This is a genomic window from Acidihalobacter sp. (genome assembly GCF_037381185.1).
Taxonomy (GTDB): Bacteria; Pseudomonadota; Gammaproteobacteria; order DSM-5130; family Acidihalobacteraceae; genus Acidihalobacter_A.
Genome location: NZ_JARRQY010000036.1, coordinates 1 through 55513 on the forward strand (window position 1 = coordinate 1; position 55513 = coordinate 55513).

A 55513-nucleotide genomic window follows, 5' to 3' on the forward strand; every position below is an offset into this window, starting at 1 on the left:
CTGGTGCTGGCCTACATCGTCGTGCCGTGGACTGCGTACCGCTGGCTCAAGGGCAAGGCGCTCAAGTCGCTGGCTGCCGTACCGACGCTGGACGACGAGCCGCAGGCCAAGGACTGGTTGCACCGCAGCTACGTGGCCGTGGTGCGTCCCTTGCTGGAGGGGCCGCGCAAGCGCGGCGTATTCTTCCTGACGGTGATCGTTCTGCTGATGTTGTCCATGCTGATGCCGGCATGGCAGTTCATCCGGCCATCCGGCATGAACGGCCCGATCAGTCCGCTCGGTGTGAATCTGCAGATGCTGCCGGACGGCAACGTCAATACCTTCATGCTCGAGATCGACACGCCGGCCGGCACCGCGCTGGACGAAACCAACCGCGTGGCGTTGGCGGTCGGCAGGACGCTGGCGCGCGACCGCTACGTGACGAACTACGAAACCTATCTGGGACGGACCGGTCCCTTGAGTTTTGCCGGCATGGTGCGCGGCGATGCGATGCGCCGGGGTTCGAATCTCGCGCAGATCGTGGTGAATATCGTCAGCCGCCACCAGCGTCCACATACCAGCGTGGTCGCGACCGGCGTGTGGAATGCACTGAAGCCGGTGCGTGAGTCCTTCCCGCACGCGCGGATCAAGCTCTACCTGACCCCGCCGGGGCCACCGGTGCGCTCGCAGGTGCTGGCCGAGCTGTATGGGCCCGACTACCAGAAACTGCGCCAGAGTGCCGGCTTGATCAAGGCCGATTTCCACAAGATCTACGGCATGATCAACATCGACGACTCGGTTACGGCGACCGCGCCCGAGTATCTGATCCGGGTCGACCAGCGCAAGGCGATGCTGGCCGGCGTGGCGCCCGCGCAGGTGGCCAAGCTGGTACACGACTACGTGGCCGGTGCCGATATCGGCACCTTGCGCGAGCAGTATGCGCCGGAGCCGGTCAATATCGTGCTCAGGCTAAAGCGCGCGGACCGTGCCTGGATCCAGCAGATCCAGGACCTGACGATCACCAACAAGCAGGGCAAGCAGGTGTCCCTGGCGGGCATCGTGCGGATCGAACCTTCCAGCGTGGCCAAACCGATCATGACGCGCGACCAGCATCCGGTGGTCTATGTCACGGGCGACATGCTCAACGCCAGTCCGGTCTACGCGACGCTGACGCTGAACAAGATGCTCGACAACGCCACCCTGCCCAACGGCGTGCACCTGACCACAGCGAACCTGGGTTTCGTCAATGCACAGCCCAACGACGTGACCAACAATCAGGTGCTCTGGGGCGGCGACATGCGCCTGACGCTGGACGTGTTCCGTGATCTTGGGGCGGCGTTCATCGTGGCGTTGGTGTTCATCTACCTGTTGCTGGTGGCGTACTACCAGTCGTTCATGCTGCCGCTGATCGTTATGGGGGCGATTCCGTTGACGCTGGTGGGCATTTTCCCCGGCCACTGGCTGTTCCACATGCCGTTCAACGCTACCTCGATGATCGGCTTCATCGCGCTGGCTGGCATCGTGGTGCGTAACTCGCTGCTGCTGATCGACTTCATCCTCGATTACCGGCGCCGGGGTTATCCGCTGGAAGAGTCGGTGCTCGAAGCGGGGGCCCTGCTGACCCTGGTGGTGATTCCGTTGATGTACTACCTGTGGCAGCGTCGCGAGGCGCGGCGGCATCCGGCCGTCAGTTGAAACCGGCCACGGCGCGGCGGGTGCTCCCCTCCGCGCCGTGGCCGCTGTTTGTTGAGCAGCTTATTCAGCCGATCCAGAGTCCTTGCCGCATGGTTTGCGCCCTTTGTCGCTGCGAGTAAGCTCGCGCAACAGGGCTTCCTGCTCGTTGAACGATGGCGCGCGGGCACGCGATGTTTCGGTGTTTTGTTTCTCGTCGGCCGCAGGCTGGTGCCCGGCGCGTTCGCGTTCCTTGAGCCGCATGTATTCGTCCAGTCCGTCATCCGGGTAGCGCCCGCGATAGTTCTCCGGAGGCGTGGTGCCGGGGCGTAGGAACTGGCGCATGCGCAGGCTCTTGTTCAGCATCAGCACGCGGCGTTCGATCCAGAACAGATCGAAGGCGGCGAACAGCAGTTCGGCGATGGTGGGTACGGCAAACCCAGCCAGGCCCAGCGTGAATGCGCCGGCGATCGCGGCAAGCGTCAACGCGAGGTAGCCCAGCGCCCCATAGGGCTCGCGCAGGTACCAGCGATGCGCGCCGAGGGGAAACAGCAGCATGGCCGCATAGGCCGGCGGCACGCGCCGCATGTGCCGGGTATATTCTGCGTTGAGCGTTTGCAGTCCCTCGCCGCCGAGGTCGAGTTGTTTCCAGGCCTTTTTCATCGGGTTCTCTTTGACGGCCCGTGGTACGGGCATATTGTGTGGTTTTCTGGCAATGGGTGGGCTGTTAGTATGCCCGTTTGCCCCGAACGTCGCCGGTTCTCCGGTGGCGCCCCGAGGCCTTATACTTACTATCCGCCTACGGGCGTACTCGGAGCCTTACTCCGTGGCAGATCGAAGACTGCAAGTTTTCTACACCGTGGCCAAGCTGCTCAGTTTCACCAAGGCAGCCGATGCCCTGCATATGACCCAGCCGGCCGTGACCTTCCAGATCCGGCAACTGGAGGATCACTTCAATACACGGCTGTTCGACCGCACGCACAATCGCGTGAGCCTGACCGAGGCCGGACAGGTGGCGTACCAGTTCAGCGAGCGCATCTTCGAGCTGTACGCCGAGATGGAGAACGCCGTCAAGGAACTGACCGGCGACGTCAGCGGCGCGCTGACCGTCGGCGCAAGCACCACCATCGCCGAGTACATGCTGCCCTCCCTGCTGGGCACGTTCAAGGCCAAGCATCCCGACGTGAATCTGCGTCTGAAGGTGTCGAACACCGAAGGCATCGTGTCCATGGTCGAGAACAACGTGATCGACCTGGGCGTGGTCGAGGCGCCGGTGGCGAACAAAAACCTGCTGGTCGAAGTCTGTCAGGAAGACGAGCTGGTGCTGGTGGTGCCGGCGGATCATCCGCTGGCGCAGCGTGAGGCGGTGTCTGCCACGGAGCTGGTGGGTTACCCCTTCATCTGCCGCGAAGAAGGTTCGGGAACGCGTGAAGTCGTAACCGAATACCTGAATGCCCAGGGAATCGATCGCACGGACCTGAACGAGTGTCTCGAACTGGGTAGTTCAGAGTCCATCAAGGGTGCGGTTGAAGCCGGAATGGGGGTGAGTATCCTATCCTTGGCCACGCTGGGTAAGGAGCTGGAACTGGGTATGTTGGCGGCGGTGCCGTTGAGTCCGCCGCTCACACGGCCGTTTTCCTTCGTGCGCCAGCGCCAGAAGTTCCGCCTCCGTGCGATGGAGGAGCTGCTGGAGTTTGCCCGCGGATACTGCAGTCTGCGTGCCGAAGAGGCTGCATCTGACGCTCCATGAGCCGTGGGCGTATGCACCGCGGTGCGTTGCTTCCTGACGACGATCCCCCGCATCTGCCGGACTGCCATCCAAGGAGACACGAGATGCAAAACTATATGGTCGTCCAGAACACCTATTCGGAGTTTCTGGGACTGATCGAAAAGCAGCTTGAACGTCGTGACATCGGCTTCGACTATTACCGCCCGTTCCTGGAGCAGGGGCTTCCCGCCAGCGTCGGTCAGTTCGATGGCTTGTTTGTGCTCGGCGGCGCTTGCGCGCCAGGCGACGAGGAGTGCTTGCCTTATCACGACGACGTGTTGCGTGTGATCCAGCTGTTCCAGAAGGCGCAGCGCCCGGTGACAGGCATCGGCCTGGGCGGTCTGCTGGTTGCCGAGGCCGTCGGCGGACAGGCCAGAGCGGAGCCGGAATACACCGCGGGCTTCGTGAACGCGCGCAAGACGCCGGCGGGCGAAGGTGATGCGCTGGCCGAGGCGCTAGACGGACGTCAGTTGTTCGTGCTGTACCACGGTTCGGTGAGTCTGCCCGAAGGCGTCGAGCCGATTCTGGTCGACGATGAGGGACGCTGGCTGGCTATCCGCTCCGATCGGAATACCTATGGAATGCTGTTCCGGCCAGAGATGAAACCGGGCATGCTCGAGGACATTATCATGGAAGACGGCCACAATCCTCCGCCCGACATTGGTGATCTGCTGGGCGAGGCGCGCATGAACTGGGGCGAGATGCAGGAGGTCACGGACAAGGTCGTGGTCGCGCTGGTCAGCGAGTTGGGGCTGATGCGCGAACGGCGCAAGACGCCGGTTTTCTCGCTCAAGGTGGAATGATGCTTCCGGTTCAGCCCAAACGGGCCAAGGATCCGCAAAAGCGGCTGGTCCGCCTGTATCAGCAGCTTCCCGAGGAGCAGCAGGTAATGCTGCTGGAGTTCGCCGAGTTTCTCGCCTCGCGCGGTCCCCAGGCTCCGCGCGAGCTGCCCAAGCCCGTGCCGCAGCCGCGTCCTGAGGAGGAATCCGTGGTCAAGGCCATTCGGCGTCTTTCCGCCACCTATCCGATGTTGGACAAGGCGAAGATGCTGAACCAGACCTCTTCCCTGGTCGCGCAACACGTCATGCAGGGGCGTGAGGCAAGAGAGGTGATCGACGAGTTGGAGGTCGTGTTCGAGGGCCACTATCGCAAGCTCGTGGTCGAATTCGAAGAAGGCGAGTCGGAAGCGAAAGACGAAGGGTGACGGACGCTCAGCGTTTCCTTTCGACCGCAGAGCGGGGTGTGCTGCTAACATGTTTCTGATTCCGCCAGCGTGCGCGGCTTTTGTTCCGGCGGTTACCGTCGGATTGGGAGCGAACCCTTTCCCATGATCGAACTGCTTCGCGCCTGGTTCCAGCGCTACTTTTCCAATCCGCAGATCGTCAGCCTGGTGTTGGTGCTGTTGGTCGGCGCCGGCATCGTGCTGCTGCTCGGGCACTTGTTGGCGCCGTTGATCGCGGCGCTGGTGGTGGCCTTCGTGCTCGAGGGGGCGGTCGGCTGGTTGTGTCGTCTGGGTATGCCGCGTTTGCTGGCCGTATGGATCGTGTTCCTGGCGTTCGTCGCTGGCGTGGCCTTGTTCCTGGGTGGCATGGTGCCGTTGCTGATGAGCCAGGTGACCGAGTTCATGCGCGAGCTGCCGAAAATGCTGGCACAGGGGCAGGATACGCTGCGCGCCTTACCCGCCCGCTATCCGCACTTCATTTCTCAGGCGCAGATCGACGGTCTGATGGGCGAATTGCGGCACGCCCTCGCCACGTTCGGGCAACGTGTGCTGAGCCTTTCTCTGGCGTCCGTAATCGGCCTGATTTCGTTGATCATCTATCTGATCCTGGTTCCTCTGCTGGTGTTTTTCTTCCTCAAGGACAAGCGGGTCCTGCTGGGCTGGGCGTCAGGTCTGCTGCCGCGGCAGCGCGCGTTGGCGACCGAGGTCTGGACGGAGGTGAACATCAAGTTCGTCGGATATGTGCGCGGCAAGATTCTGGAGATTCTCGTGGTATGGGCGGCGGGTTACGTGAGTTTTACCGCTTTCGGTTTGCACTACGCTCTGTTGCTGGCAGTGCTGGTGGGGTTGTCGGTGGTGATCCCCTATGTTGGTGCCGCGGTGGTGACGGTCCCGGTGGTGTTCGTGGCTTATATCCAATGGGGATTCACCAGTGATTTCGTCTACGTGGTCAGCGCATACACCATCATCCAGTTTCTCGACGGCAATCTGCTGGTGCCGTTGCTGTTTTCGGAAATGGTGAGTTTGCATCCGGTCGCCATCATGGCGGCCGTACTGCTGTTCGGCGGCTTGTGGGGCGTGTGGGGCGTGTTTTTCGCGATTCCTCTGGCTACGCTGGTGCAGGCCGTTGCACATGCTCTGAAACGTGCGACTACGCCTCTTGAGCTGACACCATAAGCGGCTGCTGCCGCGGAAGTGGCGCGTCGCTGTCAAGCGCGAGGGGATTCCGGGGGAGGGGCGGTCTGCAGGCCGTACCAGTCCGGGCGCAGCAGGCCGTAGACGGCGCCGTCCGATGTTTCGCCGTTGACGAGCCAGCGTTCACGCAACAGGCCTTCGTGCTGGAAGCCGAGGCGTTCCAGTGCCTTTTTGGAAGCGGTGTTGCGGGGATCGATTTCGGCCTCGATGCGGTGAAGGTCGAGGTGCGTGAAGCCGTAGCCGACAAGTTTACGCAGAGCTTCGCCCATATAGCCCTTGCCCCATGCCGATGCGACGAGAGCGTAGCCGAGTTCGGCACGGCGGTGGGTTGTGGAAATCTTGAACAGCATGCAACGTCCGATCAGCTGCGCATCGTCGAGCGTTTCGAGCCCCAGGCTCAGGGATTCGCCGCGGCGAAAGGCATCGGCGTCGTGCTTGATCGTCTCGTTAGCCTGCTCGATGGAGGTCCAGGCCGGCGAATTCCAGTAGCGCATGATCTCCGGGGCAGAGTGTATGGCGAACAGCGCTTGCGCGTCCGCTGCGCCGCATAGGCGCAGGCGCAAACGCTCGGTTTGTAGTGGCAGGCTCTCGATGGCGGATGTCATGAGCGATCGAGTTCTGTATCGAACGGTTGTTACAGCGTGTCCGAGGCGAAGTCGGCCAGGCGCGAGCGTTCGCCGCGGCGCAGGATGATGTGTCCGCTGTGCGCCCAATCCTTGAACCGGTCGACCACGTAGGTCAGGCCCGAGGTGGTCTCGGTGAGGTAGGGCGTGTCGATCTGCGCGACGTTGCCGAGGCAGACGATCTTGGTGCCGGGGCCGGCGCGGGTGATCAGCGTCTTCATCTGCTTGGAGGTCAGGTTCTGGGCTTCGTCGAGGATGAGGAAGCGGTTCAGGAAAGTGCGCCCGCGCATGAAGTTCAGCGAGCGGATCTTGATGCGGTTGCGCAGCAGGTCGTTGGTCGCCTCGCGGCCCCATTCGCCGCCGATGTCGGTGCGCGTGAGTACCTCCAGGTTGTCCATCAGCGCGCCCATCCAGGGGGTCATCTTCTCCTCTTCGGTGCCGGGCAGGAAGCCGATGTCCTCGCCCACCGGCACGGTGACGCGGGTCATGATGATTTCCTTGTAGCGGTTCTCGTCGAGGGTCTGCATCAGTGCGGCGGCCAGCGTCAGCAGGGTCTTGCCGGTGCCGGCGGGGCCGACCAGGGTGACGAAGTCGACCTCCGGGTCGAGCAGCAGGTTGAGGGCGAAATTCTGCTCGGGATTGCGGGCATGGATGCCCCACACGCTGTGTCGCGCGCTGGTGTGGTCCATCGCCGTTTCGATCAACGCGTGGTCGTCACAGACTTCGCGTGCCAGTGCTGAGAACCCTCTTTCGCCGGGCAGCGTGAGGCATTGGTTCGGGTGCCACTTGACAGCCATCGGGCCGTGTATGCGGTAGAAGGTGCGGCCGTTTTCCTGCCAGGACTCCATATCCTTGCTGTGCATCTCCCAGAAGTCCGCGGGCAGTTCTTCCTGGCCGCTGTAGAGCAGGTTGACGTCGTCCAGCACCTGGTCGTTATGGTAGTCCTCGGCGTGCACGCCGACGATGCTTGCCTTGAGCCGTAGGTTGATGTCCTTGGAGACCAGTGTGACGGGGGTCGACCGGTCGTCGTTCTGCAGCGCGAGGGCGGTTGCGAGGATGGTGTTGTCGGCCGATGAACCCGGCAGGGACTCTGGCAATGCCTGCGGCAATGCCTTGGTTTGGAAGAACAGGCGCCCGCTGCAGCCGAACGGTGCTGAGGTATCGGTTTGCGGTGGGGCGATCGGCAGGCCGGCGAGAATGTCGCCGCCGCTCCCGCTCTCCCTGGCCATGATCTCGTCGAGAAAACGACTGACTTGGCGCACGTTGCGCGCCACTTCGGAAACGCCTTTCTTGGAACGATCGAGTTCCTCGAGCACGACCATGGGGAGGTAGATGTCATGCTCCTGAAAGCGGAATAGCGCGGTGGGGTCGTGCATGAGCACGTTAGTGTCGAGGACGAAGAGGCGTTTCACTGAATCGGCTTTGCTCATGCACAAGTCCTGTCGCCTGGGGCGGGTGATGTGTGCCGCAATATCTGTCTTCGCTGCCCGTCTAAGCCTCGGGGCGGGCCGGTAGCGCGCGTTGCGCGCTGCTGAGCCGAGGCCGGATCAGAGCGCGCGTACCGCTTCGAGCACGGCCGCGCAATGCCCGGCGACCTTGACTTTGCGCCATTCGTTGCGCAGCACGCCGTCCTTGTCGATGAGAAAAGTGCTGCGTTCGATGCCCATGACCTGGCGTCCGTACATGTTCTTCATCTTGATTACATCGTAAAGCTTGCAGAGCGCTTCGTCTTCGTCCGAGATCAGTTCGAAGGGAAAACCGAGTTTTTGCTTGAAACGCTCGTGGGAAGCGAGGCTGTCGCGCGAGACGCCGAGCACGACCGCGCCGGCCGCCTGAAAGTCGGCGTAGGCGTCGCGGAAGTCGGAACCTTCCGTCGTGCAGCCGGGCGTGCTGTCCTTGGGGTAGAAGTAGAGCACGACATGCTGTCCGCGCAGTTCGGATAGGGTCGTGTCACCGCCGGTGGACGGACGGGTGAAGTCCGGGGCGGCCTGGCCGATCGTGGGCATGGAGATCTCCTTAATCGATGGTGTATGCCGTTGCGCTGGCGGGCGTGCGGGATGTCGGGAAGCCGCGGCCGCTCAATGTTTGACTGGCTCCATGATGCCGTCGAGGTTGAGGTCGTCGCATAGGTCGAGGAACTCGTCGCGCAGTGTGGCCAGATGCGCATGTCCGGGAATCTCCACGGTCATGTGCAGTGAGAACATGGGCGAGCCGGTATGGGGTGCGGCATAGGTGGCGGTGGTCATGTTTTGGATGTTGACCCCGCGCGAGGCGAAGAAGTTGGACAGCTCGTGGACGATGCCTGGTTGGTCGAGGGCAACCACGTCGACCCCGTAAGGCACGAAGTCGCCATGTGGCTCGCGGCGCTGGGTGCGTTGGGTGGTGATGACCAGCTCCAGGGTCTGGGCCAGTCGGTCGAGCGCTTTTTCCAGCTTGGTCGTGGTGTTCCAGTTGCCGCGGGCGAGCAAAATCATGGCAAAAGCACCGCCGAGCACGCTCATGCGGCTGTCTTCCAGATTGCAGCCTGCCTCGCGTACGACGTCGGCGATCGATTCGACGATACCGGGGCGGTCTTCGCCGAGAATCGATACCACCAGATGAGTATTCATATTGCTCCGGTTGGGGTGGGTTGTCCTGCTGAAAGAGTAACAGTTCGCGCCCGGGTGCGAAACGCGCCGCGATCGGGTTCGCGGCTTGTCAGTGAGAGGGCCCGACAAGTACTATGGCGGCTTCTTTTCCGTTAGGGATTTGGCATGTTTCACGGCAGCATGGTGGCAGTGGCCACGCCGATGAGGCCAGACGGCGGGGTCGATGATGCCGCCTTGGAGCGGCTGATCGAGTTTCATATCGAGAACGGCACCGATGCCATCGTCGCCGTGGGCACGACGGGCGAGTCGGCGACCATCGACTTCGACGAGCATTGTCGACTGATCAAACGCTTTGTGGAGTTGGTGCGCGGCCGTGTGCCGCTGATCGCCGGCACCGGTGCCAACGCGACTGCCGAAGCGATCCGGCTGACGCGCTGCGCCATGAATGCAGGCGCGGATGCCTGTTTGCTGGTTACGCCGTACTACAACAAACCGACGCAGGAAGGCCTTTACCGGCATTTCAAGACGGTGGCCGAAGCGGTGCCGATTCCACAGATTCTATACAACGTGCCTGGACGCACCGCGGTCGACATGCAGCCGGAGACGGTGGAGCGGCTTGCGGTGATCTCCAACATCGTCGGCATCAAGGAAGCGCTGGGTAGGGTCGAGCGCATTGATGAGCTGGTGCGGCGCTGTGGCGACCGCCTCGGCGTGTTCAGCGGAGACGATGCCACTGGTATGGAGTCGATGCTGGCTGGGGGCAAAGGCGTGATCTCGGTGACCGCCAACGTCGCTCCGCGGTTGATGCATGAAATGTGTGTGGCGGCCTGTCGCGGCGATCGCGAAGAGGCGGCTGAGCTGGATGCCAAGCTCGCGGGGCTGCATCGAGCGTTGTTCGTCGAGGCCAACCCGATTCCGGTCAAATGGGCGCTGCATGAGATGGGCTTGATCAACGTGGGCATCCGTTTGCCGCTGACGCCTTTGTCCGAGACCTATTACGATACTGTGCGCGCGGCCATGCGCCAGGCTGAGATCGTTCTGCCGGGAGATTCAGATGCTTGATGCATTTCGCCGTGCGGCTCTGGTGGGAGCGGTGCTGGGACTGGGCGGCTGTTCCCTGTGGGGCGGCTCCGGGGGCTATCGGATGGATGCTACCGCGCAGGAATTGCAGGTTCCGCCGCAGCTGACTCCGCCGAAGGCGGAGAGCACCTACGCGATTCCGCCGGCCGGGAGTCTTGGGCCGGAGGCGGCGACCGCGCAAAGTGCGGCCGAGGCGAGTGCCGGAGGCGTTGCTTCCGCCGCCACGCAAGCGGGTGTCGTGCCGGTCGTACCGAACATGCAGTTACAGCAGGCCGGCGCATTCCGCTGGCTGTTGGTGGATGCCAAACCCGGTCAGGTCTGGCCCGAGGTTTTGGCTTTCTTTAAATCGCGCGGCTTCAAACTGGCGCGGTCCGATGCTGCCACCGGCGTTATCCGCACCGATTGGAAGATCAATGACAATGGCCTGCCCAAGGGTTTTCTGGCCAGCATTATCAACAACATCTATGCCTCGGGGGCGCGTGATCGCTACGTGGTGCGTTTGGTGCGCGGCCCGAACGGCACGACCGATGTGTATCTCAGCCACCAGGGCGCGATCAAGGCCAAGGATTCGCAGGGCGATATGGTCTGGCAGTGGGTGCCGCCCAATCCGGCCAAGGAAGCCAGTATGCTGCAGGACCTGATGGTCTACATGGGGGCGCCGGAAGGCAAGGCGAAGAAACTGGCCAATGCCGTCACCACGCCCAGCCGTTCCGTCTATGCGCTGAGCCAGCAGGACGGTACCACGGTGCTCAAGGTTGCGCTGCCCTTTGATCAGGCTTGGCCGCAGATCGGTCTGGGGCTAGACCGCGTCGATCTGGTGGTGGATGAGCAGGACCGGGCCAAGGGCGTGTATGACGTGAGCTATGTCGGCGAGAGCCGCAGCAACGCCCTGCAGCGCCTGTTCGGTGGCGGTTCCGTGCTCAATCACGGCACCAAGTTCCGGGTCGAGGTCGTGCGTGAGAGCGGTGCGGTGACGGTGCGCGTACTGGACGCCAAGGGGCATCCTCTGTCGCCCAAGGGTACGCGTGAGGTTCTGAATCTGCTGCTGAGCGGTTTGCAGTAGAGGTCGTGAGCCTGCGTTTTGCGTCGCTAGGCAGCGGCAGCCGAGGCAACGCCTGCGTCGTCGAGTCAGGTACGACGCGGGTGCTGCTGGACTGTGGATTTTCCGTCAGCGAAATCGATCGCCGCCTGGCCCCGTTGGGCCTGGCTGGCGCGGACCTCGACGCCATCCTCGTTACCCATGAGCACGGCGATCACCTTGCCGGCGCGGCGCGCTTGTCGCGGCGCTACGGCCTGCCGGTATGGCTGACCGCGGGCACGCTCGCCGCCAGCCGCGATACCGGTTATCACCGGGTCGAGATCTTTCACGCCCACGACGTGTTCGAGATCGGCGATCTGCAACTGCATCCATTTCCCGTCCCTCACGATGCCCGCGAACCCGCGCAGTTCGTATTCAGCGACGGTGACCGCCGTTTCGGCCAGCTTACCGATACCGGCAGCATCACTCCGCATATCGAACGCATGCTGGCGGGGCTCGATGCACTGGTTCTGGAGTGCAATTACGAGCCGGAACTGCTGCGCCGCGGACCGTATCCGCCGGCCTTGAAGGTGCGCGTCGGCGGCGACTACGGCCACCTGGGTAACGATCAGGCCGCGGTGCTGTTGGAGCGGCTGGATAAGACTCGCCTGAACTGGCTGGTCGGCGCTCATGTGAGCGAGAAGAACAATACGCCAGAGCACGCTCGTATGGCTCTGGTCGCAGGAATGGGCTGCGACGACGATCGCATCGAAGTGGCGGCTCAGGACGAGGGAATCGGCTGGCGTTCCGTTTGATACGGTAGTGACTCGCGTCGCACGGGCGGCGGGCGTGCGTAAACGCGTCCGGCACGGGAGTGTTGGAGTTCGCTGTACTCACCCCAACCTACGGAAACGGGAGGTTCTCCCGGGGGAGGGTTTTCGGGCGAGGGTGACGGGCGGCTCCAGGCCGGCTCATGGCGTGTCCATGAGCCGGCCCGCAAGGGGCGTTAGAGCGTCTTGTCGCGCTCGATGAGGGCGTAGGCCGAGTGATTGTGGATCGATTCGAAGTTCTCGCATTCGACCACGTAGGCGTCGACGCGCGAATCGGCCTCCAGGCGCACGGCCAGGTCGCGTGCGGCGTCCTCGACGAACTTGGGATTGTCGTAGGCGCGCTCGGTGACGTACTTCTCGTCGGGGCGCTTGAGCAGCCCGAACAGTTCGCACGAGGCCTCGGCCTCGGCGATGTCGATCAACTCCTCGATCCACATCGGCTGATTGATGCGTGTGGTCAGGGTGATGTGCGAACGCTGGTTGTGCGCGCCGTACTCGGAAATGTCGCGCGAGCAGGGGCACAGGCTGGTGACGGGGACGATGACGCGCAGGCTGAGCCGGATCTGGCCGTCGCGCAGTTCACCGATCAGGCTGGCGTCGTAGTCCATGAGGCTTTCGACGCCGGAGACTGGGGCTGTCTTGCGCACGAAAAACGGGAAGCGCAGGTGGACGTGTCCACGCTCGGCTTCCAGCCGTGTGATCATGTCCGCCAGCAGATTCTCGAAGCGGGGAATGTCGAGTGCGCCATCCACCTCGTTGAGCAGCGCCACGAAGCGCGACATGTGAGTGCCCTTGCGCTCGGCGGGCAGGTTCACGTCCATGTCGACAGAGGCGACGGTGGCGCGGGCCTGACCGTCGCGGCCGAGGATCTGCAGCGGATGGCGCAGGCCCTTGATGCCGACGCGGTTGATGGCCACGCGGCGTTCGTCCGGGCTGCTCTGCACGTCGGGAATGTCCGCGCCGAATTCCGTGTCGGGTCGGGTGGTGTGGTTCATGTGTCCTCGCTGTAGCGCACGCAGGCGCGGTCGGTTTCCCACAGCGTGATGGCGCTGATCCGGGCGGTGTCCGTGTTCAGGCGTTCGGACATCCGGCGGTAGATGTGCGCGGCGATGTTCTCGGCCGTGGGGTTGACCGTGGTGAACGGGGGAAGGTCGTTGAGATAGCGGTGATCGAGTTCGCCGGCGACTTCGCGGGCGACGCGCTTCATGTCCTTGAAGTCGACGGCCATGCCGACCCCGTCGAGCGCGGTGGCGTGGATCTCCGCCTCCAGCTTCCAGTTGTGGCCGTGCATGCGGCTGCAGTCGCCGGGGTAGTCGCGCAGGGTGTGCGCGGCGGCGAAATCGGTGAGCACGGTGAGAGTGTAGGTTGCAGGCATGGTCTTACTTGATTGAATTAGTCGGATATTACCGGACCCGGCGGTGCGGGACAATCTTGTCTTCGCCCGCCGGCGGTGTATGGCGGTTCTCGATGGCGGTACTGATGCCGGCAGCGTCCAGGCCCGCTTCGGCGAGCAGCTCTTCGCGGCTGCCGTGTTCCAGGAAGCGGTCGGGCAGGCCCAGGTTGAGTGTTTCGACGCTGCAGCCGTGTGCAGCCAGGCATTCGTTGACCGCGCTGCCGGCGCCGCCGGCGATGGCGTTGTCCTCGACGGTGACGAGCAGGCGATGCTCGGCCGCCATCTTCAACACCAGTTCTTCGTCCAGCGGCTTGACGAAGCGCATGTTGACCACGGTCGCGTCCAGTGCTTCGGCCACTTCGCGGACGGCCGCAAGCGGGGCGCCGAAGCACAGCAGGGCCACTTCGCATCCTTGGCGCAGGCACTCGCCACGGCCGATCGGCAGCGCCTGCATTTCCTCCTGAACCTCGGTCCCGGGGCCTTTGCCGCGCGGGTAGCGCACGGCGGCGGGACCATCGTGCAGGAAGCCGGTGTAGAGCATCTGGCGGCACTCGTTCTCGTCCGCCGGAGCCATCACCAGCATGTTGGGTACGCAGCGCAGGTAGCTCAGGTCGAAGCTGCCAGCGTGGGTGGGGCCGTCGGGTCCGACCACTCCGGCGCGGTCGATGGCGAACAGCACGGGCAGATTCTGCAGCGCGACGTCGTGGATGAGTTGGTCGTAGCCGCGCTGAAGGAAGGTCGAATAGATTGCCACCACCGGTTTGAGTCCGTCGCAGGCCATGCCGGCGGCTAGCGTGACGGCATGTTGTTCGGCGATGGCGACGTCGTAGTAACGCTGCGGGAAGCGGTCGGAGAACTCCACGAGGCCGGAGCCTTCGCGCATGGCCGGCGTGATGCCGACCAGGCGTTCGTCGCGCGCGGCCATGTCGCACAGCCACTTGCCGAAGACTTGGGTGTAACTCGGTGAGCCGTCCTTCTTGGATCCGGCTGGCAGGCCCTGCGTGGGGTCGAAGCGGCTGACGCCGTGGTAGCTGACCGGGTCCTGTTCGGCCTGCGGGTAGCCCTTGCCCTTGCGCGTGACGATGTGCAGCAGGCGCGGGCCCTTGAGTTCGCGCAGGTTGGTCAGGGTCTTGACCAGCAGGTCGAGGTCATGGCCGTCGACGGGGCCGAAATAATGGAAGCCCATTTCCTCGAACAGCGTGCCGGGGATGATCATGCCCCGCAGGTGCTCGCGCGTGCGCTGCGCCACTTCCCATACCGGGGGCAGGCGCTTGAGGATTTCCTTGCCGCCTTCGCGCAGGTTCGAATAGATGCGCGAGGACAGGAGCTTGGTCAGGTAGTTCGACATCGCGCCGACGTTGGGCGAGATCGACATGTCGTTGTCGTTGAGCACGACCAGCAGATCGGCGTCCACGCTGCCTGCGTGGCATAGGGCTTCGTAGGCCATACCGGCGGTCAGGGCGCCGTCGCCGATCACCGCGGCGACCTTGCGCCCGGCCTGCTGGTGGTGCGAAGCCAGGGCCATGCCCAGGGCGGCGCTGATCGAGGTGCTGGAATGGCCGACGCCGAAGGTGTCGTGGGGGCTCTCGTCGCGCTTGGGAAAGCCCGCCAGCCCGCCTTTGAGGCGCAGCGTGCCCATGGCTTCGCGGCGGCCGGTCAGTATCTTATGGGCGTAGGCTTGGTGTCCGACGTCCCATACCAGCCGGTCGTGCGGTGTCTGGAATACGCGATGCAGTGCGACGGTCAGCTCGACCGTGCCGAGGTTGGCGGCAAAGTGTCCGCCGGTGCTCGATACCGAGTCGATGATGAAGCTGCGCAGGTCATCGACCAGTTGACGCAGTTGTCCCTCGCTGAGGGCGCGTACGTCTTCCGGACTGTCGATCGAATTCAGCAGTGAAGAGGTCATGCGACGCTCCGGTGTCCGGCCTCAGCCCGCAGGGAGCCGTTGTTGCGGCTGCCTGGAGCGAAGCGGTACACGAATCTGACAAAGTGGTTCATAACCAAGTAATTGTTGGCCTCGGGGCCGGCGGCTGCAAGCGCGGAGCGACGACTGGTCGGTCAAGGCGCGAAGGACAGCCTGCTAGTGAATGCGGTTGACGATGAAGTCGGCGATCCAGCGCAGGGCGGCGCAGCTCTCATCGTCGAACGTCTCAAGCGCGGCCAGGGCTTCCTCGTGTAGGGCGCGCGCGTGGGTTTTTGCGGCGTCCATGCCGAGCAGACCGGGGAAGGTCGGTTTGTTGCGTGCGATGTCGGCGCCCTGGGTTTTGCCGAGCGTTTCCGTGTCGCCCTCTACGTCCAGGATATCGTCGCGAATCTGAAAGGCCAAGCCGATACAGGCGGCGTAACGGTCGAGCCGTTCCCGCGTTTGCTCGTCGGCGTGCTCCGCGCATAGCGCGGCCATGCGGACGCTTGCCCTGATCAGTTCCCCGGTCTTGTGGATGTGCATGTTTTCCAGTTCGGCCAGGTTGAGTTCGCGTCCCACCGAGGCGAGATCGATGGCCTGCCCTCCGGCCATGCCCCGCGAGCCCGACGCCACGGCGAGCGCGTCGATCATCGCGAGCCGGGTGGCGGGGGAGCAAGGCAGCGCGGGGTCGCTGGCCAGAATATGAAAGGCCAGGGCCTGCATCGCATCGCCGGCGAGGATCGCCGTGGCCTCGTCGAACGCCTTGTGGCAGGTCGGACGGCCCCGGCGCAGATCGTCGTCATCCATGGCGGGGAGATCGTCGTGGATCAGGGAATAGGCGTGGATGATTTCGACCGCGGCGGCTGCTCCGTCGAGGGCCCGTTCCTCTATGCCGATGGCGCGGCCGGAGGCGTAGACCAGCAAGGGACGGATGCGCTTGCCGCCGCTCAGCGCGGCGTAGCGCATTGCGGCATGAAGTTCGCCGGGTTGGGTCTCTGCATTGGGCAGCCAGCGCTCGAGTGCGGTTTCGGCGCGCTCGCGCCAGCCGGCGGCGAGGGCGTTGACGTCAGTCGTCGTTGGCATCTTCTTCGCCGACGTTCGGGTGCAGCGGGCCTTCGCCGTCTTCGGTCAGGACGCGGATTTTCTGCTCGGCAGAGCTGAGTGCATGCTGGCAGTCGCGTACCAGCCGTATGCCTCGCTCGAATTCCTTGAGCGAGGTTTCCAGCGGCTGGTCGCCATGTTCCATGCGCTCGACCAGGGCCTCAAGCTCGGCCAGGGCCTTTTCGAAGTCGAGTTTCTTGGGGCTCATGTCGAGAGGAAAACCGCGTAGATAGTAAACAGCGTACAGTACCTAACTCCGCGTGATTGGGCAATCTTGCGAGGCAGCCGTCATGCTGGCGACGGCAAGCTGGTGCGGACCCTGCTCTGCAAGCAGAACTTTGGCTGTTGCGACATCCGGGGAAGGGTGGAACTTTCTGGATCGTGCTTGACGATTTTTTAGACTAGGTCTAAATTATTGCCGTGGCCGCCAGTGATGCGGCTGCTCGCCAATGACAGTATCCCACTTAGGAGGAATACCACTGTGGAACTCAAGGGTAGCAAGACCGAGCAGAGCCTGAAGGACGCCTTCGCCGGCGAGTCGATGGCAAACCGCCGTTATCTCTACTTCGCCGCCAAGGCCGACGTCGAGGGTCAGAACGACGTTTCCGCGGTGTTCCGTTCCACCGCTGAAGGCGAAACGGGTCATGCGCATGGCCATCTCGAGTATCTCGAGGATTGCGGCGATCCGGCCACCGGTCTGCCTTTCGGCGGCACCGAGGCCAATCTGAAGACCGCTGTTGCCGGTGAGACGCACGAGTACACCGACATGTATCCGGGCATGGCCAAGACCGCCCGCGACGAGGGCTTCGACGAAATCGCGGATTGGTTCGAAACTCTGGCCAAAGCCGAGCGTTCGCATGCCAATCGCTTCCAGAAGGCGCTGGACAGCCTGGCGTCGTGACCCTCGCGGAGCCGCCCTTCTGGGCGGCTCCGTTTTCCCTGGGCCGGGCTGCACCAAGTACGGCGCGCGGGGGCCACGACAACAGCGGTTCCAGGCAACGCCGAAAATCAACAACAAATTCGCGCATTCAGGCGGATGTCGCCTGTCGATGAGGAGGGAATGACATGTCGTCTTCCATGGACGCTCGTAAAGAAGGCAATCTCGAAGCCCCTACCCGGCATCCGCTGGAGTGGCAGTCCGAGGCGTTCTACGACCACGAGGCACTCTTCGCTGAACTCGAGCGCGTTTACGACATCTGCCACGGTTGCCGCCGCTGCGTCAGTCTGTGCAACTCATTCCCCACGCTGTTCGATCTGGTCGACGAATCGTCGACCATGGAAGTGGATGGGGTGGAAAAGGACGACTACTGGAAGGTCGTCGACCAGTGCTATCTGTGCGACCTGTGCTACATGACCAAGTGTCCGTACACCCCGCCGCATGAGTGGAACGTCGATTTTCCGCATCTAATGTTGCGCGCCAAGGCAGTTAAATACCGTGAAGGCAAGGTCAGTACGCGCGATCGCCTGATCACTTCCACCGATACCGTCGGCCGCTTGGCCGGTATTCCGGTGGTGTCGAAGATGGTCAACGGTTCAAACAGCAACCGTGCGTTCCGTGAGCAGCTCGACAAAGTCATGGGCATACATCCGGATGCGTTGCTGCCGGAATATCACAGCGAGACTGGGCGCAAGCGTGTCGCCGATTACCGCAGCGCGGTGACCAAGCCGTTGCCCGCCGGGCGCACGCAGGGCCGGGCCGCGCTGTTCGCCACCTGCTATGGCAATTACAACGAACCGCATCTGGCCGAAGATCTGTTCAAAGTGTTCGAGCACAACGGCATCGAGATGACCCTGGCCGAGAAGGAGCAGTGCTGCGGCATGCCCAAGCTTGAACTGGGCGATCTGGCCGCGGTGGCACGCGCCAAGGAGGCGAATATTCCGGTGCTCGCCCGCATGATCGACGAGGGCTGGGACATCGTCGCGCCGGTGCCGTCCTGCGTGCTGATGTTCAAGCAGGAACTGCCGCTGATGTTTCCGGACGATCCCGAGGTGGCCAAGGTCAAGGAGCATATCTTCGATCCCTTCGAATACCTGATGCTCAGACACAAGGAGGGGCTGTTGAAGACCGACTTCAAGAGTTCGCTGGGCAAGATCGCTTATCACGCCTCCTGCCATTTGCGCGTGCAGAACATGGGGCTCAAGACCCGCGAGCTGCTGGAGTTGGTGCCGGATACCGAGATCGACACGATCGAGCGCTGCTCCGGCCATGACGGCACCTATGCCGTGAAGAGCGAGTTCCACGAGATTTCCATGAAGATCTGCCGACCGGTGGTCAGCCGAGTGCAGAAGGCCGAGAGCGATCACTATTCCAGCGATTGCCCGATGGCCGGACATCAGATCGAGAACGGCCTCAAGGGCAAGGGCGACGAGCGTGAGCCGGAGCATCCGCTGACGCTGCTGCGCATCGCCTACGGCATCGAATAGCATTTGCCGCATGGACGGCGGACATTGATTTACTTGGAGTGTTGATGATGGAAAAGCTGTCGCGCGAAGACTTGATGTCGCTCGAAGAATATGCGCAGAAGCGCGCCGAATTCCGCCCGCAGGTGATGGCGCACAAGCGCAATCGCCGCCTGGCGCTGGGCGCGCATGCGGCGCTGTATTTCGAGGACCGGCTGACCATGCAGTATCAGGTTCAGGAAATGCTGCGGGCCGAGCGCATCTTCGAGGCTGCCGGGATTGAGGAGGAGCTTGACACCTACAACCCGCTGATTCCGGACGGCAGCAACTGGAAGGCGACCTTCATGCTCGAATACGACGACGTCGAGCAGCGCCAGGAAGCGGTACAGCGCTTGATCGGTATCGAGGACAAGGTGTGGGTGCGCGTGGCGGGTTTCGACAAGATCTACGCCATCGCCGATGAGGATCTGGAGCGCGAGACCGAGGAAAAAACCTCCACGGTGCATTTCATGCGCTTTGAACTCAGTGCGGAGATGGTCGCAGCCTTGAAGCAGGACGCCACGCTGTCCGCCGGCATCGAACATGAGAACATGCCGCTGGCGGTGGAGCCGGTGCCGGCGGAGGTGGTGCAGTCGCTGGTTGGCGATCTCGATTGACGGTGAGGTCGCGTCGCTTCATTCAATGCGATGTGTTCAGTGCCGTTCCGACCCGGGGCAACGCGCTGGCCGTGGTCGTCGACGGCGATGGATTGTCGGAAGAGCAGATGAGGCGTTTCGCGGCCTGGACGAACCTGGCCGAAACGACCTTTCTTCTGCCGCCCGAGGATCCAAGCGCCGACTACAAGGTGCGTATCTTCACTCCGACCCGCGAAATGCCGTTCGCCGGGCATCCGACGCTGGGCAGTTGTACGGCATGGCTTGATTCCGGAGGCGTGCCGCGCGACGTCCACGTCGTGCGCCAGGAGTGCGGGGTCGGCATCGTGGAGATCGACATCAGCCGTGAGAATGAACTGGCGTTCAAGGCGCCTCCCACGAAGGTCCAGCCGCTGCCGGCCGATATGCAGCAGGCGATCCTCGGAGCGCTGGATATTCCGCCAGAAGCGGTGCTGCGCGCCGCCAGGCTCGACAACGGGCCGGTCTGGCAGGTTCTCGAGCTGAACACTGCCGAAGCCGTTCTCGCGGTCGATTCGTCCCGCGTGCGTTGGCCGGAGTTCAAGGCCATCGGTCTGCTCGGCGCGCATCCTGCGGGGGGCGAATGCGATTACGAGGTTCGCATGCTGGCGCCTTCGAGCGGCATGCGCGAGGATCCGATCACCGGTTCTCTCAACTCCGCATTGGCCTGCTGGATGCGGGCCGAAGGGCGGCTCGACAGGGAGTTGCGAATCGCGCAGGGCACGTCCATCGGCCGGTGCGGCCGCGTGTCGATCCGGCCGCTTGGCGAGGACGTCTGGATCGGCGGACAGACGCACGTTCTGATTCAGGGAAGCGTGAGTCTGTAGCGCACGCAAGTATCAGAGTAGGCGTTCCAGCGCCTCGCCAAGCCGCTCCACGGCGTGCACCTGCATTCCGCCGGGGGCCTTGCGCGGGGCGTTGCCCTTGGGGATGATCGCCTGTGTGTAACCATGTTTGGCCGCTTCGCGCAGGCGTTCCTCGCCGTTGGGCACCGGGCGTATCTCGCCGGCCAGGCCGACTTCCCCAAACACCACCAGCTCTGTCGCCAGCGGCTTGTCGCGCAGGCTGGACAATGCGGCCGCCAGCACCGCCAGATCGGCTGCGGTTTCGCTCACGCGCACCCCTCCGACCACGTTGATGAATACGTCCTGGTCGTATAGCGCCAGTCCCCCGTGGCGGTGCATTACCGCCAGCAGCATGGCCAGGCGATTCTGCTCCAGCCCCACCGTGACTCGGCGCGGATTGGACTGGCGGCTTTCGTCGACCAGGGCCTGCACTTCGACCAGCAGCGGGCGCGTGCCCTCGCGCGTGACCATGACCACGCTGCCCGAGACCGGCGTCGCGTGGCGCGAGAGGAAGATCGCGGAAGGGTTGGTGACGGCCTTGAGGCCGTGTTCGGTCATGGCGAAGACGCCGAGTTCGTTGACCGCGCCGAACCGGTTCTTGACGGCGCGCATGACGCGGTAACGGCTGCCGGAATCCCCTTCGAAGTAGAGCACCGTGTCGACCATGTGCTCGAGTACGCGGGGACCGGCCAGCGTGCCTTCCTTGGTCACGTGCCCGACCAGAAAGACCGAGGTGTCGGTCTGCTTGGCGTAGCGCACGAGCTGCGCCGCGGTCTCGCGGACCTGGCCGACCGAGCCGGGCGCGGATTGAAGGTGTTCTGAGTAGAGCGTCTGGATCGAGTCGATCACCAGCACCCGTGGGCGTTCGTCGGCCGCGGTGGCGAGGATGCGTTCGACGCCCGTTTCGGCGAGCAGGCGCAGCCCCTCTCTCGGCAGGCCGAGGCGATGCGCACGCAGGGTGACCTGCTGCAGGGATTCCTCGCCGGTGACGTAGAGCGAGGGCAGGTTCGCGTCCAGCGTGGCCAGCGTCTGCAGCAGGAGGGTGGATTTGCCTATACCCGGGTCGCCGCCGATCAGCACGACGGAGCCGTGGACCAGGCCGCCCCCCAGTACGCGGTCGAATTCGGCCAGTTGGGTGGGTGTGCGTGGTTCGGCTTCCAGTGCGACCTCGTTCATGCTGCGCACGCCGGAGCTGCCGGCATAGCCACTGAACCGCGGGTTGGGTGCGGGCGGTGGTGCGGCGGGGCGCGGTGCGGCTTCCGTCAGAGTGTTCCACTCGCCGCACTCGGCGCACTGGCCGCTCCACTTGGGCGACAGGGCGCCGCAGGCGCTGCATTGATATTCGAGGCGCGGTTTGGCCATCTCAGGGATTGGGCTTGCGCTGCGGCAGCCGTTGCCGGGCGCGTACGGTGCGCACGGCGTTGTTCTTGGTCTGCACGATTTCCATCGGATAACCGTTGATCAGCACGCTGGTGCCTGGCTCGGGGATCATCTCGAGATATTCGAGTAGCAGGCCGTTCAGTGTGCGTGGGCCACGTGTCGGCAGTCGCCAACCTAGGGTTCGGTTGATTTCCCGGATATGCGTGGAGCCGTCGATCATGAAGCTGCCGTCGGCCTGCGGATGGATGTCGCGACTGTGGGCGGTGGGGTCGGTGGTGAACTCGCCGACGACTTCCTCAAGCAGGTCCTCAAGGGTGACGAGGCCCTGGATGTCGCCGTACTCGTCGACGACTAGGCCGATGCGGCGGCGTTCCGACTGGAAGTTGAGCAATTGCTGGTTCAGCGAGGTGCCTTCGGGGATGAAGTACGGCGGGCGCAGCTCGGTCTCCAGCGTCTCGCGGTCCAATCGCCCGCTCTGCGCCAGGGCGAAGACATGCCGTATATGGATGATACCGATGATTCGGTCGATGTCGCCATGGTAGACGGGTAGGCGCGTATAGGAGGTGTGTGACAGCTGTTCGATGATTTCGTCCCAGGGCTCGTCGAGATCGATGCCGACGATCTCGTTGCGCGGCACCATGATGTCTTCCACGGTGGCCTTGTCCAGGTCCAGCAGGCCGAGCAGCATTTTCTGGTGGCGTCTGGGGATGAGGCCGCCGGCCTGGTTGACCACGCTGCGTAATTCCTCTCGGCTCATCGGCTGGGCTTCGGTATCGTCCGCCGAAACGCCGATGAGGCGCAGGATCGAGTTCGCCATCAGATTGACCAGCCAGACCAGCGGATACACCGCGATGAGCAGGGGAACGTAGACGAAGGCGGCGGGGAAAGCGACACGTTCGGCATGCAGGGCGGCGAGAGTCTTGGGCGCGACTTCGGCGAAGATCAGCAGTCCGAATGTGAGCACACCGGTAGCGATGGCGATACCGGCCTCGCCGAACAGGGTGTAGCCGATGTAGGTGGCCAACTGCGTGATCAGGATGTTGGTCAGGTTGTTGCCGAGCAGGATCAGGCCGATCAGGCGATCTGGCTTGCTCAACAGACGTTGTGCGCGGATGGCTCCCGGATGCCCGCTTTCGGCCAGATGGCGCAGGCGGTAACGGTTGAGCGACATGAGCGCGGTTTCCGTTCCCGAGAAAAAGGAGGAAACCAGCACGAGCAGTATTAGCAGCAGGCCGAACAGGCCTAAATGGGTGTCGTCCAAGAGGTGTTTCGTTGCGTAACCGGAGTGTGGATCATTACACGGGCGGGTCGCTGCGGTGTCAAGCGGCCGACCTCCGGTGGCGGTGGTGTTCGGCTCAGCTTCCGGCTGCGAGCACAGCGAACAGCCGGGCGCTGAGATAGGCGACGAGCAGGATGGCGAAGCCGGTGAGCGTCCAGCGAATGGCGATCCGTCCACGCCAGCCGAAGCGCCAGCGCCCGATGAGCAGCGTACCGAATACCACCCAGGAGCTGATGAACAGCAGGGTGCGCTGCGGCGCGGCCATGGTGAAGAACTGATTGATGAAGGTGAGTCCGGTGACCAGCGCCGCGGTTAGCAGCACGAAGCCCAGAGCAATGGTCTGGAACAGCAGGCTTTCGGTGTGCTGCAGGGGCGGCAGTGCCCGCAACAGTCCGCCTGGGCGGTGGGTGCGCAGGCGGCGATCCTGGTACCAGAGCAAACCTGCCTGCAAGGCGGCGATTACGAACAGGCTGGAAGCCAGCAGCGAAATGAACACGTGTATGGCGAGCACCTTGCCGCCGGACTGAGGCAGGATGCGTTCGCCGGGAAAGATCAACTCGACGGCGATGGTCAGCGCGGCGAAAGGCAGCAGAATCAGCCCCAGTCCCTCCACGGGACGCGAGTGCAGGGCGATCAATACCATCAGCGCCACTACCCAGCCGACCAGCGACAGCGCATGCGTAATGCCCAGGCTCAAGCCTCCTGGCGTGACGATATTGGTGTACAGCGCGATACCGTGCAGTATCAGTGCGACAATCCAGAGCACGGCGATGTTGCGTCCACAGCCGACCGCGTCGCCGACGACGCGGGTACGGAGGCGGCGCCAGATCTGCAGGGTGCAGACCAGGTAGAGCATGATGGCGAGGAGGCTGGATGCGAGCTGCATGATTCGGAGTGGCTGGACATCGGTTGGACTGCTCATGATTGCATATAGCTGGAGGTCTGACCACCGGGGTTTGCCGGACCTGCGAACGGTTAGCCGCCACGTTCGCGTGTGGCGTCAATCAGTGGCTAGGGCGGAGTGGGGTCCGTGCGTTGTGCTCGGGACTCGGTTGGCGCTGCCGCGTATAATGGTGGTCCAATTCAAGTACTCGTGGACGGAACATGTTCGAAGGTCTCAGCGGTCGCCTTGCATCGACGGTCAAGCGCCTGCGCGGTCAGGCACGGTTGACCGAAGAGAACATTCAGGATGCTCTGCGCGAAGTGCGCATGGCGTTGCTGGAGGCTGATGTCGCGTTGCCGGTGGTCAGGGATTTCGTCGCACGGGTGCGTGAGCGTGCCGTCGGCCAGGAAGTCGTCCGCAGCCTGACGCCCGGGCAGGCGTTCATCAAGGTGGTCAACGACGAACTCGTGGCCATCATGGGCGAGGTCAATGAGGAACTGGCGCTCAACGTGCAGCCGCCTGCAGTTGTGCTGATGGCCGGTCTGCAGGGCGCGGGCAAGACCACGACTGTGGGCAAGCTGGCGCGCTGGCTCAAGAACGAGCGCAAGAAGTCGGTCATGGTGGTGAGTTGCGACGTCTACCGCCCTGCCGCCATCCAGCAGTTGGAAACTCTGGCGCGCGAAGTCGAAGTCGATTTCTTCCCCAGCAGCGGCGAGCAGGATCCAGTGGACATCGCCAAGGCGGCGATCGAGCATGCGCGGCGCCAGCACAAAGACGTGTTACTGGTCGACACGGCCGGTCGCCTACACATCGACGTCGAAATGATGGCCGAGATTCAGCGCATCCACGGTGCGGTGAATCCGGCCGAGACCTTGTTTGTGGTCGACAGCATGACCGGTCAGGACGCCGCCAATACCGCGCGCGCCTTTGATGAAGCGCTGCCGCTGACCGGCGTCGTTCTGACCAAGGCGGATGGCGACGCCCGCGGCGGTGCGGCGTTGTCCGTGCGCAGCATCACCGGCAAGCCGATCAAGTTCATTGGCGTCGGAGAGAAGACCCGAGCACTGGAACCGTTCTACCCCGACCGTATCGCCTCGCGCATTCTCGGTATGGGTGACGTGGTGTCGCTGGTCGAGGAGGCGCAGCGCAGCGTCGACCAGGAAAAGGCCGAGAAGCTGGCGCGCAAGGTCAAGAAGGGGAAGGGCTTCGATCTGGCGGATCTGCGTGACCAGTTGGAGCAGATGAACAAGATGGGCGGTGTCGCGGGACTGCTGGACAAGATTCCCGGAGCTGGTCAGATTCCCGACGCGGTGAAGAACCAGGCGCACGATGGGCAGGTGCGACGGATGTTGGCGATCATCGATTCGATGACGCCGCACGAGCGCCGTTTCCCCGATATCATCAAGGGCTCGCGCAAGCGCCGTATCGCGGCCGGTTCCGGCACCGAGGTGCAGGATGTCAATCGTCTGCTCAAGCAGCATCTGCAGATGAGCAAGATGATGAAGAAGTTCTCCAAGGGTGGGATGAGCAAGATGATGCGGGCGTTGAAGAGTGGAGGGATGCCTCCGGGCGGCATGCCCTTCTGAGGAGGCGTTTCGGACTCGCCCGGTTTTGACGTTCGGCCCCCTGATCGCTTGCCTCGCGGGCGAGCGCCTGAGCGGGGATGGCCGGCAGGACGCCGGTCAAGCAGCCCGTCGCCGAGATTGGTGGATGCCTCTTTATTCGCTGGATGCGATGCGCACTAGTTCATGCGGCGAGGTGTGTACAATGAACATGCCGACACGCTCCGCGTGTAGAATGTGTGCCGTCGGCGAGGGCTTGATCGACACGCCAACATAATAGTTCCGCTGGCACTCCAATCCCTCTACCGCTAAACTCTTCCCTTTTGCCGCAATTCGCGTACAATTGCCGGCCCGAAAGCAGGGACGGGGCGCTATTGCCGTACCCGTCGAACCAGACAGCTTCAAGGCTTCAGGACAAGCAAAACATGGTGACTATTCGACTGGCCCGAGGCGGGGCCAAGAAGCGACCGTTCTATCACATCGTGGTGACCGATTCGCGTCAGCGCCGAGATTCCGGCTATATCGAGCGTTTGGGTTACTTCAACCCCGTCGCACGTGGCCAGGAAACGCGCCTGCACGTTGATTCCGCGCGCATCGAGCATTGGCTCGGCAATGGCGCGGCAACCAGCGAGCGCGTCGCGAAGCTGCTCAAGGAGGCCGGCAAGGCCGCTGCCGCCTGAACCGCGGGAGATTCGCGGTGCAGGATCGGGTAGGCATGGGGCGAGTCACCGGCGCATTTGGCGTGCAGGGCTGGCTCAAGGTGTTTTCCGATACGGCGCCGCCCGAGGCTTTGTTTGACTATTCGCCCTGGCTTTTGAAGCTGGGAGGCGAATGGAAGGCCCACAAGCTGCTCGAAGGCAAGGTGCATGGCAAGGGGCTGATCGTACACCTCCAGGGTGTCGACGATCGTGATCAGGCCGAGTTGTTGCACGGCGCCGAGATCGCCATCGAGCGCGAGCAGTTGGAACCGTTGGAAGAAGGCGAGTACTACTGGGCGGATCTGATCGGCCTGCGCGTGGTGACTACGCAGGGCGTTGAGTTCGGATGCATCGAACGCCTGCTGGAAACGGGCGCGAACGATGTGCTGGTGGTGCGGGGTGATCGGGAGCGGTTGATTCCCTACCTGCAGCCCGAGGTGGTCACGTCGATCGATCTGGAGGCAGGAGTGCTGCAGGTCGATTGGGATCCGGAGTTCTGACGTACGTGCGGATCGACGTCGTCAGCCTGTTTCCCGAACTGGTATCGGCGGTTGCCGCCTGTGGAGTGACCGGCCGTGCAGTGGAACGCGGCCTGTTGGAGTTGGGGATGTGGAATCCCCGTGACTACACGGCGGATCGGCATCGCACGGTAGACGACCGGCCCTATGGCGGTGGTCCCGGCATGCTGATGAAGGTCGATCCGGTGCGCCAGGCGCTGCATGCGGCGCGGGCGGCCGGGGGCGGCAAGGTGATCTACCTCAGCCCGCAAGGCCGCAGGCTGGACCAGGCCGCGGTGCGGAGTTTCGCGGCTGGCGGCAACCTGGTGTTGCTGGCGGGGCGCTACGAGGGGATCGACGAGCGTCTGGTGATGCTCGAGGTGGACGAGGAGTGGTCGATCGGTGACTACGTCCTGAGCGGCGGTGAACTCGCCGCGATGGTCGTCATCGACGCTGTCGCCCGTCTGCTGCCGGGAGCGTTGGGTGATGCGGATTCGGCCGAGCAGGACTCCTTCATGGAAGGCCTGCTGGATTGTCCGCACTACACGCGCCCGGAACAGGTTGACGGCCTGCAGGTGCCGGCGGTGCTGCGCGAAGGCAATCACGCCGAAATTGCGCGGTGGCGGCGCAAGCAGGCTTTGGGACGAACGCTCGAGCGGCGTCCGGATTTGCTTCAGGGCCTGGACCTGAGCGATGAGGACAGGCGCTTGTTGGACGAATATCAGGCCGAGCGGCAGGCCAAAGCGCCGTAGGTTCAACCGAGGATTGGAGTTATGAACGAAATCATCAAGGCGCTCGAAGCCGAGCAGATGCAGAAGGAAGTGCCCGCTTTCGCCCCGGGCGACACCGTCATCGTGCAGGTGAAGGTCAAGGAAGGCAGCCGCGAACGCTTGCAGGCCTTCGAGGGCGTGGTTATCGGCAAACGCAACCGCGGCCTGAACTCCGCATTCACCGTGCGCAAGCTGTCGCACGGCGAAGGCGTGGAGCGCGTATTCCAGACCTACAGCCCGAACGTCGCGGAGATTACCGTCAAGCGCCGTGGCGATGTGCGTCGCGCCAAGCTGTACTATCTGCGTGGTCGTACCGGCAAGGCTGCCCGCATCAAGGAAAAGCTCAAGGGTTGAGCTTTTCCCGCCTACGCCGCGCGGTGCAAGCGCGGCGCAGGCTTGTGTATTTCGCATCCCCGTTTTTCGCCCGCGTTCAGCCACACCGGCAACCGGCCGAATGTGCAGGCATCAATCCACTGCGGAGTTCATGCCGCCGATGCGCCGAATGGTCCGGAGAGCTTTCTGGTCTTATGCCGTAACGGCTCTGTTGGCCGCTATCCTCTGGGCGATTTCGGGTACCTGTGCCCCCGCGCTCGCCGCTTCGTCTCAGCAGCAATCATCTCCTGTGGCTGCGGTCCCGGCCGCTTCGCGCAAAGACGCCACTATGGCGAGCCGCTTCATACAGGCTGGTGCGTACACTCTGGCACTGCGTCTCGCCGACACCCAGCAGCCCCCCTATGCGAAGGATCCCGCTGGTTGGGTACGCTGGGAACGCGTGCGGTTGCAGGCTCTGCAAGGTCGGCATGCCTGGAAAGCGATCGCTAAACGGATCGCCGCTTTGCCCAAAGCGCTCAAACCGGCATGGAGAGCTGAGTTCACTACGCTGGGTGTCCGGGCTGAACTGGCCCAGTCGCATGGCGTCCGCGCCCGCCGCTTGTTGCGTTCGCTGTTGTGGCGGGGCAATACGATTCCGGATGCCGGACAGCTTCGTCTGTGGCGCCGAATGTTGATCGAGTCGTATCTGGATGCCGGGCAGCTTGAGGATGCTCGTCTGGCCCTGCTCAATTATCAACTCGACTACACGCCGCGGAGTGGTAAGGAGCGCGCCGTGCTGGCGCGCGTGTGGCTGCGCGTGAACGAACCCAAGCGCGCGCTGGAGCTGCTGAGTGCGAAGTTGCAGCCAGATACGGATTGGCTTTATTGGCTGGCCTCGCTGAGGGCTGGCACCATGACCGCCAGAACTGTGATCAAGCAGGCTGTCAGGGCGGCGGGAGGTAAGGGCTTAAGCCAGGAACGTGCGGCGCTGCTGTGGGGCGTGGTGGCGAGTGCGGCTCTGAAGCAGCACGATTGGACGACCGCAATCGACGCGCTGGAACACTATCTTGCGCTTGCGCCGCAATTACCGCTGACGCCGTTGCTGCCCTTCGATGGTGACACGCTATGGCATGCCTACCACGCCTACGGTATGCAGGCGGGGAATCGGGCCAAGCTGCTGGTGGGGGACGACATGGCCTGGGAGGACGCCGCCAAACAGGCGCGCAAGAACGGCCACGAGGTGTTGTCGCGCGCCTACAACGCGACCCTGGCGCAGATCGGACAGTCACCGAAGTCGCGCAGCATCGGTTATCGCTGGCTGGGCGCTTCAGCGCTGGGTCTGCCGCACGGCAAACGGCTGCTGGACCGTTTGTTCCTGAGTGCACCCAAGCAGTTTGCGACAAGCGCCGATATCCCGGTGGTCATCCGCCTGGTGCTGGCCAACGATGCCGTCGATCGTGGCGATCTGAGCTTGGCGGCACGTCTGATGGAGGGTTTGAACAAGGTCCCGAGTGGCGAGGATCCTTACCTGTGGTCGCTGCGGCTGGCGCGCGTGCTGGTGTTGGGCGGGCGTGCCGAGGCGGGCGTCAAGCGTCTGCACAAGCTGATCGGACAGCAGAAGTCCTTTGACCGCAAGCAGGCCGACCAGCTCATGCAGGTACTTTTCGACCTGCAATCAACCAAACAGAATGCAGCGGCGCTCGGCCTGTTCGAGGAACTTTATCCGAAGCTTGCGCAGGCCCAGTTGCAGCGTGAGGTGTTGTTCTGGGAAGCTCAGTCCTGCGAGGCTCTGGGGCAGGAGGCGCGTGCCGCCGGCCTGTACATGCAGTCTGCGCTGTTGCTCGATGGCAAGGCATACGGTCCATGGGGCATGACTGCCCGCTACAACGCGGCACTGGCCATGAACAAGGCCGGTATGACGGCCGGTGCGATGCGCGTGCTGCAGGATCTGCTCGCGCATACCAAGGACGCCGCGAGGGCTTCAGTGCTCAAGCGGAAACTGGCGGAGCTGAGACGCCTGCCTGTGCAAGCGCCGCAGGCAAACTGAAAGTCCCGTCAAGGCGCAGTCTGCTGCGCTGTCTGATCTCCCACCTGCGGCGCTTCTTCACGGGCGTTTCGGGATGAGGCCGGTTCGAACCGGCCGTTTCTGATCCTGTCTAAACCCTGCACACTGAAAAGGAGGTCGTTGTGTCCGACACAAAGAGTCTGTTGTTTCGGAGTTTTGAACTCGGGGCGATGCATCTGCCCAATCGCGTGGTGATGGCGCCGTTGACGCGTAATCGCGCCGGAGCAGGGCTGGTCCCCAACGAACTGACGCTCGAGTACTACCGGCAACGTGCAACTGCCGGTCTGATCATCGCCGAAGCGACTCAAATCCGGCCGGATGGCCAAGGCTATCTCGACACCCCCGGCATCCACAGCGAGGAGCAGGTCGAGGCCTGGAGGAAAGTGACCGATGCGGTGCATACCGCCGGCGGTCACATTGTGTTGCAGCTCTGGCACGTGGGACGTATTTCGCACGTGTCGTTGCAGCCGGGTGGGCAGGCTCCGGTAGCGCCTTCGGCCTTGCGCGCCGAAGCACAGACCTTCGTCGCCGAAGGTATGGTGGACGTTTCCGAGCCCCGGGCGCTCGATTTGGATGAAATCCCTCAGCTCGTGGAGGACTATCGCAAAGCTGCGGCGAACGCCGTCAGGGCCGGTTTCGATGCGGTCGAAGTGCATGCCGCGAACGGTTATCTACTCGACCAGTTCCTGCGCGACGGCGCCAATCGTCGCACCGACGCCTACGGCGGTTCCATCGAGAATCGGGCGCGCCTGTTGAACGAGGTCATGGCAGCCTGTTGCGAGGAAATTGGTTCGAGTCGCGTCGGCGTTCGCTTGTCACCGGTGTCGCCGTTCAACGATCTGGTCGACAGCGATCCGCAGCCTCTGTTCGACGACGTAGTCGAATCGTTGAACTCTCTGTCCCCGCTGTACATACACGTCATCAAGGCGCTACCGGCGGCGACCGCGAGATAGAGCCCGGTTTCGATTTCAATGCGCTGCGACGCGCTTTCAAGGGCGCCTACATCGCCAATAACGGTTACGACAAGGCGCTCGCAGAGGCTGCGCTGGAAACCGGAGATGCGGATCTGATCGCCTTCGGGCGTCCGTTCGTGGCCAATCCCGATCTGGTCCGGCGCTATGCGCTGGATGCACCACTCAACGCGTCGAATCCTGAAACCTTGTACGGAGGCGGTGCCGAGGGTTACACCGACTATCCAGCGTTGCCGGAGGGCTGAAAGCCTGTTCCGGCGTAGCCCATGAAAAAGCCCGCCGGCGGGATGCGCCGGCGGGCTCGCAGGAGCCACGCTTAGAGCGCGGAATCCGGTACCTGCGGGAAGGCGAAGCTCGCGAAACCCTGTTCGGCCACGTTGAACCACGCGTATTCCATGTCGCGGTATTTCTTCCAGTGGGGGTAGATTTTCTTCCACACCGGGTCCTTGCTGGCCAGATCGTCATAGATCTCGAAGGCGTTCTTCTGCGCGGCCTGCATGATGTCATTCGGGAACTTATGCAGTTTCACGCCGGCGGCGAGCAGTTCCTTCAGCGCCTTCGGATTCACCGAGTCATAGTGCGCCATCATGCGTACGTTGGTTTCCGCAGCAGCAGTCTGGACGGCTGCCTTGTATTCCTTGGGCAGCTTGTCCCAGCGCGACTTGTTGATCATCAGCGAGAACTGGGTGGACGGTTCCCACCAGGATGGGAAGTAGTAGTTCTTCGCCACGCGGTAGAAACCGAGCTTCTTGTCGTCGTATGGCCCGATCCACTCGGTGGCGTCGATCACGCCACGTTCCAGCGCGGGGTAGATCTCGGCGCCGGCCAGGGTCTGCACGTTGACGCCCAGCTTGGCCATGACCTTGCCGCCGAAGCCCGGGATGCGCATTTTAAGGCCGTTGAGCGAATGTAGTCCTTCCAGCGGCTTGCGGAACCAGCCGCCCATTTGCGTGCCGGTGTTGCCAGCGGGTATGGACACGATGTTGAACTGGGAAAAGACTTCCTTGTTCAGCAGCTCGTTGCCGCCGCCGTAGGTCTGCCAGGAGTTCTGCTGACGGTAGGTCATGCCGAAGGGCAGGGTGGTGTCGAAGGCCAGCGACGGCATCTTGCCGATGTAATAGTACGAGCAGGTGTGGCCCATTTCGACGGTGTTCTGCTGCACGGCGTCCAGCACCTGTAGACCGCCGACGATTTCGCCGCCCGCGTAGACGTGGATCTGGAAGCGGCCACCGGTCAGTTCGCCGACGCGCTCGGCGAAGGCTTTGACGCCGCCGTATACGGTGTCGAGACTGATCGGCCAGCTGGCCGCCAGGCGCCAGCGCAGGCGCGGTGAATTGGTTTCGGCAAAGGCTCCGGGCGCTGCCATCGTGGCGGCTCCGGCTGCCAGGCCGGCGGAGGTCCCCTTCAAGAATTCACGACGTTTCATCTTGCTCTCTCCATGTGGAAGTTACATCGCCGGAGCGATGTCGTAGCCGGGCTTGCATGGCGCAGTGCGTTCTGCCTGCCCGTCGAGGTGCGTGCCTCGAATGAGGTTGGCGGAACGCTCCGCCCAGGGCGGTCCGCCGATGCCTTTAATTCTAGTGGTTGTGAAGCCCTATGAGCTGCCTGCCAGCACGTGCACGATATGCGGATAGAAGATGAGCACGGCGAGTCCGATCGTCTGGATGACGATGAACGGGATGACGCCCTTGTACATCTCTGCCGTGCTCACGCTGGATGGCGTCACGCCGCGCAGGTAGAACAGCGAGAACCCGAACGGCGGAGTCAGGAACGAGGTCTGCAGGTTCATGCCCAGCATGACGCCGAACCACACCATGTCCACGCCGAGGCTTGCGGCCGTCGGTGCCAGCAACGGCAGTACGATGAAGGCGATTTCGAAGAAATCGATGAAGAAGCCGAGGATGAAGACCACCAAGTTGGCGACGAGCAGAAAGCCGAGCTGGCCGCCGGGAATACTGGTCAGGAAGCTGTCGACCCAGACGTCGCCGTCGAAGCCGCGGAACACCAGGCTGAAGAAGCGTGAGCCGACCAGGATGAACAGTACCATCGAGCTGAGTTTGACGGTGACGTTCAGGCTGCCGGTGATCTGATTGAACTTGAAGCGCCCGCTGAACAGCGACAGGAGGATGGCGCCGACCGCACCGAAGGCGCCGGCTTCGGTCGGCGTGGCTACGCCGGCGAAGATCGAGCCAAGCACCACGATGATCAGGGCCAGCGGCGGAATCATGACCAGTACGATACGGCGCATGAGGAGCGCCAGATCCTGCGGACGTTCTTCGGGCGGCAGCGCCGGCGCGGCGCTGGGCTTGAGAATCGCCACGCCGATGGCGTACAGCGCGTACATGCTGGCGAGCATCAGGCCGGGCAACAGCGAGCCGACGAACAGCGAGCCGACGGACACGCCGAGCTGGTCGCCCAGGACGATGAGCACCACGCTGGGCGGGATGATCTGGCCCAGGGTACCTGAGGCCGCGATGATGCCGGTGGAGAGCTTGCCGTCGTAACCGTAGCGCAGCATGACCGGCAGCGCGATCATGCCCATCGCCACCACGGTCGCACCGACCACGCCGGTGGCCGCCGCCAGCAGGGTGCCGACCACCACCACGGACAGAGCAAGGCCGCCGCGCAGTGGACCGAAGAGCTGCCCCATGGTCTTGAGCAGGTCCTCGGCCAAGCCTGACTTTTCTAACATTGTCCCCATAAATATGAAGAACGGCACGGCGAGCAGCGTGTAGTTCTCCATGACTCCGAAGACGCGCTGCGGCAGCGCTTGCATCAGATTCAGGTCGAAGAAGCCCATGCCGATGCCAAGAGGGATGAACAGCAGGGCCGTGCCGCCCAGCGCGAAGGCGACCGGGTAGCCCGAGAAAATCAGAAATAGGAGGACCAGGAGCATGACAGTGCGAAAGCGATGGGAATGACCGTCTTGATCGGATAGCGAGCCAGGCCGCCGGGATTCGGGGACACCTCATGAAGCTTCCAGGAGAATTCCACCCAGGGCAGTGACAGGTACAGCACCATGATCGAAAACGGCAGCAGGAACAGAACGGTGCCGAGCAGTTCGATCCAGGCCTGTCCCTTGGCCGAGAGCCGCCCGTACATGATGTCCACGCGGACATGGGCATTGTGCTTGAGGGTATAGGCGGCGCCAAGCATGAACATCGCCCCGAACAGGTACCACTGGGCTTCCAGATAGGCGTTGGACGACAGATTGCGGCCGATGAAGCTGCCCAGATAGCGGACCGTGGCGTTGTACACGCCGATGAGGATCATGATCATGGCGAACACATACATCAACCGGCCGACTTGCTCATTCAGCCAGTCGATGGCGTCCGCGAGTTTCAGCAAAGCGCGCATCGCAAGTCCCCTCTCATGGTCGCGTCTCCCCGAAAAAGTGCAGCATCATAGCCAAGCGTGTCAGTGGGGGCAAAGTTAATCTTAGCGCTCAGGCAACATAGCCGCAGAGTGCGGCGGCCTTGTGATTTCAGGCGATTTCCGTCGAGGGAGTTTCGAGAATGGGGTGCGCGGCAGTCTGAGGAGTCTCCTGTTCGACGCGATTGCGGCCGCCGTCCTTGGCGGCGTAAAGCGCTTCGTCGGCACGCTGCACGAGGCTATGCGGCGTGTCGTCAGTACGATGGAAAGCGACTCCGAAACTGGCTGTCGGATGTGTCCCCTGGCCACCGGGGATGCGCAAGCGGGCGATGTGGCTGCGCATGCGCTCGGCGACCTGCACGGCACGCATGTCGCCCAGTTCGGGGGCGATGACCAGGAATTCCTCGCCGCCCCAGCGGGCCAGGTGGTCGGTAACGCGCAGTTGCTCCCCGACGATGCGCGTCACGGTGCGCAGCAGAGCGTCGCCTACCGCATGTCCGTTGACGTCGTTGACGCGCTTGAAATAATCCAGATCGAACAGGATTACCGACAGTGGGTGGTCATGGCGGCTGGCGCGGGCGATTTCCTGGGATAGGAGTTCCTCGCCGCGGCGGCGGTTGGCGATGCCGGTCAGCGGATCGGTCAGGGCCAGGCGCTGCATGGCGCTGAGCTGAGGTCGCAGCTGAGCCAGGGCGTAGTGCACGGCGATGTAGATCAGGCAGGCGAAGTAGAACTGGGCCACGTAGTTGATGGTAAGCCAGAACCGGTGTCCCTCCAGCTTCAGCAGTAGATGCAGGTTCACGGCCAGTAGCAGCAGCATGATGGTGTAGAGGCCGGCGCAGAGGTACAGTGCGTAGCGTGGTTTCCAGCCGACGAAGGCGATCAGGAAGGCAACGAAGAACCAGTAGGTGAACTCGTTGAAGTGGCCGTACACGGGCAGGAAGCTGTGCAACTGGGCCTGCAGTGTGCTCAGCAGGTACCCACTGAGCACCAAGAAGCCGATGCGTTCGATCCAGGACAGCACGGCGGGCTTCACCCATACGAGCAGGGCCGACAGACCTAGGGCTAGCGCGAACAGTGGCAGGAAGTAGAAATCGAACGTGACGACGTGTTGTGCCGACAGTTCCATGCCCCAGGCCAGCAGGCAGGCCATGGCGCCCGTCGGAAGCATGATTAGGCTGAAAATGCGCCGGACGCGCTCGAAAGCATCCAGCTGGGCCAGATTTTGGCCCTTTTTGGGGGGACTGTTGCCCTTTGGACTCATCGTCAACTGAATGCCGAATGCGGGGCCGGGATTTTTGTTGCGGCCACTATATTTGTATCTCCGGTCGGCAGCATGCCATGTCGGCGTCCTTGTTTGTAGTCCAAAAGGAGTCATCGGCCGGGACTAATCGGATGATGGCTTGAATTTTCGCGTGTGCCCCCCCAGTTTTCGCTTGCTTCCGCATTAAGGAACCTGCGCGTTCCGCGAACATGATCTATCAGGAGAGGGCATGACTACGCACAAGGAAACCCTGGAATTCCAGGCCGAGGTGAATCAGCTGCTCAAGCTGATGATTCATTCGCTGTATTCGAACAAGGAGATTTTTCTACGCGAGTTGATCTCCAACGCGTCGGATGCCTGCGACAAGCTGCGTTTCGAGGCATTGGGCGACGACACGCTGTTCGATGGCGACAGCGAGCTTTCGGTGGACGTCGATTTCGACGCTGAGGCCGGCACGCTGACGGTGCGGGACAACGGCATCGGTATGAGCCGCGACGAAATCGTCGCCAATATCGGCACCATCGCCAAGTCGGGCACGCGCGAGTTCTTTGAAAACCTCAGCGGCGACCAGGCCAAGGACGCCAAGCTGATCGGTCAGTTCGGCGTGGGTTTCTATTCGGCGTTCATCGTTGCCGAGCGCGTCACCCTGACCACCCGCCGCGCCGGCATGGGCGCCGAACATGGTGTGTGCTGGGAGTCCGACGGCACCGGCGCGTATACGCTGGAGACGCTAGAGGTGCCGGCACGCGGCACCGAGATCGTGCTGCACCTACGTGAGGAAGAGCGCCAGGATCTGCTCAACGCCTGGCGCCTGCGCAACATCATCACCAAGTATTCCGACCACGTGCCGCTGCCGATCCGCATGCGCAAGCAGGACGAGGAAGGCAAGCCGGGCGACGAGTGGGAGACGGTCAACAAGGCCTCCGCGCTGTGGCAGCGCTCCAAGTCCGAGATCACGGACGAGGAATACACAGCGTTCTACAAACACGTCGGCCACGATTTCGGCGATCCGCTGGCCTGGACGCACAATCGCGTCGAAGGTCGTCTGGAATACACCTCGCTGTTGTACGTGCCGGCCAAGGCGCCTTTCGACCTGTGGGACCGCGACCATCCGCACGGTGTTAAGCTCTACGTGCAGCGCGTGTTCATTATGGACGACGCCGAGCAGCTCATGCCGCGCTATCTGCGTTTCGTGCGTGGCGTGATCGATTCCAACGACCTGCCGCTCAATGTCTCGCGCGAGATCCTGCAGGGCAACCGCATCATCGACCAGATGCGCTCGGGTTCGGTCAAGAAGGTGCTGGGTCTGCTGGAGGATCTGGCGGAGAAGCAGCCGGAGAAATACCAGGAATTCTGGGACCAGTTCGGGAACGTGCTGAAGGAAGGCCCCGGCGAGGATTTCGCCAACCGCGAGCAGATCGCCAAGCTGCTGCGCTTCGCCAGCACGCACAGCGACGAGCAGACCCAGAACGTGTCGCTGGCCGACTACATCGCGCGCATGCCCGAAGGTCAGGACAAGATCTACTACATCACCGCCGATTCCTTCATCGCGGCGAAGAACAGTCCGCACCTGGAACTGCTGCGCAAGAAGGGTATCGAGGTCCTGCTGCTCAGCGACCGGGTGGACGAATGGCTGACCGCCCATCTGCAGGAGTTCGACGGCAAGTCGCTGGTGTCCGTCGCCAAGGGCGATCTCGACCTGGGCGACATCGAATCCGAGGACGAGCGCAAATCCCAGGAAGAGACTGAAAAGGCCGCCGAAGGGCTGGTCGGGCGCATCAAGACGGCGTTGGGGGAGCGGGTGAACGATGTGCGCGTATCGCACCGCCTGACCAGCTCTCCGGCCTGTATCGTGCTCGGCGAGCACGACATGGCGCTGTACATGCAGCAGTTGCTCAAGCAGGCAGGTCACGAAGTGCCTAGCACCAAGCCGGTGCTGGAGATCAATCCGGTCCATCCGATGCTGGCCCGTCTGGAGAACGAAGGCGATGAGACGCGTTTCGGCGAGTGGTCGGCGCTGTTGCTGGATCAGGCGATCCTGGCCGAGGGTGGCCAGCTAGAGGATCCGGCCGGTTTCGTGGTGCGCCTCAACCAGCTGATGCTGGCCTTGGCAGGCTGAACCTGCCGCCCCGGGGCGCATCCGTCCGGGTGATCGTTCGGTGAATAATGAAGGGCGCCCGCATGGGCGCCCTTCGTGCGTTAGGCAGCCGAATCGAGCCGGCGCGCAAGCGCGTCGAGTTCGGCGCCGATTTCGACCGGGTAGGGCGATGTCTGCGGCGCGAGTTCGCGCAGTGCGGGAGGCAGACGTCCGAGCTGCTCGAGCGCGTGGCTGCGGGACTCCTGCAGGCTCGGCAGCGGCGCGAGCAGTTCGCCGCTGCGCAGCACCGGCTGCAGCAGGGGCTCACCCTGTACCGGAGCATTTTCCAGCGTGATGCAGTCCCCGGCCATGAACCCCTTGGCGTCGTGGCGGCGGTAGACCTGCTTGCGGCCCGGCCAGGTCGCTTTGCCTTCGGAGAGTTTGCGTCGCGCACGGCCGGCGTATTCCTGCAGCTTGTAGGCGCAGTCGAGGTAGGGCACGTCGCTGGAAACGTCCATGCGCGTACCGACGCCGAAGCCGTCGATAGGCGCGCCACTGGTGCGCAGTGCCTGCACGGCGTATTCGTCCAGATTGCCGCTGGCGAAGATGGTGACCTCCCGCAGGCCTCCGGCGTCCAGAATCGCGCGCACCTCGCGCGAGAGGACGCCGAGGTCGCCGCTATCGATGCGCACGCCGCGCACCTGGATACCCGCTTCGCGCAGTCGTGCGGCTACTTCGACCACCTTGTGTGCGCCCTCGAGCGTGTCGTAGGTGTCGATCAGCAGGACGGTCTTGTCCGGGTGGACACGGGCGAAGTCCTCGAAGCCGCCCAGCTCGTCATCGTGCGCCAACACAAAGGAGTGCGCCATGGTGCCGTACAGAGGGATGCCGAATTCCTTGCCGGCGAGCACGGTGGCACTGCCTTCGAAGCCGCCTAGATAGGCGGCGCGCGCCGCCAGCATGCCGGCTTCGGCGCCGTGTGCGCGGCGCATGCCGAAATCGACCAGCAGATGATCGGCGGCGGCCAGGCGTATGCGGGCGGCTTTGGAGGCGATCAGCGTCTCGAAGTGCAGCAGGTTGATGATGCGGCTTTCGACCAGTTGCCCCAGCGGCAGGGGAGCGGTGATGCGCAGGATGGGTTCGTCGGCGAAGAACACGCTGCCTTCGGCCATGGCGTCCACGTCGCCATCGAAGCGCAGACCCGAGAGGTAGTCCAGCAGCCGGCTGTTGGCATGGCCGCTGCGCTCGAGCCAGGCTAGCTCGGCCTCGCTGAAACGCAGCTCCTGCAGGAACTCGACGACCTGCGCCAGGCCGGCGGCCAGCAGGAAACGGCGCGAATCGGGGAGTCTGCGTACGAAGAATTCGAACACGGCGGTTTCGGTCATGCCGCGTTCCAGATAGGCCTGCATCATGGTCAACTGATAGAGATCGGTCAGCAGGGGGCTGGTGGGAACGCCCTCGGTCACGGTTGGATATCCTCCACGGTGATGGTTGTTGCGCCCTTGGCGCGCATTTCGTCGATGGCGCGGGCGCCGTCTCCGGGTTCGACGTCGACGGCACGTACGGCATCGACGAGAAGTATGACTTCGAAATCGGCGGCCAGGGCGTCGCTGACGGTGTTGAGCACGCAGTAGTCGGTGGCCAGGCCGCCGATGAAGAGGCGCGTCACTCCCTGCTTGCGCAGCTGCTCAGCCAGGTCGGTGTCCTGGAAGCCCGAGTAGGCGTCGGCCTCCACGGTATCCGCCTTGGATATGATCAGCGCGTCGCCCGGCAGTTCCAGGCCGGCCGCGAAAGCGGCGCCGGGGCTGTCGGCCACGCAGTGTTCCGGCCAGGGGCCGCCCTGAGCGGCGAACGAGCAGTGTCCGGTTGGATGCCAGTCGCGGGTGGCAACGATCGGCAGGCCGGCCGCACGGAAATGCGCGACATAGCGGTTGAGCAGCGGTACGACGGCGTCGCCGTCGGCGACGCCGAGGCGTCCACCAGGCAGAAAGTCGTTTTGCACATCGACCAGAATCAGCGCGTCGTTGGCAGCGAGGCGTAGCATGGATTATCACTCCTGATGACCGGACGGCGCAGTGCGTGGGGGATATATTTCACCATAATTGCGCCAGCGCGCATGTCATGCAAGGGCTGCCACGGTCGTCGGGCGTATACTGCAAAGCCCCTGGGAGGTTTTTACGGAACGGAAAGGTCATGGGGTCGAAAGGTGACGCCAATCGCCGGCGTATCGTGGATGCGGCGGATCAACTGTTCTATCGGCAAGGTTACAACCGCACTTCGTTCAGCGATATTGCGCAGGCGGCCGAGTTGTCGCGAGGCAATTTCTATTATTACTTCAAGTCCAAGGACGAGATCCTGGAGGCGGTGATCGAGCGTCGCCGCGAGCAGTACGCCGAGATGCTGGCCGAGTGGTCCGAAAGCGAGTCGACGCCGCGTGAGCGCCTGCGCCATTTCGTCCGCATGCTGCTTGATGGGCGCAGCGAGCTGCTGCGCTACGGTTGCCCGACCGGCTCCTTGACGCTGGAGTTGGCCAAGATCCAGAGTGAGCAGCAGGATCACGCGCGCGTGCTTTTCGAGGTGTTTCGGACGTGGCTGAGGCAGCAGTTCATCACTTTGGGACACACGCAGGATGCCGACGAGCTGGCCTGCCACCTGCTTGTCATGGGACAGGGGGTCAGCCTGCTGGCCCCGGTGTATGCGGATCCCGCGTTGATCGATAGTGAGGTGACTCAGATCGATGCCTGGCTCGATGCTCTCTAGGGATGAGCTGCAAGGCGCCCGCAGCGCAGTGAGTGAGGCATATCAAATAGATGGGCGAAGGGGCGAGCAGGGCGCAACGTAGCAAATCGCCCGTGTAGCCATTTAATCAACGTGTCCCTAGGCGGCGCGGCGCTCAGGGCTTGTTGCGGGCCAGCAACAGTCTCCGCGTTGCGCCGCCCGCGCTCGTCAGAAATACCGGTGCGCCGGCCAGCAGATACCAATAGAACGTGGTGAAACGCCACAGCACCAATGCCAGAGCTAGAGGTTCGGGTGCGAGCCAGGGCGCGAGCAACGCGGCGAAGCCGACCTCGACGCTGCCGGTACCTCCCGGCAGGAAACTCAATTGGCCGGCGAACAGCAGCATGCCCTGGATGATGAACAGATACGACCAAGGCACGGCGTGCCCGAGGCCGAGCAGAATAACCGGCAGTACGCTGTAGCGCATCAGCCAGTGCCCCATGCAGAAGCCGTACAGCAGGATCAGCCGGTGCCGGGGCATGCTCAGCAGCAGGGCGATGCCGTGGCGAAACTGAATAATCCAACGCGCCATCTTGCGCCGGCGTCGCTCGCTGACGCGCAGCGGCCGCAGAATGCGGCCGAACAGGCGCAGCATGCCGCGGTAGCGGCGCATCAGCCCCCAGAGCAGGCCGAGGCCCGTGCCGAGCAACACGAGCAGCAGCGTTGCCAGCAGCAAGGGGTGCTCCAAGCGCTGATCGAAGGTGAATACCGCCAGCGCCAGCGGCAGCGCGGTGGCAAAGAAGGTCAGATCGGTGATCTGGTCGATCGCATAGAGCGAAGCGGCGCGGGCGGTGGACAGCCCTTGCCGATGCAGCAGGTACACGTAGGTGAGCGGGCCGCCTACGCCGGCGGGCGAGGCGACGCCGGCGAATTCGGTGGCGATAACGGTCGCCAGCGCCCGTCGTCGCGGTATGGCGTGCGCCACGCCACCCAGCAGCAAGCGCAGGCGTGCGGCGTTGAAGCACCAGCCAAGCAAAATCATGCCGAGCGTGCCAATGATCAGCCAGGGCGATACTCGGATGAGTTGCGGCAGTACGTCGCTGCCGCCGTAGACGAGCGGGATCGCCACGCTCAGCAGCAGGCTGAGCGCAGCGATCGCCAGATAGCGCTTCACACCGCGTGCTCCAGCCAGTCGGCCTTGGTCATCGCCTGGCGCGTACGCAGCGCGCGGTTAAGCACGTCTCGCCAGAAGGCCACGGCGGCCGGGTGTTCGGCGTCAGCCGGGTGCAGGCCGAGGCGCAGCAGCGGCGCCTCGCGCAGACGTTGCTCCTGCACCGTGTTGACGATGCGTGAGGCGCCACGGCGCCAGGCCGAGCGCACGCTCCACACCAGACTGGGATAGCGGTATTCGTACCAATCGGGCAGAGCATAGAGCGCGCTGCGGGTGGACGTGTAGGCGAAGGGCATGCGGCCCAGTGCCGCGCGGGTGCCCTCGCTCATCAGCCAGGCGGGGGCGACGAAACCGCGCACCGTCCAGCCCAGCCTGGCGAACTGCTCCAGACCCGCAGACATGTGTCGTTCGGCGGTGACGGTATCAAGCGCGGCGAATTCGCCTTCCGAAGCGGTATACAGCCGGCGTGTCGCCCACTGCAGCGGGCCGCGCGGGCGCGGCGCGCTGTCGTCCAGGTGGTGGAGGCCGTGCAGCGCGAGTTCGTCACCGCGCGTAAGTCTTTGTTCGATAGCGCTGCGGAATGCGGAGTCGTCCTCGATGCGGCCGCGGTGGTGGTAGTCGGGGACCACCAGCAGGGTGACGGGCACTTCGCCGCAGCCGTCGATCATCTCCAGCAGTCGGGCGCAGGCCGGCCAGGTGGCGGGGGCGACGTCGTGCAGCACGACGCTGACCGCGGGCCGCATTTCAGCCGCTCGCATGTTTTCTTGCCTGCGTCGCATGTGGCACCGCCGCGCCGGTCAGCGCGGCGTAGCGTTCGATCAGTCCGGTGAACGCGCTGTCCCAGCTCCAGTGGGCTTCGACGCGCTGCCGGGCGGCGCGGCCCATCGCCGCCGTGTCGTGTTCGAACAGTGCGCGCACCGCCTCGCCCAGGTGCTCCGGCATGCTCGAGCGCGCCAGCACGCCGACTTCCGGCGTGACCAACTCGGGGATGGCGCCGGCGTCTACGCCGATCACCGGCAGGCCGCTGGCCATGGCCTCAAGCACGATCAGGCCGAAGGTCTCCGTATCGCCGGCATGGATCAGGGCGTCCGCTCCGGCCAGCAGGGGCGCAAGTTCGTCGGCGCCGAAGAAGCGCGACAGGCAACTGACGTTGCCGCCGGAACGGTAGGGCATGTCCGGGCCGAGCAGCAGCAGGTGGTATTGCGGGCCGAGCAGCGCGAAGGCCTGTACCAGTTGATCGAGATTCTTTTCGCGCGCGTAGCGCCCGGCGAAGGCCAACAGCTTCGTCTCCCGGGGAATACTCAGGCGGTCGCGCAGCGTGGTATCGCCCAGCTGTGGATGGAACTGCACGGTATCGACGCCCAGCGGCTGGACGGCAACGCGTTCCACGCCGATATCCAGCAGGGTATCGCGCATGCTGCGGCTGGGGGTGAACACTTGATCGAATTCCCGGTACAGCGTCTGCACGTAGCGCCGTACCGCGGGCAGGATCCAGCAGCCGAGGCGTTTGTCGAGCAGGCGGGGCAGATCGGAGTGGTAGAAGCCCACCACGGGGATCCCCAGGCGCTGGCCGGCTTCGAGTGCGGCACGCGCGAGGCGATAGGGATCGCCGGCCTCGATCAGATCGGGGGCGAGTTCGGCCAGTTTGTGCTGCCAGGTCGTGCGGCGCAGCGGGAAACGGTAGCCGTTGGAGAACGGCAGCGGCGGGGCCGGCAGGGTGTAGTGTCCAGGTGCGGGCTCCCCCACATGCAGCCCAGGTGTCAACAGGCTGTGGCGCCAGGGCGTATGATGCGCGAACCAGGCGCGCTTGGCGTCCAAGTAGCGACGCACACCACCGCTTTGAGGCGCGTAGAACATGGTGACGTCGGCAATGTGCCTGCCGTCCGGACGGTCTCCGCCTGCCCGGACCGTTCCAAGGGGAGGCGTTGAAGTGTGTCGTGTCCGGGATACGTGTCTGGAACCCATCTCATGATGATGCTAAGGCTATAACAGGGTGACAGTATGACCGATTTCAACACCGCTCTCGATCTCTATCTTAGCGGTGACCGCGAGACGGCCCTGCGTTTGTGGCGGATGCTGGCCGAGCAGGGCGATGCACGCTCGCAGTACAACCTCGGTGTTCTCTGCGATGCCGGCGATGGTGTGCCCGAAGACAAGGTGTTGGCGGTGCAGTACTACCGCCAGGCTGCCACGCAAGGCTTTGCCGACGCCGCCTTCAATCTGGCTGTGATGCTGGACGAAGGCGAAGGCATGCCGGCGGACGCCGGCGAAGCTGCGCATTGGTTCTGGGTGGCCGCGGATGCAGGTAATGTACAGGCGCAGTTCCGTCTCGGCCTGAAGTACGACGCCGGCCGGGGGTTGCCTAGGGATGCCGAACAGGCCGCGCAGTGGTATTACCGCGCTGCGCAGGCCGGTGAGCCTCATGCCGCAAGCAACCTCGGGCGCTGTTTCGCCATGGGCGAGGGAGTGCCGCGCAGCGATGTGGATGCCTACAAGTGGTTCAACATCGCCGCCGAACTCGGTGCGGCCAACGCTGCGCGCTATCGCGAGCGGGTTGCGCGGGAGTTGAGTGCCGATGAGCGCTTACGGGCGGGGGAGTTGTCGCAGGCGTGGTTGAGGGAGTTTCGGCAGCGGGTTGGGTGAGTGTTGGTGGGTTGTGTTGCGGCCTTTTTGAACACGGTTTCGTTTGACAGTCGGGGGCCGTGTCCAGCGCGAATCAGCTGCGGGACGTTTTTGATCCTGCGGCAGTGAAGACGACGTAATTGCTGGCTTGGGTGATCTGTTTCGGGCGCGATTCGATGCCTGAGGATTCGCTCTGATTCGGTGATGCGCCCGAGCCTTGTCCCTACGGGCGGACCTCGAGCGCACACCCCATCGCGGGGCACCGCAGGCACTTGCTATCCTGGCAAAGCCTGCTCGGGCGGCTTCCCTGCCGCCCGACCCCGCGCCGGGGCGCACGCTCGAGGCAAGGCCACACAGGAACCGGGGAGACAAAACAGAACGTGCCCCAGCCCTGTGAGTTACACCCAAACCAGTTCAGAATGATTTGGTTTCGGACTTGCGCTGTTTTGACGTTAGGTCCCCCCCTGATCGCTTGCCTCGCGGGCGTGCGCCTGGGCGGGGATGGCCGGCAGGGCGCCGGCCAAGCAGCTCTTGGCCTGGATGGCTATAGCTGCGAGCCCCGTTCAGGCGTACGTTCGCGAGGTTGCCCGTCAGGGACAAGCACAGCACTCTGCACCTGTGCCATTCGCGACTGCAGTGGGTTGGTGTGTGTTCAGGGCAAGGCGCGGTGCGAAGGCAATGGCCCGAGCCCTTGGCAAGCGCCGCAACGCAGCCATGGGCGCACACCAGCCCACCCGAAGGGCGACACCAGGCTGTCCCGCCCCGGTGTTGCGTCGCTTGTGAAGGCAATGAGCCTTCCCGGCGCGATGCGCCTTGTGGCGAAATAGCCTGAAGACGCTGCAGCCGTGAATGGCACAGGCGCAGAGTGCTTGGGGGTGCGTTTCTTTCGCCGGTTTCTTTGCGCACTCAAAGAAAAAATCGCCGGGAGCAATTTTTCGCGCAAACCCCGAAGGGGTGAGGCGCAGGGATGCGCCGAACAAATCGGCTCGGGCGCGTCACCGAGCCAGAGCGAATCCCCATGCATCGGATCGCGCCCGAAACACGCCGCCACAGCCAGTAAACACGTCGCTCTCACTCACGCAGGATCAAAACCGCAAACGCGGATTCGCACCCAAAACCACACCCCAAAAAGCGCGTCAGCGCCCCAACAGAGTCGGCGGATCATCGGTGAACACCGACTCCACGCCCCAGTCGATCAACTGCCGGGCACGGTCGCGATCATTGACCGTCCAGGCACGCACGGCCAGACCGGCCTCGCGCAGCATGGGCGCCAACTCGGGGGTGACGATGTTCGCGTCCACATGCCAGGCATCGAGTTCGAGGCTCCGGCTGATCTCGCGCCAGTCCTCGGGAAAATGCTCTGCACCCTGCGCGCGCGGGTGGTCGGGCAGCAGTCTGTGCATCGTGGCGACGGTGTTGCCGGAGAAGCTCGAGATGATCAGCGACTCGGGCAGCGCGACCGTACGGAGCAGATCGGCAACCGCCTCGGCGGTGTCGGTTTCGTGGGTGTCGAGTGGCTTGATCTCGATGTGCATGCCTATGCCGAGACTGCGGCAGAGTTCGATCGTGGCGTCCAGGCGAGGAATGCGGACGCCGGCGTACTCAGGTCCGAACCAGGCACCGGCGTCGGCCTGTGCGAGCGTGGCCCAGTCGTGCTCGCGCACCGTGCCTGTCAGGTCGGTGGTGCGCTCGAGTTCGTGATCGTGCATCAGCACCAGCACGCCGTCGCGGGTGAGCTGCGCGTCGATTTCGATCCACGGCAAGCCGAGTCGGGCGGCCAGTTCGATGCCGGGGAGGGTGTTCTCGGGTGCAAGACGTGCGGCGCCGCGGTGGCCGATAAGCTGGGCTGGGGTTGGCATGAATGGGTTCCTGAATAGGCTTGGGTGACGAGGTCAGAGATGCTGCCAAGGCAGGTGTTTCTGCGCAAGCCTGTCGATGCTCTGAAGGTGCAAATATTCAGTTGCCGGTCTAATGTCTCTGATTTGGTGTATCGCTGTGAAGATGGCTCCGGGGAGCTTGCCCATGCTGTTTCCGACGCCTGCCGCCGGTCTCGACGACCCACTTGGAATGCTGGCCGGTTGCCACCAACGCATCGCCGGCTTTTGCGAAACGCTGGAACGCCTGGAAAATCATCTCGAATCGGCTGGCGCCGACAGCCAGGCGGGTGATGCCGCCCGGCGCGTCTGTACTTACTTCGACGAGGCCGGCCCGCATCATCATGCCGATGAGGAAGTCGATCTGCTACCCGCGCTGCAACGGCGTGCGCGTACCCCGGCCGAGCGCGCGGTGGTGGACGAATGGCTGGCTCGAATAGTTGCCGAGCATCTGGGGCAGGACGAGGTCTGGTGTCGCTTGCGGGAGGAACTGCAGGGCGTGATCGACGGTCACGCCGCGGCCATGCCTGCGGCGTCGGAATTCGTCGCTCTGCAGCGCGAACATTTTCGTTTCGAGGATGCCGAAGTCTTTCCCCTGGCTCGGACGCTGCTGACCGGCGCCGATCTCCCCGCGCTCGGCCGGGCCATGGCGCGGCGGCGCGGCTTGGCGGGTTCGTAACCCCGCGCCGCAGATCCTCAGGCGCGTTTGCCTCCGATCCAGGCGTCGTTGGCGTAGCCGTAGCGCTCCCAGGTCCCGACTATCCCGTGATTGGCGACGACGATGCGGTCGACCCATTTCACGGACTTGTAGCCGTACATCGGCGGCACCACCAGGCGCAATGGATAGCCGCCCTCGCGCGGCAGCGGCACATCGTCGAGGCGATGGGCGAGCAGCACGCCCGGGAGTCGGGACTGTTCGAGGGTGAGCTGGTCGACGTAGACGCGGTCGCCGGAGTGGAAGATGAGGTGGGTGGCATCGGCGTGCGCGCCGGCCAGTTCCAGCAGCGTTTGCGGACGTACGCCGGTCCACAGCACGTTGGGAACGCTCCAGCCGGTCACGCAGGTGAAGGTGCGCTGCTCCCGCACCTGGTCCAGGGCTTCGAACTGCGCCAGAGTCAGTTCGAGCGGGTGGTCGACCAGGCCCTCGATGCGCAGGCGGAACGTTGTCGGATCAATATCGGGATAGCCGTTGGCATAGGTGTAGTAGGCCGGAAAGCGCGTCTGGCGGGGGCGCGCCGATCTTACGTTGCCGGTCCTGAGGGCGCCCGCGGCCGGCGTGTCGGCACGCGCCGGCGCTTCGCCGGCCGGGCTGCCGAGCCAGCTCAGGGCGCCGGCGCCGAGCACCGTAGCGCCGGCAGTGCTCATCAGTGCCTCGCGGCGCGCATAGTCGAAGCGGGCGTTGAGAGGGTGCTTGCGCTGGAAGGAGAACAGTCGCAGCGCGGCGTGCACCAGCAGCCAGGCCAGCCAGGCGTAGGACATCCAGCCGTGCACGGCGAAGGCGACGGCGTCCCAGCTTGCCGGGAAGCGGCCCGGCAGCCACAGCGCGAAGCCGCTCAGCGTGACCAGTGCGGTGAGCAGCGCGGTCAGCGACCAGTCCAGCCAGCGCGGGCGGCGGGGGCTTCCGAGCAGGCCGGCGGCGGCCAGCAGGATCAGGGCGGCGAAGGAGATGCCGCCCCAGGCGTGCACGGTTTCGATCTGCGGCAGCCAGGCGATCAGGGCGCGGTGCCAGGCTTCGAAGTACAGCGCGGCGCCGGTGAGCATCAGCATCGGGAAACCGAGAATGAAGCCGGCATGCGTGAGTGCATAGCCGCGCGGCCAGCGGCCGTGGCGCAGAAAGGTGCCGAGGTCCGGATTGTGGCGCAGCAACCGGCCGCGCAGGAGCAGCAGCAGGCCGGCTGCGAGCAGCGGAACGAGCGCGATGAGCCAGAGCGGTGAGGGCATTGCGTGTCTCTCCCTGCCGGATGCGGAGCACCGGCGATCGGTGCGTTAACGGGCCGGCAGCGCGGCTGCGGGTCCCTTTACTCTGTATGTCGTCGCAAGGCGGCCGGCACTTACAGCATGAACGGACTCAGAGCGTGATCTGCCGGTAGACGCCGTCCGCGATACGCAGCAACTGCTTGCGGCCGAGTTTGGCGGAGAGTGCGTAGCCGAGATCGCGGTCGACCCAGTAGAGCACCGAGACGCCGTGTTCCTCGGCATACCGAAAGGCGGTGTCGCTGCCGGCGTGCCTGGGCACGGTGACGTACAGCGTGAGTCGTTCGCCGGCGTTGTTCTCGTACATGAACTGCGCCGCCGGCCCGGCGTTCGCCGGCAGCAGGCGGCCGCCCATGAGCCGGTAGCCGTACCGTGCGAGATCCGGGGCGCGCAGGCGGTGGCCCAGCCGCTTGGACAGCCAGCCGAGCAGATGCGGTTCCTGCGCGGCGCCGACCTCGACGGGGTGCATGACTTCCGGGCTGTAGACGGCGTAGGCCATTGCCGCTTCGCGCGGGAGCATGGGCGGCGCGGCCGCGAGCCGTGCGCCGCCCTGCTGCAGCGTGGTGGCGCCGAACCAGCCGACGCCGCCGCCGAGCATCATCCACAGCACGGCCGCGGCGCGCGCCAGCAGCGGGGAGCGCCGTGCCGACTGCGGACGGCGCAGGCGCGCCGGCAGCGATTCGTCGAGCACGGCGTCGAAAGTTTCGTGCAGGGTCTTGTGCTGGCGCCGGTAGGCGGCGGCTCGTGCCGCCAGTTCGGGGTCCGCGTCGAGCTGCGCTTCCACCTCGGCGCGGGCCGCGGCGTCGAGCCGGTCGTCCACGTAGGCCTGCAGGCGTTCCTCGTCCAAGGGATGCTTGCGGTTCATTTGATCCTCCGGATCCGGTTGTCCTGTTCGCCTTCGAGGGCGCGGCGCAGGCGCTCGCGTCCGCGCGCCAGGCGCGACATCACGGTGCCCTGCGGAATGCCGAGCACGCGCGCGGTCTCGGCGTAGCTGAATTCCTCCAGCCCGACCAGCAGCACCACTTCGCGGAACTCGGGTGGCAGCGCGTCGATCGCCGCCAGCAGATCGCGGGCGACCAGCAGGTTTTCCTGCCGTGCACTCACCGGGGCGTCCAGCTCGTCGGTCCAGGGCAGGGTGGTGCGCTCGGTGCGGAGCTGGTTGACGTAGACGTTGTGCATGAGGGTGAACAGCCAGGCGCGCAGGTCGGTGCCGCGCCGCCACAGCGAGAATTTCTTCAGCGCACGTTCGAGCGTGTCCTGCACCAGGTCATCGGCGCGCGTGCGGTCGCCCAGCAGGGCGCGGGCGTAGCGCCGCAGGCGCGGAATGTGCGGTTCGATCGACGCGTAGTCCATCGCGGGTGTCCCGGTCGGGGCCGGACGCGCCGCGGGCGGCGGCGTCCGGCCGGGCGGTCAGTATGCGGTAGCCTTGAGTTTCGGGTCGATCTGCCAGATTTCGTTGACGAGCTTACCGTCGCGGTAGGTCATGACGTAGCGCACCTTGATGTCCTTACTGGCCTTGAACACCACATCCGCGGTGACCGTGGCGCCCTTGGGATTGGCGCTCACGCGCAGCTCGTTCACGCTGTGGCCGATGCGCCCGTTGGCCTTGGTGAACTTGGTCCATACGCCGCGGATGGCGGCCGGGTTGGCGTAGGCGCCGTCGAGCGGCCCGCCGACCCACTGGAAGACGGCGTTCGGCGCGTAGTCGGCTGCGATCGCCGCCAGGTTGGCGTCGGCGATTGCCTGCAGATGATGACAGGCATCATCCGCCGGACCGGCGAAGGCGGGCAGGACGGCACCGCCGAGAACGGCGGCAGCGAGAAAGCGGGTGGTACGCATGATGTGGCTCCTGTGCTCGGACGGCCCCCCTGTGGAGCCGCTTGTCAGGCAAACACTCTGCGGCGTCGTTTATTCCCGGCCGATGTGAATTTTTTGTCCATCGTCTCAAATCAGCGACATTTGAGAGTCCCCTCCCGTGCCCCCGAGAATGCGCCCGACATTTCGAATTGGGGAGCATCCGGATTTGTTGCAGAGGGTTTTCAGCGTTGCGGGAGTGGCCTTGCTGACGGTGTTCATGGCGCCGGCTGCGCTGGCGGCCGGTTTCGGTTTCGAGCAGGCGGTGGCCAAGGCCGAGGCTCTTGCCAAGCAGCCCTATGCGGCGCCCAAGGCGATTCCGAAGGCGTTGCAGGAACTGGATTACGCCACCTACCGCCATATCCGCTTCAAACCCGAGCATGCGCTTTGGCGTGCGGCCGATTCCAGGTTTCAGGTGAGTCTGGTTTCGCCGGGTCTGTATTACGGGCACACAGTGAAGATCGACGTGGTCGACGCCGAAGGCGTGCATTCGCTTGCATACGACAAGCAGGATTTCGAATTTCCCAACCAGAAACTCGCTCAGCAGGTTCCCGACGATCTCGGCTACGCCGGCTTCAGGCTTAGCTACCCGCTGGGCGACAAGAACGGGCGCACCGGTTTCCTGGTGTTCGCCGGCGCGAGTAACTTTAGCGGCATCGGGCGCGGCAACGTCTTCGGTCTTTCCGCGCGCGGCATCGCAGTCGATACCGGCCTGCCGTCCGGGGAGCAGTTTCCCCGTTTCGTTCAGTACTGGCTGATCCGCCCCGACGCCAAGGCGACGTCGATCAAGTTCTACGCGCTGCTGGACGGGAGGAGTCTGACCGGCGCCTACCAGTTCGTCGTCTATCCCGGCGCACCCACGCGATTGCAGGTCAAGGCGGTGCTGTTCGCGCGCACCGGCGTCAGGCAGCTCGGCGTGGCGCCATTGAGCAGCATGTTCTTCTACGGCAGCAACACCGCCCGCCCGGCCGGTGAATGGCGTCCCCAGGTGCATGATTCCGGTGGTCTGCTGATTCATAACGGTAGCGGAGAGTGGCTGTGGCGGCCGTTGCTCAACCCGCGCACGCTCAAGCTCGATTACTTCTCCACGGACAATGTACGCGGCTTCGGCCTGCTGCAGCGCGATACGGCGTTTACCGACTATCAGGATGCCGTCGCCCATTACGAGCGTCGTCCCAGCGCCTGGGTGACGCCGGATGGAAACTGGGGCAAGGGGCATGTCGTGTTGGTCGAGATTCCAAGCTCGGACGAGACCCACGACAACATCGTGGCCTTTTGGACGCCGGCCGTTCCGGTGGAGGCCGGGGATCGGCTCGGTTTCGACTACGACATCGCACTGGGTGGTCCCGAGCTTGACGGCGAATCGATGGCCCGCGTCGTCAAGACCTTCGTCGGGCGTAGTGACACGTCCGGCAAGGGCAAGGCCGACGGTGCCTACCGCTTCGTCGTCGATTTCCGCGGCGGGCTGCTGGCCAAGCTTCCACCTGCAGCTTCCGTGCAAGGCGTGGTGACTGGGCAGGACGGCACCCAGGTGATCGAGCACTACGTCGAATACATTCCCGCTCTCGAACAATGGCGCCTGTCGATCCTGGCCAAGCCGGCCGCCGGCAAGCCCGTCGAGTTGCGCGCCTTTCTCAAGCAGGGCGGGGACACCTTGAGCGAGACATGGAGTTATGGACTGCCGGAGCGGAACCGCATCGGTGGCAGCTAGGACCGGAAGGTCCTAGGGCAGGAGCAACGGCTTTAACCGCAGTTCTCTTATCGAAAAGGAGATCCGATATGACTCGCAACTATGTTGAACTGACGCTTCCGGAGTGGGCCACGCCGTTGGCCGAGGACCTTTTGGGAAGCACCGTTGAGATTACGGCGCACGCCAACGACGGCAGGGTCCTGCGGTCGTTCCGCTTCAGTGGCTCGAGCTTCGAGCGTTTGGGCGTCGAGGCCGAACTGATGGAGCGCCGGGTGCCGTTCGACGTGCACCGGCAGGAAGCCGAAGAAGGCGGTCCGTGCCGCAGCGCCGAACGCCGGGTGCGTTTCGACACCGACGGTGTTCTGGAGGTCGATCTGGAGGATATTCCGAACGAAATGGGCAGCGTCTACATCGGTCTGCTCGAAACCGTACACACCACCGGCGAACGGGAGGCGGTCGATGCCTTTCTGCGGGCGGCGAAGGAGCGCCAGGTGGTCGAGCCTCTCGCCGAGGTGGCGCCGCTGCCAGACCAGATTTCCACGCTGCGCAACGCCGAAGACGCCGCGCGCAAGGCCGGCCTGCACCAGCGCCGCATTTTGTAGGCAGTCCGCCATGCGACACGATGAACTGGCACGTCTCACGTTGCGGTCGCTGGCCTATGCAGAACTGTGTACAGATGAGATCGAGCGCGACGGGCGCGAAGTGCTGGAGTTGCTGGCGCACTCCGTCGAACGGGACGACGGACGTGCGCTGGAGCGGATGATCGACGACCTGGGCGGACACGCGCCTGCGCCGCAGGTCGGGGCTCGGCCGCCGTTCCTGCGAGGGAGCGTGCGCTATGTCTGAACAGGTTCAAGGTGGCTTGCCGCTCCCCGGGTGGGGAGCGGCCATCGACAAGACTTCCTCCTGGCGGCTGACAGCCTGGTGGCGGCGCGGGCTGTTCAGCGCGTTGGTGCTGGCGCAGACGCTGGCCGGTGCCTGGACCATGCTCGCCATCCTGCCCTACCACGGCAGCGGCGTGCTGGAGTTGTCGCTGCTGGCCATCTACACGCTGCTGTTCGCCTGGATCTCGGCGGGCATGTGGATGGCCGTGTTCGGTTTCGCTGTGCGTGCCGCGGGCGGCGATCCACGCTCGCTGCTGCGCCGCCATCGGGGCAGACTCGATGGCACACAGTTGGCGCCTACCGCGGTGCTGATGCCGATTTATCACGAGGACGTGGAACGTTCGCTACGCGGGCTGCGGGCGACCTATCGCTCGTTGCAGCAGAGCGGGCAACTGGCCTATTTCGAATTCTTCATCCTGTCCGACAGCCGCGATCCCGAACGCTGGCTGGCCGAGCAGGCGGCCTGGCAGAAGTTGTGCCGCGAACTGAATGCGCACAGCCGGCTCCACTATCGCCGACGACGCGTCAACCTGAAGGCCAAAACGGGCAACATCGGCGACTTCCTGCGCCGCTGGGGGCGCCGTTTCCGCTATTTCGTGGTGCTCGACGCCGACAGCCTGATGAGCGGCGAGGCCCTGGTGAAGATGGTGCGGCTGATGGAGCGCGAGCCACGCTGCGGCATCTTGCAGACGGCCCCGACGCTGGTCAACGCACGCTCACCGTTCGCGCGCCTGCAGCAGTTCTCCAACCACCTCTACGGCCCGTTGTTCACTGCTGGCCTGGCTTCGCTTCAGCTCGGTGAGGCGGCTTACTGGGGGCACAACGCGATCATCCGCACCGAGCCGTTCATGCGCCACTGCGGTCTGCGCGCGATGCGCGGCCTGGGCTTGTTCCGCGGGCCGGTGCTGAGCCACGATTTCGTCGAGGCCGCCTACATGGCGCGCGCCGGCTACGAGGTGTGGCTGGAGCCCGGGCTCGACGGCAGCTACGAGGAATCGCCTCCGTCGCTGGATGACGAACTGGCGCGCGACCGCCGCTGGGCCAAGGGCAATCTGCAGCACCTGCGTCTGCTGTTCGGCGCCCGCGGCGTGCGCTTCGCGCACCGCCTGGCCTTCCTCAACGGCATATTGTCCTACGCCGCCTCGCCGCTGTGGCTGGCTTTTCTGGCATTGAGTACGGCCGAAGTCGCACGCTTCACGCTGTGGCCCATCGACTACTTCCCCAGCCGCTACAGCCTGTTTCCGGTATGGCCGCAATGGAATCCCGGCTGGGCGGTGGGACTGGCCTCGAGTACCGCGCTCATCCTGCTGTTGCCGAAACTGCTGGCCCTGGTCGACGCCGGGCTGCGCACCTGGCGCCGGCGCGCCTACGGCGGCCTCGCGCGCCTGCTCGGCGGTGCGCTGTTGGAAACCCTGGGGTCGGCGCTGCTGGCGCCGGTGCGCATGCTCGCGCACAGCCGCTACGTGGTCGGTGCGCTGCTGGCCATCCAGGTGCAGTGGGCGGGGCAGAATCGCAGCGAGGAACTGGCCTGGGGCGCTACGCTGCTCAAGCATCTGCCCGCGGCCCTGGTCGCCTTGGCCTGGGCCGGCTTCGGCTATCACCTCAAGCCGATGTTCTTCTACTGGTCGCTGCCGGTCGTCGTGCCGCTGCTGCTGGCTGCACCGACTTCGGTGCTGCTGTCGCGCTTCGCGCTCGGCGATCGTCTGCGCCGCGCCGGCCTGTGGACGATCCCCCAGGAGGCGCCCGGTGCCGATCCGCTGCTCGCCGATCTGCAATGCGACGCGTTGCTGGAGCGCTCCCGCATCGGCCTCGGCGCCTTCGAGATGGCGATCCTGCATCCGCGTCGCAACGTGCTGGCCCGCGGCATGGCACGCTCGGAACGCGGGCCGCGCGCCGATCGCGTGAGGCAGTTGCGCGAGCGCTGCCTGGATGAGGGGCCGCAAGCGCTGCAGCGCGACGAACTGGCTCTGCTCGCCGACAGCCGTGAAGCGCTGGCCTGGCTGCACCGCAGTGCCTGGCTGGCCGCTCCCGACAATCCCTGGGGAGCGCGCGCCGAGGCGCTGGCTCTTACGGTCTGCACGCCACGCGATAACCGTGAGTGAACGCTTGCGGCAGTGCGGCAGGCATCGCAGGCGAACGGTGCCGCGGATCCTGGCGGGTGGACTGGCACTGTGCGCCGCAGGCGCGGCGCATGCGGATCCGCCCTATCCGCCGTTCCTGATCGACGCCGAACCCTCGGTATTCGATCTTGGTCAGCTTGAACCCAAGGCGCAGCTGAAGGGAACGCTGAGCCTTGGCGGCGTGCGCACCACCGGCAGCAGCAGCAACACCAACGGCAACGGCAAGTTCGAACTCAAGTACCGTTATGCGCGCTGGCACAACCGGCTCAAGCTGTCGGCGTTGTACGGCTCGCAGGACGGCAACACCACCGCGCGGCGCTATGCCGGCTCCGATACGCTGCGCTACTATTTGACGGCCCGCCGCTTCCTGTTCACCAATCTGGCCGGCCTGCAGGACCGTTTCGCTGGCTACGACTACCAGTTCTCCGAAACCGCCGGTTACGGCTGGCGCGTGCTGCACGGCGGCCCGCAGGGGCTCGATCTGGAACTCGGCGCAGGTCTGGCGCAGACGCAGGAGGTCGATGGGCCGCGCCGCAACGGTGGCGTGGCCCGCCTCGCAGCGCACTACAGCTACCATCTGAGCGACCATTCCAAGTTCTCCCAGGCGGTGGAAATGTTCGCCGACCACAACGCCTATACCCAGGCAGTCACTTCGCTGGACGTTTCGGTGTACGGCGATATCGGGCTGCAGCTCAGCTACACGGTCACTCATAACACGCGGACGCCGTCCGACGTGCCGAAGACCACCTCGATCACCTCGATCAATCTGCTTTACAGCTTCTGACACGCTGCTATGCGACAGGCGGTCGATCCGATGTCCGCGCTTGTGTCCGTATCGAAGTCCTGAGCTCTGCGTTCGTGGAAATTAATTCTTGACTCTAAAGTAAACATTAGGGTGTAGACTTACGCCGATTAATCATCGGATGGGGCCGTGGGCGCATCGGGCGGCACCGGAGGGAGTGGGCATGAAAAGCGATTTCACCATTGGGGCATTGGCGCGCAGCGAAGGCGTAGCCACTGAAACGTTGCGCTACTACGAGCGCCTCGGCTTGATCGAGCCGAGCGGACGTACCGCGTCCAACTATCGTCTGTACGACATGACGGCTGTGCGTCAGCTGCGTTTCATCCGCCGCGCGCAGGCGTTGGGATTTTCCTTGACCGAAATCGGCGAGTTGCTGTCGCTGCATGCT

55 protein-coding genes and 1 pseudogene (1 of these 56 cut by a window edge) are annotated in these 55513 nt (G+C 64.1%); 29 read left to right on the top strand and 27 right to left on the bottom strand.

What is annotated here, in order from left to right; genetic code table 11:
• On the top strand, window positions 1-1674 hold a 1674-nt coding region (locus P8014_RS13025), incomplete at its 5' end, for an efflux RND transporter permease subunit (RefSeq protein WP_337817756.1).
• A gap of 60 nt (window positions 1675-1734) precedes the next feature.
• Here P8014_RS13025 and P8014_RS13030 read toward each other — a convergent pair.
• The gene (locus P8014_RS13030) at window positions 1735-2313 is read right to left on the bottom strand and encodes a TM2 domain-containing protein (protein WP_337817757.1); all 579 of its coding nucleotides are present in this window, start codon (window positions 2311-2313) and stop codon (window positions 1735-1737) included.
• A 163-nt stretch (window positions 2314-2476) separates the two neighbouring features.
• Here P8014_RS13030 and P8014_RS13035 point away from each other — a divergent pair, with 163 nt between their 5' ends.
• The 4 genes from P8014_RS13035 to P8014_RS13050 all read left to right on the top strand — a co-directional run bounded on the left by P8014_RS13035 (window position 2477) and on the right by P8014_RS13050 (window position 5816).
• Window positions 2477-3400 (top strand): LysR substrate-binding domain-containing protein, encoded by a 924-nt coding sequence (locus tag P8014_RS13035; RefSeq protein ID WP_337817758.1) that lies wholly within the window; start codon window positions 2477-2479, stop codon window positions 3398-3400.
• An 83-nt stretch (window positions 3401-3483) separates the two neighbouring features.
• Window positions 3484-4221 carry a GMP synthase gene (locus P8014_RS13040; RefSeq protein ID WP_337817759.1) on the top strand — a complete coding sequence of 246 codons (738 nt, stop codon included), beginning with the start codon at window positions 3484-3486 and terminating at the stop codon, window positions 4219-4221.
• Window positions 4221-4622, top strand: coding sequence for a Crp/Fnr family transcriptional regulator (locus tag P8014_RS13045; RefSeq protein ID WP_337817760.1), 402 nt, complete (start codon window positions 4221-4223; stop codon window positions 4620-4622). Before P8014_RS13040 ends, P8014_RS13045 begins: the two co-directional genes overlap by 1 nt.
• Window positions 4623-4745: 123 nt before the next feature.
• Window positions 4746-5816: an AI-2E family transporter gene (locus P8014_RS13050; RefSeq protein ID WP_337817761.1), complete on the top strand. Its 1071-nt coding sequence runs from the start codon at window positions 4746-4748 to the stop codon at window positions 5814-5816.
• Between the two features lie 32 nt (window positions 5817-5848).
• Here P8014_RS13050 and P8014_RS13055 read toward each other — a convergent pair whose 3' ends face one another.
• From P8014_RS13055 to P8014_RS13070, 4 genes are all read right to left on the bottom strand, one after another.
• A complete protein-coding gene (locus P8014_RS13055) occupies window positions 5849-6439 on the bottom strand; it encodes a GNAT family protein (RefSeq protein WP_337817762.1) in 591 nt (196 codons plus the stop codon).
• 29 nt (window positions 6440-6468) lie between these two features.
• On the bottom strand, window positions 6469-7887 hold the full coding sequence (locus P8014_RS13060; protein ID WP_337817763.1) for a PhoH family protein: 1419 nt from the start codon (window positions 7885-7887) through the stop codon (window positions 6469-6471).
• A 117-nt stretch (window positions 7888-8004) separates the two neighbouring features.
• Window positions 8005-8463 (bottom strand): peroxiredoxin, encoded by a 459-nt coding sequence (locus P8014_RS13065; RefSeq protein ID WP_337817764.1) that lies wholly within the window; start codon window positions 8461-8463, stop codon window positions 8005-8007.
• A 72-nt stretch (window positions 8464-8535) separates the two neighbouring features.
• Window positions 8536-9066, bottom strand: a complete 531-nt coding sequence (locus P8014_RS13070; RefSeq protein ID WP_337817765.1) for an ACT domain-containing protein — start codon at window positions 9064-9066, stop codon at window positions 8536-8538.
• Between the two features lie 144 nt (window positions 9067-9210).
• Between P8014_RS13070 and dapA the strand changes: the two genes are divergently transcribed.
• The 3 genes from dapA to P8014_RS13085 are packed head-to-tail and all read left to right on the top strand — an operon-like array spanning window position 9211 to window position 11958.
• Window positions 9211-10107: a 4-hydroxy-tetrahydrodipicolinate synthase gene (gene dapA, locus P8014_RS13075; RefSeq protein ID WP_337817766.1), complete on the top strand. Its 897-nt coding sequence runs from the start codon at window positions 9211-9213 to the stop codon at window positions 10105-10107.
• Entirely contained in the window at window positions 10100-11188 is a 1089-nt protein-coding gene (gene bamC, locus P8014_RS13080) for an outer membrane protein assembly factor BamC (RefSeq protein WP_337817767.1), read from the top strand. Before dapA ends, bamC begins: the two co-directional genes overlap by 8 nt.
• Window positions 11189-11199: 11 nt before the next feature.
• Window positions 11200-11958 carry an MBL fold metallo-hydrolase gene (locus P8014_RS13085; protein ID WP_337817819.1) on the top strand — a complete coding sequence of 253 codons (759 nt, stop codon included), beginning with the start codon at window positions 11200-11202 and terminating at the stop codon, window positions 11956-11958.
• Between the two features lie 191 nt (window positions 11959-12149).
• On the opposite strand, the gene folE2 is transcribed toward P8014_RS13085, so the two are convergent.
• The 5 genes from folE2 to P8014_RS13110 all read right to left on the bottom strand — a co-directional run bounded on the left by folE2 (window position 12150) and on the right by P8014_RS13110 (window position 16578).
• The gene (gene folE2 / locus P8014_RS13090) at window positions 12150-12968 is read right to left on the bottom strand and encodes a GTP cyclohydrolase FolE2 (RefSeq protein ID WP_337817768.1); all 819 of its coding nucleotides are present in this window, start codon (window positions 12966-12968) and stop codon (window positions 12150-12152) included.
• Window positions 12965-13348 carry a 6-carboxytetrahydropterin synthase QueD gene (queD, locus tag P8014_RS13095; protein WP_337817769.1) on the bottom strand — a complete coding sequence of 128 codons (384 nt, stop codon included), beginning with the start codon at window positions 13346-13348 and terminating at the stop codon, window positions 12965-12967. Before queD ends, folE2 begins: the two co-directional genes overlap by 4 nt.
• Window positions 13349-13376: 28 nt before the next feature.
• Window positions 13377-15272 carry a 1-deoxy-D-xylulose-5-phosphate synthase gene (dxs, locus tag P8014_RS13100; RefSeq protein ID WP_337817770.1) on the bottom strand — a complete coding sequence of 632 codons (1896 nt, stop codon included), beginning with the start codon at window positions 15270-15272 and terminating at the stop codon, window positions 13377-13379.
• Window positions 15273-15446: 174 nt separating this feature from the next.
• Window positions 15447-16352, bottom strand: coding sequence for a (2E,6E)-farnesyl diphosphate synthase (gene ispA / locus P8014_RS13105; protein ID WP_337817771.1), 906 nt, complete (start codon window positions 16350-16352; stop codon window positions 15447-15449).
• Complete coding sequence (locus P8014_RS13110) at window positions 16336-16578, bottom strand: exodeoxyribonuclease VII small subunit (RefSeq protein WP_337817772.1); 243 nt, start codon at window positions 16576-16578, stop codon at window positions 16336-16338. The genes ispA and P8014_RS13110 overlap by 17 nt, the downstream gene beginning before the upstream one ends.
• A 273-nt stretch (window positions 16579-16851) precedes the next feature.
• Here P8014_RS13110 and P8014_RS13115 point away from each other — a divergent pair, with 273 nt between their 5' ends.
• From P8014_RS13115 to P8014_RS13130, 4 genes are all read left to right on the top strand, one after another.
• Window positions 16852-17271, top strand: a complete 420-nt coding sequence (locus P8014_RS13115; protein WP_337817773.1) for a rubrerythrin family protein — start codon at window positions 16852-16854, stop codon at window positions 17269-17271.
• Window positions 17272-17435: 164 nt separating this feature from the next.
• Window positions 17436-18794, top strand: coding sequence for a heterodisulfide reductase-related iron-sulfur binding cluster (locus P8014_RS13120; protein WP_337817774.1), 1359 nt, complete (start codon window positions 17436-17438; stop codon window positions 18792-18794).
• 47 nt (window positions 18795-18841) lie between these two features.
• Window positions 18842-19426 carry a DUF3501 family protein gene (locus P8014_RS13125; RefSeq protein ID WP_337817820.1) on the top strand — a complete coding sequence of 195 codons (585 nt, stop codon included), beginning with the start codon at window positions 18842-18844 and terminating at the stop codon, window positions 19424-19426.
• 2 nt (window positions 19427-19428) lie between these two features.
• The gene (locus P8014_RS13130; protein ID WP_337817775.1) at window positions 19429-20268 is read left to right on the top strand and encodes a PhzF family phenazine biosynthesis protein; all 840 of its coding nucleotides are present in this window, start codon (window positions 19429-19431) and stop codon (window positions 20266-20268) included.
• A gap of 12 nt (window positions 20269-20280) precedes the next feature.
• Here the strand turns inward: P8014_RS13130 and radA are convergent, their stop codons facing one another.
• From radA to ccsA, 3 genes are all read right to left on the bottom strand, one after another.
• The gene (gene radA / locus P8014_RS13135; protein WP_337817776.1) at window positions 20281-21648 is read right to left on the bottom strand and encodes a DNA repair protein RadA; all 1368 of its coding nucleotides are present in this window, start codon (window positions 21646-21648) and stop codon (window positions 20281-20283) included.
• 1 nt (window position 21649) lies between these two features.
• Complete coding sequence (locus tag P8014_RS13140) at window positions 21650-22927, bottom strand: HlyC/CorC family transporter (protein WP_337817777.1); 1278 nt, start codon at window positions 22925-22927, stop codon at window positions 21650-21652.
• A 94-nt stretch (window positions 22928-23021) separates the two neighbouring features.
• Window positions 23022-23831: a cytochrome c biogenesis protein CcsA gene (gene ccsA, locus P8014_RS13145; RefSeq protein WP_337817778.1), complete on the bottom strand. Its 810-nt coding sequence runs from the start codon at window positions 23829-23831 to the stop codon at window positions 23022-23024.
• A 218-nt stretch (window positions 23832-24049) separates the two neighbouring features.
• On the opposite strand from ccsA, the gene ffh reads away from it, so the two are divergent.
• From ffh to P8014_RS13180, 7 genes and pseudogenes are all read left to right on the top strand, one after another.
• Window positions 24050-25414 carry a signal recognition particle protein gene (gene ffh / locus P8014_RS13150; RefSeq protein WP_337817779.1) on the top strand — a complete coding sequence of 455 codons (1365 nt, stop codon included), beginning with the start codon at window positions 24050-24052 and terminating at the stop codon, window positions 25412-25414.
• 401 nt (window positions 25415-25815) lie between these two features.
• Window positions 25816-26070, top strand: coding sequence for a 30S ribosomal protein S16 (gene rpsP, locus P8014_RS13155; protein WP_337817780.1), 255 nt, complete (start codon window positions 25816-25818; stop codon window positions 26068-26070).
• Window positions 26067-26588 carry a ribosome maturation factor RimM gene (gene rimM, locus P8014_RS13160; RefSeq protein ID WP_337817821.1) on the top strand — a complete coding sequence of 174 codons (522 nt, stop codon included), beginning with the start codon at window positions 26067-26069 and terminating at the stop codon, window positions 26586-26588. The genes rpsP and rimM overlap by 4 nt, the downstream gene beginning before the upstream one ends.
• Window positions 26585-27337, top strand: a complete 753-nt coding sequence (gene trmD, locus P8014_RS13165) for a tRNA (guanosine(37)-N1)-methyltransferase TrmD (RefSeq protein WP_337817822.1) — start codon at window positions 26585-26587, stop codon at window positions 27335-27337. Before rimM ends, trmD begins: the two co-directional genes overlap by 4 nt.
• A 21-nt stretch (window positions 27338-27358) precedes the next feature.
• Complete coding sequence (rplS, locus tag P8014_RS13170) at window positions 27359-27709, top strand: 50S ribosomal protein L19 (RefSeq protein ID WP_337817781.1); 351 nt, start codon at window positions 27359-27361, stop codon at window positions 27707-27709.
• A 307-nt stretch (window positions 27710-28016) separates the two neighbouring features.
• Complete coding sequence (locus P8014_RS13175) at window positions 28017-29714, top strand: hypothetical protein (RefSeq protein ID WP_337817782.1); 1698 nt, start codon at window positions 28017-28019, stop codon at window positions 29712-29714.
• Between the two features lie 188 nt (window positions 29715-29902).
• Window positions 29903-30948: pseudogene (locus P8014_RS13180) on the top strand (alkene reductase).
• 71 nt (window positions 30949-31019) lie between these two features.
• Here P8014_RS13180 and P8014_RS13185 read toward each other — a convergent pair.
• The 4 genes from P8014_RS13185 to P8014_RS13200 form a co-directional block, all read right to left on the bottom strand.
• Window positions 31020-32129: a TRAP transporter substrate-binding protein gene (locus tag P8014_RS13185; protein ID WP_337817783.1), complete on the bottom strand. Its 1110-nt coding sequence runs from the start codon at window positions 32127-32129 to the stop codon at window positions 31020-31022.
• 168 nt (window positions 32130-32297) lie between these two features.
• Window positions 32298-33599: a TRAP transporter large permease subunit gene (locus P8014_RS13190; RefSeq protein ID WP_337817784.1), complete on the bottom strand. Its 1302-nt coding sequence runs from the start codon at window positions 33597-33599 to the stop codon at window positions 32298-32300.
• On the bottom strand, window positions 33575-34060 hold the full coding sequence (locus tag P8014_RS13195; RefSeq protein ID WP_337817785.1) for a TRAP transporter small permease subunit: 486 nt from the start codon (window positions 34058-34060) through the stop codon (window positions 33575-33577). Before P8014_RS13195 ends, P8014_RS13190 begins: the two co-directional genes overlap by 25 nt.
• A 127-nt stretch (window positions 34061-34187) precedes the next feature.
• Entirely contained in the window at window positions 34188-35246 is a 1059-nt protein-coding gene (locus P8014_RS13200) for a GGDEF domain-containing protein (RefSeq protein WP_337817786.1), read from the bottom strand.
• Window positions 35247-35568: 322 nt separating this feature from the next.
• On the opposite strand from P8014_RS13200, the gene htpG reads away from it, so the two are divergent.
• On the top strand, window positions 35569-37458 hold the full coding sequence (htpG, locus tag P8014_RS13205) for a molecular chaperone HtpG (protein ID WP_337817787.1): 1890 nt from the start codon (window positions 35569-35571) through the stop codon (window positions 37456-37458).
• Window positions 37459-37538: 80 nt separating this feature from the next.
• On the opposite strand, the gene P8014_RS13210 is transcribed toward htpG, so the two are convergent.
• Together P8014_RS13210 and P8014_RS13215 are read right to left on the bottom strand one after the other, a co-directional pair.
• The gene (locus tag P8014_RS13210) at window positions 37539-38882 is read right to left on the bottom strand and encodes a nicotinate phosphoribosyltransferase (protein WP_337817788.1); all 1344 of its coding nucleotides are present in this window, start codon (window positions 38880-38882) and stop codon (window positions 37539-37541) included.
• Window positions 38879-39460: a nicotinamidase gene (locus P8014_RS13215; RefSeq protein ID WP_337817789.1), complete on the bottom strand. Its 582-nt coding sequence runs from the start codon at window positions 39458-39460 to the stop codon at window positions 38879-38881. The genes P8014_RS13210 and P8014_RS13215 overlap by 4 nt, the downstream gene beginning before the upstream one ends.
• A gap of 149 nt (window positions 39461-39609) precedes the next feature.
• Between P8014_RS13215 and P8014_RS13220 the strand changes: the two genes are divergently transcribed.
• Window positions 39610-40176, top strand: a complete 567-nt coding sequence (locus P8014_RS13220) for a TetR/AcrR family transcriptional regulator (RefSeq protein WP_337817790.1) — start codon at window positions 39610-39612, stop codon at window positions 40174-40176.
• Between the two features lie 133 nt (window positions 40177-40309).
• Here P8014_RS13220 and P8014_RS13225 read toward each other — a convergent pair whose 3' ends face one another.
• Genes P8014_RS13225 through P8014_RS13235 form a run of 3 tightly spaced genes read right to left on the bottom strand, consistent with a single transcriptional unit; the run spans window position 40310 to window position 43162 of the window.
• Complete coding sequence (locus P8014_RS13225; RefSeq protein WP_337817791.1) at window positions 40310-41308, bottom strand: lysylphosphatidylglycerol synthase transmembrane domain-containing protein; 999 nt, start codon at window positions 41306-41308, stop codon at window positions 40310-40312.
• On the bottom strand, window positions 41305-42063 hold the full coding sequence (locus P8014_RS13230) for a polysaccharide deacetylase family protein (protein WP_337817792.1): 759 nt from the start codon (window positions 42061-42063) through the stop codon (window positions 41305-41307). The genes P8014_RS13225 and P8014_RS13230 overlap by 4 nt, the downstream gene beginning before the upstream one ends.
• Window positions 42050-43162, bottom strand: a complete 1113-nt coding sequence (locus P8014_RS13235) for a glycosyltransferase family 1 protein (RefSeq protein WP_337817793.1) — start codon at window positions 43160-43162, stop codon at window positions 42050-42052. The genes P8014_RS13230 and P8014_RS13235 overlap by 14 nt, the downstream gene beginning before the upstream one ends.
• A gap of 144 nt (window positions 43163-43306) precedes the next feature.
• Here P8014_RS13235 and P8014_RS13240 point away from each other — a divergent pair, with 144 nt between their 5' ends.
• Window positions 43307-43948, top strand: coding sequence for a tetratricopeptide repeat protein (locus P8014_RS13240; protein WP_337817794.1), 642 nt, complete (start codon window positions 43307-43309; stop codon window positions 43946-43948).
• A 1115-nt stretch (window positions 43949-45063) separates the two neighbouring features.
• Here P8014_RS13240 and P8014_RS13245 read toward each other — a convergent pair.
• Complete coding sequence (locus P8014_RS13245; protein WP_337817795.1) at window positions 45064-45786, bottom strand: glycerophosphodiester phosphodiesterase family protein; 723 nt, start codon at window positions 45784-45786, stop codon at window positions 45064-45066.
• A gap of 163 nt (window positions 45787-45949) precedes the next feature.
• Between P8014_RS13245 and P8014_RS13250 the strand changes: the two genes are divergently transcribed.
• Window positions 45950-46480, top strand: coding sequence for a hemerythrin domain-containing protein (locus P8014_RS13250; RefSeq protein ID WP_337817796.1), 531 nt, complete (start codon window positions 45950-45952; stop codon window positions 46478-46480).
• Between the two features lie 17 nt (window positions 46481-46497).
• On the opposite strand, the gene P8014_RS13255 is transcribed toward P8014_RS13250, so the two are convergent.
• From P8014_RS13255 to P8014_RS13270, 4 genes are all read right to left on the bottom strand, one after another.
• The gene (locus P8014_RS13255) at window positions 46498-47742 is read right to left on the bottom strand and encodes a molybdopterin-dependent oxidoreductase (protein ID WP_337817797.1); all 1245 of its coding nucleotides are present in this window, start codon (window positions 47740-47742) and stop codon (window positions 46498-46500) included.
• Between the two features lie 127 nt (window positions 47743-47869).
• Window positions 47870-48640, bottom strand: coding sequence for an anti-sigma factor (locus P8014_RS13260; RefSeq protein ID WP_337817798.1), 771 nt, complete (start codon window positions 48638-48640; stop codon window positions 47870-47872).
• Window positions 48637-49128, bottom strand: a complete 492-nt coding sequence (locus P8014_RS13265) for an RNA polymerase sigma factor (RefSeq protein ID WP_337817799.1) — start codon at window positions 49126-49128, stop codon at window positions 48637-48639. Before P8014_RS13265 ends, P8014_RS13260 begins: the two co-directional genes overlap by 4 nt.
• A 57-nt stretch (window positions 49129-49185) precedes the next feature.
• Window positions 49186-49614, bottom strand: a complete 429-nt coding sequence (locus tag P8014_RS13270; RefSeq protein ID WP_337817800.1) for a nuclear transport factor 2 family protein — start codon at window positions 49612-49614, stop codon at window positions 49186-49188.
• A gap of 184 nt (window positions 49615-49798) precedes the next feature.
• Here P8014_RS13270 and P8014_RS13275 point away from each other — a divergent pair, with 184 nt between their 5' ends.
• The 6 genes from P8014_RS13275 to P8014_RS13300 form a co-directional block, all read left to right on the top strand.
• Window positions 49799-51340 (top strand): glucan biosynthesis protein G, encoded by a 1542-nt coding sequence (locus P8014_RS13275; protein WP_337817801.1) that lies wholly within the window; start codon window positions 49799-49801, stop codon window positions 51338-51340.
• A gap of 68 nt (window positions 51341-51408) precedes the next feature.
• Complete coding sequence (locus P8014_RS13280) at window positions 51409-51921, top strand: hypothetical protein (protein WP_337817802.1); 513 nt, start codon at window positions 51409-51411, stop codon at window positions 51919-51921.
• A 10-nt stretch (window positions 51922-51931) separates the two neighbouring features.
• Window positions 51932-52165 carry a hypothetical protein gene (locus tag P8014_RS13285; protein ID WP_337817803.1) on the top strand — a complete coding sequence of 78 codons (234 nt, stop codon included), beginning with the start codon at window positions 51932-51934 and terminating at the stop codon, window positions 52163-52165.
• On the top strand, window positions 52158-54305 hold the full coding sequence (gene mdoH, locus P8014_RS13290; protein WP_337817804.1) for a glucans biosynthesis glucosyltransferase MdoH: 2148 nt from the start codon (window positions 52158-52160) through the stop codon (window positions 54303-54305). Before P8014_RS13285 ends, mdoH begins: the two co-directional genes overlap by 8 nt.
• Complete coding sequence (locus P8014_RS13295; RefSeq protein ID WP_337817805.1) at window positions 54298-55107, top strand: DUF481 domain-containing protein; 810 nt, start codon at window positions 54298-54300, stop codon at window positions 55105-55107. Before mdoH ends, P8014_RS13295 begins: the two co-directional genes overlap by 8 nt.
• Before the next feature lie 181 nt (window positions 55108-55288).
• Window positions 55289-55513: the 5' portion of a heavy metal-responsive transcriptional regulator gene (locus P8014_RS13300; RefSeq protein ID WP_337817806.1), read on the top strand. It continues 186 nt past the right edge of the window; the window shows 225 of its 411 coding nt (coding positions 1-225); the start codon lies at window positions 55289-55291; the stop codon falls past the right edge of the window.

Bases quoted from the DNA above. Each gene is read 5' to 3' on its own strand.
- queD (WP_337817769.1), bottom strand. From the start codon at position 13,348: ATGCCTGCAACCTACACTCTCACCGTGCTCACCGATTTCGCCGCCGCG.
- P8014_RS13060 (WP_337817763.1), bottom strand. From the start codon at position 7,887: ATGAGCAAAGCCGATTCAGTGAAACGCCTCTTCGTCCTCGACACTAAC.
- rpsP (WP_337817780.1), top strand. From the start codon at position 25,816: ATGGTGACTATTCGACTGGCCCGAGGCGGGGCCAAGAAGCGACCGTTC.
- P8014_RS13280 (WP_337817802.1), top strand. From the start codon at position 51,409: ATGACTCGCAACTATGTTGAACTGACGCTTCCGGAGTGGGCCACGCCG.
- P8014_RS13235 (WP_337817793.1), bottom strand. From the start codon at position 43,162: ATGTTCTACGCGCCTCAAAGCGGTGGTGTGCGTCGCTACTTGGACGCC.
- ispA (WP_337817771.1), bottom strand. From the start codon at position 16,352: ATGCCAACGACGACTGACGTCAACGCCCTCGCCGCCGGCTGGCGCGAG.
- mdoH (WP_337817804.1), top strand. From the start codon at position 52,158: ATGTCTGAACAGGTTCAAGGTGGCTTGCCGCTCCCCGGGTGGGGAGCG.
- P8014_RS13125 (WP_337817820.1), top strand. From the start codon at position 18,842: ATGGAAAAGCTGTCGCGCGAAGACTTGATGTCGCTCGAAGAATATGCG.
- P8014_RS13065 (WP_337817764.1), bottom strand. From the start codon at position 8,463: ATGCCCACGATCGGCCAGGCCGCCCCGGACTTCACCCGTCCGTCCACC.
- P8014_RS13265 (WP_337817799.1), bottom strand. From the start codon at position 49,128: ATGGACTACGCGTCGATCGAACCGCACATTCCGCGCCTGCGGCGCTAC.
- dxs (WP_337817770.1), bottom strand. From the start codon at position 15,272: ATGACCTCTTCACTGCTGAATTCGATCGACAGTCCGGAAGACGTACGC.
- P8014_RS13215 (WP_337817789.1), bottom strand. From the start codon at position 39,460: ATGCTACGCCTCGCTGCCAACGACGCGCTGATTCTGGTCGATGTGCAA.
- htpG (WP_337817787.1), top strand. From the start codon at position 35,569: ATGACTACGCACAAGGAAACCCTGGAATTCCAGGCCGAGGTGAATCAG.
- P8014_RS13040 (WP_337817759.1), top strand. From the start codon at position 3,484: ATGCAAAACTATATGGTCGTCCAGAACACCTATTCGGAGTTTCTGGGA.
- P8014_RS13250 (WP_337817796.1), top strand. From the start codon at position 45,950: ATGCTGTTTCCGACGCCTGCCGCCGGTCTCGACGACCCACTTGGAATG.
- radA (WP_337817776.1), bottom strand. From the start codon at position 21,648: ATGGCCAAACCGCGCCTCGAATATCAATGCAGCGCCTGCGGCGCCCTG.
- P8014_RS13055 (WP_337817762.1), bottom strand. From the start codon at position 6,439: ATGACATCCGCCATCGAGAGCCTGCCACTACAAACCGAGCGTTTGCGC.
- P8014_RS13030 (WP_337817757.1), bottom strand. From the start codon at position 2,313: ATGAAAAAGGCCTGGAAACAACTCGACCTCGGCGGCGAGGGACTGCAA.
- P8014_RS13200 (WP_337817786.1), bottom strand. From the start codon at position 35,246: ATGCTTCCGACGGGCGCCATGGCCTGCCTGCTGGCCTGGGGCATGGAA.
- P8014_RS13270 (WP_337817800.1), bottom strand. From the start codon at position 49,614: ATGCGTACCACCCGCTTTCTCGCTGCCGCCGTTCTCGGCGGTGCCGTC.
- P8014_RS13260 (WP_337817798.1), bottom strand. From the start codon at position 48,640: ATGAACCGCAAGCATCCCTTGGACGAGGAACGCCTGCAGGCCTACGTG.
- P8014_RS13230 (WP_337817792.1), bottom strand. From the start codon at position 42,063: ATGCGAGCGGCTGAAATGCGGCCCGCGGTCAGCGTCGTGCTGCACGAC.
- P8014_RS13240 (WP_337817794.1), top strand. From the start codon at position 43,307: ATGACCGATTTCAACACCGCTCTCGATCTCTATCTTAGCGGTGACCGC.
- P8014_RS13045 (WP_337817760.1), top strand. From the start codon at position 4,221: ATGCTTCCGGTTCAGCCCAAACGGGCCAAGGATCCGCAAAAGCGGCTG.
- P8014_RS13220 (WP_337817790.1), top strand. From the start codon at position 39,610: ATGGGGTCGAAAGGTGACGCCAATCGCCGGCGTATCGTGGATGCGGCG.
- P8014_RS13050 (WP_337817761.1), top strand. From the start codon at position 4,746: ATGATCGAACTGCTTCGCGCCTGGTTCCAGCGCTACTTTTCCAATCCG.
- P8014_RS13175 (WP_337817782.1), top strand. From the start codon at position 28,017: ATGGCGAGCCGCTTCATACAGGCTGGTGCGTACACTCTGGCACTGCGT.
- P8014_RS13185 (WP_337817783.1), bottom strand. From the start codon at position 32,129: ATGAAACGTCGTGAATTCTTGAAGGGGACCTCCGCCGGCCTGGCAGCC.
- P8014_RS13120 (WP_337817774.1), top strand. From the start codon at position 17,436: ATGTCGTCTTCCATGGACGCTCGTAAAGAAGGCAATCTCGAAGCCCCT.
- P8014_RS13070 (WP_337817765.1), bottom strand. From the start codon at position 9,066: ATGAATACTCATCTGGTGGTATCGATTCTCGGCGAAGACCGCCCCGGT.
- P8014_RS13190 (WP_337817784.1), bottom strand. From the start codon at position 33,599: ATGCTCCTGGTCCTCCTATTTCTGATTTTCTCGGGCTACCCGGTCGCC.
- P8014_RS13255 (WP_337817797.1), bottom strand. From the start codon at position 47,742: ATGCCCTCACCGCTCTGGCTCATCGCGCTCGTTCCGCTGCTCGCAGCC.
- ffh (WP_337817779.1), top strand. From the start codon at position 24,050: ATGTTCGAAGGTCTCAGCGGTCGCCTTGCATCGACGGTCAAGCGCCTG.
- P8014_RS13195 (WP_337817785.1), bottom strand. From the start codon at position 34,060: ATGCGCGCTTTGCTGAAACTCGCGGACGCCATCGACTGGCTGAATGAG.
- P8014_RS13110 (WP_337817772.1), bottom strand. From the start codon at position 16,578: ATGAGCCCCAAGAAACTCGACTTCGAAAAGGCCCTGGCCGAGCTTGAG.
- dapA (WP_337817766.1), top strand. From the start codon at position 9,211: ATGTTTCACGGCAGCATGGTGGCAGTGGCCACGCCGATGAGGCCAGAC.
- P8014_RS13245 (WP_337817795.1), bottom strand. From the start codon at position 45,786: ATGCCAACCCCAGCCCAGCTTATCGGCCACCGCGGCGCCGCACGTCTT.
- ccsA (WP_337817778.1), bottom strand. From the start codon at position 23,831: ATGCAGCTCGCATCCAGCCTCCTCGCCATCATGCTCTACCTGGTCTGC.
- rplS (WP_337817781.1), top strand. From the start codon at position 27,359: ATGAACGAAATCATCAAGGCGCTCGAAGCCGAGCAGATGCAGAAGGAA.
- folE2 (WP_337817768.1), bottom strand. From the start codon at position 12,968: ATGAACCACACCACCCGACCCGACACGGAATTCGGCGCGGACATTCCC.
- P8014_RS13285 (WP_337817803.1), top strand. From the start codon at position 51,932: ATGCGACACGATGAACTGGCACGTCTCACGTTGCGGTCGCTGGCCTAT.
- bamC (WP_337817767.1), top strand. From the start codon at position 10,100: ATGCTTGATGCATTTCGCCGTGCGGCTCTGGTGGGAGCGGTGCTGGGA.